This window comes from Paenibacillus tuaregi (assembly GCF_900086655.1).
Lineage (GTDB): Bacteria > Bacillota > Bacilli > Paenibacillales > Paenibacillaceae > Fontibacillus > Fontibacillus tuaregi.
The window spans coordinates 3021927-3079597 of record NZ_LT575476.1 but is presented as its reverse complement, the minus strand read 5'-3'; the positions used below and the strand labels follow the sequence as shown (position 1 = coordinate 3079597).

Below are 57671 nucleotides of genomic sequence, written 5' to 3'. Positions count from 1 at the left end.
TCTGCAGGAAGCGGCCAAACGCCAGGCCGCACTGATTGCGAAATGGCAGCTCGTAGGATTCATACATGGAGTGATGAATACCGATAATATGGTGATTAGCGGAGAGACCATTGATTATGGTCCTTGTGCGTTCATGGATGCCTACGATCCTGCAACCGTATTTAGCTCAATAGATCGTCAGGGACGTTATGCTTATGGTAATCAGCCACATATTGCCGCATGGAACCTTGCCCGATTTGCCGAAACGCTGCTGCCCCTGCTGCATACCGAAGAAGACGAGGCAATCAAAATGGCAGAGGGCGTTGTTTCGAATTTCATGGAGGATTTTGAACAGCATTGGCTATCGGGGATGCGTTCGAAGCTGGGCTTATTTGGCGAAGAGGATCAGGATAAAGCTCTAGTCCATGATCTGCTCACGCTGATGCAGAAGCACGGGGCAGACTACACGAATACGTTCCGGTCCCTGACCTTGGATAAGCCGGAGGACACCGTGATGGATAACACGGCGGAATTTGCGCAATGGCTTGAACAGTGGAAAGCCAGATTAGGCCGTCAGGAGCAGACACGGGATGCTTCAATTCAATTGATGCGCCAGAGCAATCCGGCGATAATTCCACGCAACCACCGGGTGGAAGAAGCTTTGGAGGCCGCGGAGAATAGGGGGGACTATAGCGTTATGGAGAGACTGCTTGCCGCTCTTTCTAACCCTTATGAGTATTCTGCGGAGCAGACTGAATACTGCACCCTGCCCGAGCCTTCCGGACAACGTTATCGTACCTATTGCGGCACGTAACTCAAGTATAATAAGGATGTTAGAAGCCTGGGGTAGCCGGGCTTCTTCTTTTTGTGAGTTGTGCAAAGGTTATCTAATACAATATATTAATAAATAATCTGAAAAGAGCAGGGAGGAAGAAAATATGAACCTGACCTCAAAACAACGAATCGTGCTGCTGCTCTTAACCAATGAATGGCAGACGCCGATACAGATTGCGGGCCAGCTTTCTAAAGCAGGGGATTTGTCCGACGTACAACAGGCACTCAAGGACCTTTTGAAAGAAGGATTAGTGCAGACGAATCCAACTGTTCTCGGGTTATATCGGCTAACCCCGGAAGGCACAGCTATGAAAGAGTCGGAATTGAGTTAGGTAGAATGATGTGCAGCTTACAGAGAAGCTAAGTCCTCTCGAACACCAGATGGATATTTTTTGGAAATTCTATAGCTACATGCTCTAGACCCTATACATAACAAGCATTCATACCGTGCATAGTAAGGTTGACAACTATTCACAGTCATTGGAGGTCTTTAAACCATGAATGTCCAAAGAGCGCAGGAAATAGCTTCTTCCCCTGTGATGGCGAGTGTGTTATGTGAGGGAACTCAGGTCTATATACAGCATGTGGACGAGCAGACCCAAACGGCACGGATCTATGCATTGAACAATCCAGAGGAAGAACGGGAAGTACCTTTGTATACGTTAACTGAGCAAAATACGGGATTTTAAATTTAGAATTACTTGATCAGACGCTGACTGTAGGCTCAATCACTGTTATAGAGTTACGGTCTGTGTTGAGATTAACCATTGCGCCAATCGGTATAGCTGCTTTATAAACCCCGTGACCGCTTGCAAGGTTCGTGATCAGAGGCTTGCCAAGCGGGACGATGAATTCGTTGATCAGGTCCTCGTAGGATACGCCATACGCTGCTTGGCAGCCGGTGCATTCACCCATGATGATGCCGAGGCAATCGGTTAATTTCCCAGCCAGCTTCAAATGATTCAAATATCGGTACACGGTATTGGTAGGCTCGTGGGTTTCCTCAAGAAACAATATTTTACCCCGGGTATCGATTTCAAATGGGGTGCCAAGCGTATCTACAAAAGACGTCAGATTGCCGCCCACAAGGGGGGCTGACACATTCCCTGCTACCCGGCTTACCAGCGGAATACCGGGTGGATTCTGTATGATCCGATTTGAGGAGTAAAGTGATGTAGCGGAAAAGAACTGGTTAAAGTTATAATCCGGTGTTCCAGATTTGAAGTCAATCAACAGCAGGCTGTGGAATGTGATTAAACTGCCATATTGGTACAGCACATTTAACAGAACAGTGATGTCGCTGTATCCGCTAATAATTTTCGGATTGTTTTGGATCACAGTAAAATCAAGGTAGGGAATTATCCCATCAACGCCTGTACCGCCTCGGGTAGGCAGAATCATCTTCACCTGCTTGTTCTCAAACATCATCATTAAATCGGAAGCACGCTGCTCATCAGTTCCGGCAAGGAATCCATTTTGTGCATAAACATAGTTCCCCATTACAATATTGAATCCCAGTGCTTTGAGAAATTGAATGCGGGCGTCAATGATTTTAGCATCGAGCGGGCTGCCCAAGGTGACAATTCCTATAGTATCCCCTCTCTGGAGCAAAGATGGACGATTTGGCATATGATTGTACCTGCTTTCCATAAAGTGAGCGTTCTGTAGAGTATATTGATGGAAACGGTGGGTCATACGGAGAAAATGAGAAGCTAGGCTGCAAAAAAGAAAAGGGGCTGGCTCACAGTAATCTGTGAGTCGGCCCCTTATTTGGAATGCTTATGATTATGTCAATGATTACCGAGTAACTGTAACGTAATAAACAACTCTGAGGCCGCTGTTCCATTCAGCTACAACGGTTCCTTTACCCTCGGAAAATGCAGTTAAGTTACCATTGCCATCTAAACCAAGACAGTTGGTTGGACTAGCAACAGAAATAGTAACACGGTCACCTGCGATCTTTCTGCCTTCCCCAACTCTCATTGAAATGTTGGAGTAGATGGTGTCTTGAGTCACGGCTTTAATAGATTGGTCATTCTGGGCTGGTGCGGCGGATGCACCTGTAGTAAATGTGCCGACAGACAAGATAGTTGCTGCTGCTGTTAGTGCCAAGATTGCTTTTTTCATTTCTTCATCTCCTAGAATATAGTTTGAAGCTCATCTAGGTGTCTTACTAAATCTATCATAATATTATTTTTACCAATATTCAACAGTTACAGTATTAAATGTAAATTAAGTTATATTTCAATTAGATTACAGATGTTGACAGCATCGAGCACTTTCACCCAGGTGGCCATACGATTTCAATTAATCGATGGCAAAGCCAAAGCACTTGTATTGGTGAACCTGCTCGAACCCCAACCGGATAGCCAGCCGTTTGGATGCTTCGTTGTCCAAGGAGCAGTCCCAGTAGGGGGTAATGCCCTTTTCAAGTAATTCCTTGACCACATAAGCCGCTAAATGGGTACCGATGCCTTTGTTCTGAAATTCAGGAAGGATTTCAATCCCTATAGCATGTGTATGGCCTGTAACAAAACTTGAATAACACATACCTGTCACCGCCGAACCTTCTAAAGCCGCAAAACCATATCCTTTCTCTGTGAAGTCGGAATAGGTTGACCAGAATAACCCGATATTCTCTTTGACTAATTCCACATGCTGAAGATCAGAGTTTTCCCATGGTTCCCTTCTTAGATTAATGGTTCTAATCTGTTTAATGCTTGCTTCAGGCGGCTGACGGAAAAGTTTAAAGACCATTTGCTCGAATTTGTACAGGTTTCTGGAGTTAAAGATCATTTCCATGTTCCAGTTATCGTGATGACCAGATACTTCAAAGTGAGAAAGGCCGTACTCTCTCATTCTTGGAAAAATAACTTGTGAGATTTGTTGGTCCAAAGCATGGATGAATCCAGGATTCATATGATCTCCTATTAAGTAAAAGCCCTGCATCCCCTTACTCCAGACCAGTGCGCTTTGCGGGTTGTCCGGATCATCGGTAAATATCCAGCCTGGATTATTTCCTTCAATTATCGAGAGAATTTCTGGATGAGGGAATCCGTCACTTAGCAGCGGTTTAACTTTGTAATAGGTATCGCAGGTCAATTCAAACATCTTCAAATTCTCCTTATCTCGGCGGCTCATGAATATTTTTTCTATCCTATGTACAGAATAGGTGTCACTTCATTTAAGCAGGTGGGACCAATCAATGAAAATACTCACGTATGGTTTAATGCCGATAGTACTTAGCTTAATGTGCTTGTTCGGCAGCAGGGAAGCCTCTATATTGAAACCTCAGGAGTCCCAATCAGCCTCCTTTTCTGTACCGATCCTGCTCTACCACTCGGTATCGGAGGATGGAAACGATGCACTCAAGATTGCTCCGTCCCGGTTCAAAGAACAATTGTCCTATTTGAAGAGCCAGGGCTTTCATCCCATACACCTCAAGGATCTGCTGGCGTACTGGAACGGAGGGAGACCACTGCCCTCAAAGCCAGTGATCATTACCTTGGATGACGGGTATGAGGATAACTATACCGCTGCATACCCGATTCTGCTTCAAACTCATACGCGGGCAACTATATTTGCGGTAACCGGCAGTATTGGAACAACGGGCCGGCTTACTTGGAAGCAGCTGCGCGAGATGGAAGCCTCAGGCTTAGTGGACACCCAATCCCATACGGTGACCCATCCGGATCTTACTAAGCTTAGTGAAAAGGATAAGCTTGCGGAACTAGGCAATTCGAAAGATGAAATTCTTAAGCACCTGGGGCATCAAGCCATTGCCTTGGCATATCCATATGGCTTCTATGACCAACATACTATACAAGCAGCTCAAAAAGCGGGTTACCTGCTCGCTCTTACGGTAGAGGGAGGATTCGCCAAGCCGGAGCAGGGCAGATTCGCTCTTCACCGTATCCTTATTACAGGTGATATGACTCTTGATCAATTCAAGAGTGTGGTTACCCCGAAATGATCAATTGACCAGTGACAACTTCGTTCAAGTATTGAATGAATTTCGGCCTGATGTAACAAGCTAGGATGGTAGTATATATAACGCATTCTAAGGAGGATACCTGAATGGCCGATCAGAAGAGCAGAAGAGAAGCTGCCTGGAAGTCACGAAAGCAGGAAAGGCATCCCCATGGAAAAATCAAATCACTGAAAGAATTATCCAGTGAATATGATGCGGAGCATAACTACACAAACCGTTAATCAAAAGCGAAGCGGCTGCTGGATAATCATCTGGCAGCCGCTTCGTCTATAAGATGGACGGGTAAGGGGAGTCATTTGTTACACTTATCGCAGGCCCGTTTCTAAAATTATCCAAAATGATGCTGACTAGGAGTAGCATGTAAACTGGAAACCCGTTTCCTCCTACGATATAATGAGGCTTAGTGCCAATGATCAACTTGAAAGAGAAGGACGGACCATGTACATGATTGATAACAATCCACTAGAAATGATGAAGCTTCTGCAAAAGAAGCTGAAGCGATTTATGATGATGTATAAATTCGCTCTGCAGGAAGTAGAAACCAAAATCAAAATTTTGCAGGAGGAGTTCCGGCTGCTTCATGATTACAATCCGATTGAGCACACTAAATCACGGCTCAAAACACCAGAAAGCATTATGAAGAAGCTGTACCGACGGGGAGGAATTGGCTCCTTGGAGGATATTAAAGAGAACATCCGCGATATTGCGGGCATCCGTGTTACCTGCTCTTTTATATCAGATATATACCGGATTAGTGAAATGCTTCAGGCCCAAAAGGATGTTAAGGTTATAGAAATTAAAGACTACATTAAAAAACCTAAACCTAATGGGTACAAGAGCCTGCATATGATCGTCGAAATCCCTGTATTTATGTCGGATGGCGAAGTACCTGTATATGTGGAGATTCAAATTCGGACGATCGCTATGGACTTCTGGGCGAGCTTGGAGCATAAAATCTTTTACAAATATAACGAATCTGTGCCTGAGCGGCTGCTGGAGGATTTGAAGAATGCGGCAGATACCGCTTATGAGCTCGATTTGAAGATGGAAGAGCTTCAGCATGAAATGGAAGAAATCAAGCTAGTGCAACAAACTGACAGCAGCAAGGATTGGCAGATGCTAATAGATAATCAAAAGTTCGGCATTCCTGAGGACCTGCTTAAGTTACTGTCCGGAAGTGAAAAAGCACCCACAACTTCATAATTGAAATCTGACGTGAGTCAAATCATAACACCTTCAAGGGAATAAGCCATGTCGTAAGATATGGAGATAACAAACACTCGGAGGTGTTTTTGCGTTGTCTATATAAGTCAGCTGTCGATAGAAGTGAAGAAGGAAGCCATTAAAGTAGGGCTAGCTTTCTTGCCTGTGCGTGCATAAATGAAGCGGAGGACACTTGACGGCTTCCCGCTAACGCATTTACACTGACGATGATTTAAGGCATATATTTTGTAATGATTGGAGTGAAGCGAATGGAACATCTGATAAGCATTGTGATGCCAACGTATAACCGGGCGCAGATCATTTCCGGCGCGATCGAGTCCATCCAACGTCAGTCTTATGCCAACTGGGAGCTGATTGTCGTAGATGACCGAAGCACGGATCAGACGGAAGAGGTGATCCGAGAGTGGACGCGCAAAGATGCGCGAATACGCTATATGTGCAATGAACGGGAAAAAGGACCGGGGGGCGCGCGAAACACGGGTATGCTGGCTGCGCATGGCGAATATCTGGCGTTTCTTGACTCCGATGACGAATGGTATCCGTGCCATTTGACCGACAGCATGAGGACACACGCACTGACAAAAGTGGATATCAGCTTTGCGTTATGGGTGGAATGCCACGGGGATATGACCTCCTACAACTTCGACAATAAGGTTGAGCGGAATTTGCTGAATTCGATGCGAACGACGTTCGAAGCATGGAATGACGGAGAAATAATTGTATTCGAAAAAGGTTTGTTTGAGGCGTTTTTGTCGCATACGCGGAATTTTTTTCAACTGAACACGATGGTATTCCGCCGGGAGCTGCTGGACGAAGTTGGCTTGATCAACGAACATTTTTATCTGGGGGAAGATACGACTTATCTGCTTCGCTTTTTCGACAAATACAGAGTTGCACTTCAAACCAAACCTCATTCCGTCTACCGGGAGTCTCCCGACAGCCTCTACTTCTTCTGCGACCGCTGGCAGCTGGATCCTGACACCATTCATCTTAACGAGGAAATTTATAAAAAAATCGAAGGACTTAGCTTCAAATCTATCAAGGTTCGTGAGCATATCCGGGATTTGGTTGCCCAGTCTGATTCCATTCGTAAAAAAGCGAAACAGCTCTCTTATATTGACATTGGCATTGCAAGCAAATATTATACGCTCAGCTATTTGAACCGCCATGACCGTAAAAAAGCGCTCCATTATTGCCGACAATCCCTTCGTCACAAAGTTACTATTTTTAATCTGGTTCTGTTTGTTAAGCTGGTGTTTTCAAGCAAGAGTGGAAATGTTTTTTTGCATAAGGCTCTTAATCTCTGGTAAAGCTGCTAGAAAATAGAGGAATTTACCCCTTTATTGTAAAATTATCCCCCTATCACAAATGAAAGTTTAGCTCTACTATAAAAGTAAGTTGCAAGAAGTTTCCTGTTAATAAGGGATTACTTGTTTCACTTCATCACTTTAATCAATTACCGCTACACCCGATTACACGGCGTGGATTTTCCCCTAGGCAGCGCTGAACCGTCTGTAAGGCTGCTGCGATGTACAAGCCTTGTACAAGCCTTGTACAAGCCTCATTTTTTTGTTTCTACTGTAAGAGTGTTGATCAACTCAACCCGCACGATTGCTTAAACCTGCCTAATTAGCACGACCTCATTCATTAGCATGAGCTTGCCCAACCAGCAAGATTCCACACAACAAGCATGAGTTTGCCCGTCAACATGCCCCCCTCACAATCGCATGAAATAACCCATTCAGCATGATCCCACACATAAACATGAACTTGCTTATTCCGTACGAACAGCCACCCGAATTTGTTTGCAGAGTTTCATTTGTTAAGCCGCTTAATTGCTCCATCTTTTTCTATTTCGTTGGCACAGAAACAATGCAGGTTTGTTTGCTTTAAGTTTTTATTTTTCCAAAGACTACTCCACAAGGAGAGTGAATTCATGTTTAGAGAGATGCATAAGTCCAAAATTCACCGTGCTGTCGTGACAGAGGCCAATTTGAATTACGTAGGAAGCATAACCATTGATCAGGATATTTTGGATGCATCGGACATCCTGGAGAACGAGAAAGTGCAAGTGGTCAATATAAATAACGGAGCCAGACTGGAGACGTATGTCATAACGGGCCCTAGAGGCTCGGGTGTGGTTTGCTTGAACGGTGCCGCTGCAAGAATGGTGCAGCCGGGCGACCGCGTCATTATTATTTCTTACGCGATGATGGAAGAATCATTAGCCCGCACGTATCGTCCGCATGTCGTCATTGTGGACGAGCATAATCGTATCGTAACGGAGGATTATCAAGAACTGCATTCCACAACGGTGTGATAAAACACAGAACGGAGGGCTGCCGACGATGAGAACCATCCGTAATTTGTCCGGTGTATTGCTGGCACGTAAGGAAAGCGATGCGGGAATCTTATTCTGCGAAAGCAATCAGGAGCGCTATTTGTCGTACGGCCAATTACTTGCACGGGCCGGAAGGGCGCTCCATCTGCTGCACGAGCGTGGCCTTGGACCAGGCGGCTTTGCCGTTATGCAGACGGAGGATAACGAACGGTTTATCCTTCTGTTCTGGGCTTGCGTACTTGGCGGCATTGTTCCCGTACCTGTGACCGCGGCGCGTACGGACGAAGGACGCAAAAAGTTGATCCAGGTATGCAAGCAATTGGAAGCGCCAACATTGCTCTGCGATGAAGAGCTTTGGCCGGGAATTCAAAGCTACGCTTTGAAACACGGGGAGGAGGAGGTGCTGGCTCAGCTCGAGTCCAGCAGCCTACGGATTGCGGAGATACTTGCAGCGGCAGCGGATGCAGGCCGGCCCGAGGCTGAGCCTTATGACGCAGCCGAGTCGGACACCGCATTTATTCAGTTTACGTCGGGCTCTACCGGAGACCCGAAGGGGGTCGTGCTGACGCACGGCAATCTTCTATCGAATATGCACGCCATAATTCATGGGGCTCAGTCAACGGAGCAGGACTCTTCGCTTAGCTGGCTGCCGCTGACGCATGATATGGGACTCATTGGTTTCCATCTTTCACCCCTGTTTTGCGGAATGAATCAGCTGCACCTGCCGACCTCGACGTTTGTGCTTCATCCGATGAAATGGCTGGAATTAACGCATAAACATCGGGTGACCTGCCTCTCTTCACCCAATTTCGGTTATGTGCATTTTCTACAGCATTGGAAGCCGGAGGGAGCGGACGGCTGGGATTTGTCCTGCGTCAGGCTGATCTTTAACGGGGCCGAACCGATATCAGCCGTCCATTGCCGCGATTTTCTGGAGGCGATGAAGCCGTACGGGTTAAAGGGAAATTGCATTTTCCCGGTATACGGGCTTGCGGAAGCAAGTCTGGCCGTGACGTTCCCAGGGACGGAAGATCACCTGAATACCGCTCTGCTTGAGCGTAGGTCGCTCGCTGTCGGACAGCCTGTACGAATGGCCGCGCACGGGGATCCAACTGCAATCGAGGTCGTCGAGCTGGGTTTCCCTGTACAAGAGTGCGAGGTGCGCATTTGTGACGAAGCGGGGACTCCTTCGGCGTCAGGCAGCATCGGCTTGATTCATATTAGAGGCCGTAACGTTACAAGCGGCTATTATAACCGGCCTGATGTAAACAAGGTGACGATTTCCCCGGACGGCTGGCTGAATACGGGAGATTTGGGTTTCTTGCTGGAAGGGCGTTTATATGTGACTGGCCGTATGAAGGACGTTATTTTCGTCAATGGGCAAAATGTGTATCCGCATGACCTGGAGGCATTGATCAGCAGCCTGAAAGGGGCGGAAATCGGGAAAACGGCGATTGCCGCTGTTCAGGATGAGACGGCTAAACGGGATGCGATTGCCGTTTTTATTCAGCATCGCGGCAAGATCGGCGGATTTATACCGTTGATGGCCGAGGTGAAAAAGCTGCTGAATAGATCGGCCGGTCTGGACGTTGCTTATGTTGTGCCTGTTCGGCGAATTCCGAAGACAACCTCGGGCAAAATTCAGCGCTACGTATTGGCGGATGCGCTGCGCGAAGGCGAGTTTGCTGAAGCGCTTGCCGAGCTGACGGAACTTGAAACGGCAGCCACTTTGGAGCAGCGTGCTGTGGAAAGCGACGATATCTTGAACGGGGATGCCGGCTTGGAGCCGGCAACGGTGGCGGAGCAGCGGATTATGTCCATCTGGCGCGAGGTGTTGAAAAAGGATCACATTGGCCGGAAGGACGGATTTCTTGAGCACGGAGGCAATTCGCTCAAGGCAGCTTATGCTGCCGCTAGACTTCAAGAGGCGTTTGGCATAGAGCTTACGCTTACCGAGCTGTTTTTGCATGATACGGTCAGTTCGCTGGCCGCTTTGCTGGAGCAAAAGGCGCAGAAAGACGATGGAACTGCAGCTGTCGTCCCTCCGCCAGTAGCCAAAGCAGAGGAGCAGACAGTTTATCCAGCGACCTCGGCGCAAAAGCGGCTGTTCATTTTGGAACAGCTGAATCCGGGGCTGCTAAACTACCATCTGCCATTTGCGGTCCAGGTGAAGGGCCCGCTCGATATTGAACGATTCCGCGCGGCATGGCGGTCGCTTATACAGAGGCACCCCGCGCTGCGGACGTCTTTTTATATGGAAGATGGCCATGTGATGCAGCGCATCGAGCGGGCAGTCGAGCCGCCGCTTGCTGTCGTTGATGGAAGCGGCTGGCTGGCGGATGAGTTGGGGCTGCGGCAGCGCAGGTTCCTGCAGCCGTTTCGGCTGGAGCAAGCGCCGCTGCTGCGTATGGAACTTGTGCAGCTGGGGCGCGAGTCAAGCGTGCTGCTGCTGGATATGCATCATATCATTACGGATGGAACGTCGATGGGCATTTTGATGTCTGATCTTACGAGGCTTTATGAGGGGTACGCGTTGGAGCCGTTGCCCATTCATGGAGGGGATATAGCACTGTGGGAGGAATTGGGCGGAAGCAGCGGCGGCTGGCTGGAGCATCAGAAGCTGTATTGGCGGGAAATCTTTCGGGATGGCGTGCCGTCTCCGGCGCTTCCGTCTATCCGTCCAAGACCGCAGACGCCAAGCTATCGCGGGGCAATTGAGCGTTTCGAGCTGGAGCCGGAGCTTGTCGGATCACTGCGGGCATTGGCTAGACGCGAGGGCGTAACCCTATACACTGTTCTGCTTTCGATTTATTATACGCTGCTTGCGAAATATACGGGCGATTCCGACATCGTTGTCGGCACGGCATCCGCTAGACGGGTGAGGCCGGAGCTGCAAAGCGTAGTCGGAATGTTCGTGAACATGATTCCGATCCGCCTGCGCGGGCAAAGCAGTTTGCGCTTCGATGATTGGCTGAAGATAGTCAATGGAGAGACGCTGTCGGCTGTTGGCAGCGGGGATGTGCCTTATGAGGTAATAGCCGAGCTGGCGAATGTGAAACGGGAAAACGGGCGGAATCCGCTGTTCGATACAGTGTTTACGCTGCAAAATATGGAGCTGCCCGAATGGAGGAACAAGGAGGTTGTTTATACACCCCAAGCGATGGACAGCGGTTCGGCCAAGTTCGACCTGACTTGGGAGTGTGTGGATAACGGGGTTAGTATCGCATTTGCACTGGAGTATGCACTGGATTTGTACGATGAGCGGGCCGCCGCTCAACTGGCCCGGCATTATATAGCGCTGGCCAGGAAAGTAGCCGGGAAGCCCCATGCGGTGCTTGGCGAGCTTGATCCTGTTGATGCTGAAGAACGGGAACGGCTGCTCCGGGTTGGCTGTTCATTCGCCGCCCCGCCGCAGAAGCTGTCGCTGCACAGGCTGTTTGAACGGCAAGTGGTAAAGACACCGCAGAAGATTGCCGTTGAAATGGGCAAGCGGGCGTATATCTACAGCGAGCTCAACGAACGTGCCAACCGGTTCGCGCGCGTGCTTGCACGGCGCGGCGTCGCATCGGGGGCGAAGGTGGCACTGATGCTGCGGCGCTCGCCCGACATGATTGTGGCGATATTAGCTGTGCTGAAGGCAGGAGCGGTCTATGTGCCGATCGACCCGCAGTATCCCGAAGAGCGGATCTTGTTTATGCTCCAGGATACAGAAGCGAAGACGATCGTGGCTGCGGCTGCAACGATGGAAATGAGCACCCGGCTTGCCGGAGGGGGATTAGATTTCGCCCATATAGATGTTGTCGATATAGACGAACTCGATACGAGATGGACCGGCGAGCCTGACCATGATCTGGATATCAACGGCTCGGCGGACGATCTCGCTTATATCATGTATACATCCGGTTCGACGGGCAAGCCGAAAGGGATTATGACCTCGCATCGCAATGTGTCCCGGATTGCCGTCCATACCGATTATGTCAGCATTTCGGAAAATGACGCGCTGCTGCAGCTTTCCAACTATGCCTTTGACGGCTCAACGTTCGATTTGTACGGAGCGCTATTGAATGGCGCGAAGCTGACGCTGGTCGGTGAGGAAGAGGTTGCCGACGTAGTGCGGCTGACAGAGCTGATTGAGGATAGAGGCATTACCGTATTCTTTGTGACAACGGCGCTGTTTAATACGCTGGTGGATCATGGACTGGAGTCGCTTCGCGGCTTGCGCCATATTTTATTTGGCGGAGAGCGGGCTTCTGTGCCGCACATTCGCAAAGCGCTCCGCGCGCTTGGACCGGGCGTGCTGCTGCATGTCTATGGCCCTACGGAAACAACGGTGTTCGCTACCAGTTATAGGGTCACTGAGACATGGGACGGACAAGGAACGGCCAGCGTGCCGATCGGTGCTCCAATCGCGTGTTCGGAAACACTGGTGCTGAATGAGCAGGGCCGACTGCAGCCGGATTGGGTTCCGGGCGAGCTGTGGATTGCGGGTGATGGTGTCGCATCCGGCTATGTGAATTTGCCGGAGCAGACCGCTTCGAAGTTTCGGCCGCATCCGTTCCGGGAAGGCGAAACCGTCTATAGAACCGGCGACTTGGTGCGCCGCTTGCCTGACGGAAATTTGGAGTTTCTGGACCGGATCGACAACCAGGTCAAGCTGCGGGGTTACCGGATTGAATTGGGCGAAATCGAAAGCAGGCTGCTGGATTGCGCGGGCGTTAAGGAAGCGTATGTGGCGCTGATCGAGAATGACGGCGCGCCTTATCTATGCGCTTATATCGTTGCGGAGCATGCCGATGCACATGCCAGTGTTCGGGGCCAACTGAGAGGCAAGCTGCCGGCATTTATGATTCCCGCCGCGTTTGTGCAGCTCACGAAGCTGCCGCTGAACGCAAACGGCAAGGTGGACAAAAAACGTCTGCCTGCGCCAGAGCGCACGATCCAATATGAAGCACCCGCCACAGATACGGAGATCCTTGTCGCAGGGTTGTGGCAAGATGTGCTTCATGTGCAGCAGGTTGGTGTGCTTGACCACTTCTTCGAACATGGCGGCCATTCCCTGAAGGCGGCCGTATTGACCTCGGCAATCTACAAAATTTGCCGGGTGCGCATGCCGCTTCAGGAAATTTTCAAGCTGCCGACCGTCAGAGAGCAGGCGGCCTGGATCGACAGGGCTGCGAAGGAAGCCTACGAACCTGTTGCAGAGGCTCCAAAAGCTGCATCCTATCCGCTCAGTCCGCAGCAGCGGCGCATGTTCTTGGCGGAAGGATTGGCTGACATCGGACTAACCTACCATATTCCGCTTACGCTTAAACTCTCAGGTGTGGTGGATGAGACCCAAATCGGGTCAGCGCTTCGGAAGTTGATCGAACGGCATGAGCCGCTGCGGACCTCCTATCATTGGATCGGCGGTGTTCCGGCCCAGATCGTGCACGATTCGGCCGCCTTTGTTCTACAAACGGCGGAGCTTACAGATACGCCGCTGCAGGAATGTATATCCAGGTTTTTCCGGCCACTTGAGCTTGCCGCAGCGCCGCTGCTTGCCGCGTGTTACTGCCGGCCTGAATCACAAGGAGCAGAGGCCTATCTGCTGCTGGGCATCCATCACATCGCGGCGGACGGCATATCCGTCAAGCTGCTGCTGGAGGAGCTGACCGCTTTGATCGACGGCGCGGAACTTGAGCCTCTGGCACTGCATTACAAGGATTATGCTGTTTGGCAGGAGCGGCAGTCTGGCTCAGAGCGGGCCTTGACAAGCCGGTCGTTTTGGAAAGAGCTGCTTGCAGAACTGCCGGCGCCGCTTGATATGCCGCTGGATCGGCCGCGCGGCGACCGTCAGACTTTTGCGGGCGATACGCATATCTTCCACATTCCGGCGCCGCTCACGGCACGGCTGAAAGAGACGGCCGCAAGTGCTGGAGCAAGCATGAACAGCCTGCTTTTTGCGGCTTACGCGCTGCTGCTTAAAGGAACTACGCATCAGTCGGAATTTGCAATCGGTTCTTTGGCGGCAGGCCGGACGCATCCGGACACGGTCCGGATGATCGGGATGTTCAACCAGTTTCTGCCGATTCGGATGCGGGTGGCGGACGAGCTGCCAATCCTTGCGTTTGTCGGTGAGACCCATGAGCGTTTGCTTGCCGCATACGAGCATGGCGATGTCAGCTTCGAACACATGATGGAAGAGGCAGGGTATCCGCATGATCCGTCCCGCAACCCGCTGTTTGATACGATGTTGATCGTTCACAACCAGTTTGAAGACGAGAAGTTGGCAGTGCGCGGCGACGGTTGGAACATGGAGCTCTTGCCTTTCAGCCACGGAACATCCAAGCTGGACTTCAAGCTCGATCTGTATAGCGATGGCGAAGGCGGTCTGCGGGCGGAGCTGGAGTATAATACGGGATTGTTCCATAAAGGGACGATGGAGCGGCTCGGGGCACGGCTGCTTTACATTTTGGAACAAACGGCTGCCAGCCCAGGTCTGATCTGTGGCGATGTCTCCATGACAACGCCTGCTGAAGTAGCCGCCATTGACGCATGGAATGATACGGTATATCCCTACCCTGCGGAGAAGACGATTCATGGATGGTTTGCCGAGTCGGCCCGGCGATGGCCGGATAAGACGGCGGTTCGGTCAGCCGAAGGCTCGCTGACGTACGGAGAGCTGAATGATCGCGCCGAACGTGTGGCTTCCGTGCTAAGAGGCAAGGGGGTTGCGGTCGAAACAATAGTGCCGATTGCCGCTCAGCGCTCGTTATCCATGATGATTGCGATCATGGCGGTGCTCAAGGCGGGAGGGGCCTATTTGCCGATCGACCCGGAGCATCCGCCTGAGCGAATCCGCGCCATTCTGGAGGATAGCGGGGCCAGGCTGCTCCTGGCGGGGGCCAAGTGGATGGATACACTTCCGGTCTTCCAGGGAGAAACGCTCGATCTGGACGCGCTTGCGGCAGCTGCGGCCGCATTGGAGCAGCCGAAAGCCGAAGAAGACACGGACCTGTCACCTCAGGCAGGCCCTGAGCATTTGGCATACGTCATTTACACGTCAGGCTCCACCGGCAAACCGAAAGGCGTAATGGTTGAACACCGCGCGGTGATCAACCGGCTGAACTGGATGCAGACGGCTTATCCGCTGAATGAACGCGATGTTATTTTACAAAAAACGCCGATTACGTTTGACGTTTCTGTGTGGGAGCTGTTCTGGTGGAGCTTGGCTGGCGCTTCGCTTTATTTGCTGGAGCCTGGCGGGGAGAAGGAACCGCCCACCATGCTGCGCACGATAGAGGAGCAGGGGATTACAGTTATGCATTTTGTGCCTTCCATGCTGGGCATCTTTGTGCCCTATGCGGCGGACAGCGGCAGAAGCGGCGAGCTTTGTTCCCTGCGATACGTATTTTCGAGCGGCGAAGCGCTCAAGCCCGCGCATGTCGCAGGTTTTTACAGCTTGATGGAGCGCGGCGGCAAGTGCCGGCTCATCAACCTTTACGGCCCGACGGAAGCAACGGTCGATGTCAGCTATTACGATTGCCCGGCTGCTCATGCAGGTACGATTCCGATTGGCAAGCCAATCCATAACACCCGGCTCTACATTGTGGACGAGCGAATGAGACCCCAGCCTATCGGTGTGGCCGGTGAGCTGTGCATTGCGGGTATTGGTCTTGCCCGCGGATATCACAGCAGGCCGGACTTGACGGAGCAAAGCTTTGTTCCGAATCCGTTTGTCCAGGGAGAGAAGCTGTACCGTACCGGGGACCTTGCAAGGTGGATGCCGGACGGCAATATTGAATATTTGGGGCGCTTTGACCACCAGGTCAAGCTGCGTGGTCTTCGCATCGAATGCGGCGAGATCGAGCATGCGCTGCTCTTGCAATCAGAAGTCCGCGATGCCGTGGTCACGACGGTGACGAACCCTGCGGGAGAAGCGGCTCTTTGCGCATATCTTGTGACAGCGGACGGGAATGCGCCGAAGGAAGCGAGCCTTCGGGCCGCACTTAAGGAATTGCTGCCAGAGTATATGATTCCTGCGCATTTTGTTGCCATGGAGGCGCTCCCGCTGAGCCCGAGCGGCAAAGCCGACCGCAGCCGCCTGCCACAGCCCCGGTTCGCTGAACTGGCGGCTTGCGGCGAGGCACCGGCTACAGCAACGGAGCAGCAGCTGGCTGAGCTGTGGCGGGAGGTGCTCGGTCTGGGTGCAAGCGGGCTGGACAACCCGGCGGCGATCGGGAGAGAAGCCCATTTCTTCCAGTTGGGCGGCCATTCCTTGCGCGCCGCGCAGCTTGCAGGCTTGATCGAGCAGCGTTATGGAACGGCGTTTGCGATGAAGGATGTGTTTGGCGCCCCTCTGCTGCGGGAAATGGCGGCCCGTATCGACAGTGCGTCCCCCAAGCGGGCCGCAATTATTTCCCCGGCGGAAAGTCGGCCGTTCTATCCATTGTCGCTCGCACAGAACAGACTGTTTGTGCTGCAGCAGCTTTACCCGGGCAGCACGGCCTACAATCTTCCGCTCGCTCTGAACCTGACGGGTCAGCTTGATCAGACCAGGCTTCGCAGGGCGATTCAAGGGCTGATTGACCGCCATGAACCGCTGCGCACCAGCTTTGACTGGGCAGACGGCAAGCCGGTGCAGTATGTCCATGAGCGGGTCCCGTTTGAACTCGCCGTGCATCCCTTGATGGATGCAGAGGACTTGAATACATTTGCGCGCGCTGTCGTCCGTCCATTCGATTTGCGACAGGCCCCGTTAATCCGGGCGTTTCTTGCAACAGATGGTGAAAGCAGGCATACACTCCTGCTGGACATTCACCACATCGTCGCCGACGGCGTGTCCATGAATGTGCTGGCACGCGATTTCGAGCAGCTGTATCGGGGCGGCTTCTTGCAGCCGCTGCAAATTCACTATAAGGATGCCGCCGTTTGGCAGCAGGAGTGGATGGCATCGGAGGCGAGAGAGCACCAAGAGCAATACTGGGCATTCCAGCTGGCAGGTACACTTCCTGTGCTGCAGCTGCCGACCGATTATCCGCGTCCGCCAGAACAAAGCTTTGAAGGCGCCAAGCTTACGGTGCCGATTCCGGCGGAGCTTGCCGAAGAGACTGCTGCGGCGGCAGATCAATGGGGCGTTACGCCATTCCATATTTGGCTTGCCGCCTACCATACATTACTGCATCTGATGACCGGGCAAGACGATCTTATCGTTGGCACGCCGGTTGCCGGCCGCTTCCATCCCGCAACCGAGTCCCTGGTCGGCATGTTTGTCAATACGCTGCCGATTCGCAGCCAGCCATCCAGCGAGCTCTCGTTCAGAGCGTTCGCCCAGCAGATCAAAGAAGCTGCGCTTGCCGCGCTGGACAATGGCTTGCTCCCATTTGAGCATATGGTGACGCTGCTGGATGTGCCGCGCGACCTGAGCCGCAATCCGCTGTTTGACACGTTGTTTGTTATGCAGCATATGGAGGCTGGACAAGCGGCGGCGGACGCTTTGCAATTCGAAGTGCAAGTGCCGGACAATCGCGTATCGAAGCTGGACTTGACGTTTGAGATTGCGGATCAGGGGGCCAGGGGCGCAGCTTTGACGATCGAATATGCGACCGCACTGTTTAAAGAAGACAGCATACGCAGAATGGCAAAATGGTATTTCCGCATTATCAGCCTTGCCCTGGCCGAGCCGGAACGGCCGCTTGGAGGAATCGGGCTGCTAGGCGCTAGGGAAGCGAAGGAGCAGAGCGAGGCGTTCAATCGCACGGCTGCGCCATATGCAAGCGGTGATACGGTAGAGGTTTACCTCGAAAGACAAGCGATGGAAACGCCACAGGCCGTTGCGGTTGTATCGGAGGACGGAGCGTTGACGTATGCGGAATTCAACCGGAGATCGAACCGGCTGGCGCAGGCGCTCAGAAAGCAGGGCGTCAAGCGCGAGGAGCGCGTAGCCGTAGTGATGGATCGAAGCCTGGAGATGATGATTGCAATCTTTGGCGTGCTGAAGGCGGGCGGAGCTTATGTACCTGTTACGCCAGGCTTACCGGCGGAACGAATCCGCTACATGCTGGACAATTCCGGAGCCAAGCTTGCCTTGACGAAAGGCAGGGCTCGAGAAGAGCTGGAGACGTTCCTGCCATGTCTTGATGTGGAAGAGACGCTGGCACAGGAGCAGGACGACTTTCCTGTAAAGAAGCTGCATGATTCAAGTTCGCTTGCTTATGTGCTGTATACTTCGGGATCGACCGGCCAGCCGAAAGGCGTCATGATCGAGCATCATTCTGTTGTCAACCGGATCGGCTGGATGCAGAAGCAGTACGGACTGGACGCAAACGGAGTCATTATGCAGAAGACGCCGATTACCTTCGACGTATCGGTCTGGGAGCTGATCTGGTGGAGCTTTGCGGGAGCCAAGCTTGTGCTGCTGCCTCCGGGCGGCGAGAAGGACCCCGTGCTTATGATGGATACGATCGCCCGGCATGGCGTAACGACAATGCATTTCGTGCCGTCGATGCTGCACCTGTTTCTGGAGCATCCCGGCTTGCAGCGCGGCGAAGCCAGGCTGGAGAGTCTGAGGCATGTGTTCGCCAGCGGCGAAGCGCTGACTTGGGATCAAATACGGCGGTTCCGCGAGCGGATTGGAGTACCATTCGATGTCAGGTTAGTGAACTTGTACGGCCCGACCGAGGCGACGGTTGACGTTTCCTATTACGATTGTTCTGACGATGATTTTACGATTAACGATACTTCAGTCAACGTGCCGATTGGCAGGCCGATCGATAATACCTCACTTTATATCGTGAACGAAGTGATGAAGCTCCAGCCTGTTGGCATTGCGGGGGAACTATGCATCTCCGGCGTTGGCTTGGCTCGGGGGTATATCGGCCGGCCGGATTTGACGGAGGAAAAGTTCGTTGCTAATCCGTTTGCGGAAGGTAGTCGGATATATCGGACAGGAGACCTTGCCAGATGGCTGCCTGACGGAACGATCGAATATTTGGGCCGCATCGACCATCAGGTAAAAATAAGGGGCCAGCGCATCGAATGTGGGGAAATCGAGTATGTGCTGCTCGGTCATCCGGCGGTTTCGGAAGCGGTGGTCATGAAGCGGGAAGCCGCAAGCGGAAGCGAATATTTATGCGCGTACATCGTTTGCTCCGGACCTGCGGATCATCAGGAATTGCGGGATTATGCAGCGCTCCGCCTTCCAGATTACATGGTTCCGCAGGTCGTGGTGGAACTGCCAGCCATGCCTCTGTCTCCAAACGGAAAAATTGACCGGAAGATGCTGCCGAAGCCGGAGATGGCGGCGGGTACCGACACTCCATTTGTCGAAGCGGCCAGCGATATGGAACTTGCGATTGCCGCCGTATGGCGCGAAATTCTGCAAAGGAACGACTTCGGCGTCCATCATCGTTTTTTCGATGTTGGGGGAGAATCGCTGCTGCTGGTGCGGGTGCATCAACGGCTGGAGGAGTTGTATCCCGGCGCTCTTGGCGTCACGGATTTGTTCACTTATCCGACGATCGCATCGCTGGCGGCTTATCTGGAGTCGAGAAATCGCGAGCTTGCGAGCTGGAGCTGGAGCGGTCTGCCGGTGGCGGACGACTGCGTCAGTAAGGGCTATGCCGCGGAGCGTATCGGTTTCGTTCAATTCGAACTGGACAGGGCGGTTGCCGAAGGGCTTGCGGAACTTGCGGCATCCTGCTCGGTGACAATTGAAGCCGTGGCGTATGCTGTATATCTAATCTTCTGGCGCGGCGAGTCCGGTATGGATCAGCTTGTGCTTCCGGCAATGACGGACAATGGGCTGATTGCCCCTAAGCAAATCGACTTTACGGAGGTACGTGATTTCGATACACTGCTGCGGCATGCGGCCAAACGGGTGAGCACAGGAGAATGTTACACCGCTCGTCAAATCAAAAAGCAGCCGCAAACCGAAGCCGGATTTGCCTTGTTCCCGCTGTTTGCAGGAGCAGCGCAGCATGGATATAAGGATCGTGAAATGCTATTGGAACGGTTTGATATTGTGCTGTATATGGATGGCGCTGCCGCACTAAGCGAAGCGGAAGGGCCAGAGCTTCGCGGGGGATGGACGTACAATGCCCGCCGCTTCGACAAGGAGGCGGTGATGGATTGGGCCTCCACCTACCTGGAGCTGATGCAGAGGGTGGTCGAGCAGTATCGTGCCGCCGCCGAAAGGGCAGACACGGGGGCTTAGTTTGGGCCAAACGGGGCTGAGCCTGACCCTGGGAATACATCTGACAGAAGGAAGAAAGGAGCTTTCCTGTGAAAAAAGTGTTGACCATGATAGGAAATATCGCGCTTTATCTCGGGGTCTTTTACGCGCTGCTCTACCTGCTTCGCTCTACTTACAATTACGAAGCGACGCTTTCCTTCGCCAAGTTTCTGGATCACAACCCAGCCATGTTTATGGTTGTTCTGTTCACGCTGATTACGCTTGTGTACATGCTTATCTTTCGCATCAAAGGATGGATCTGGCCCCATGCGGAAAAAAGTCTCTTCCGGGCATCGGGCTTCAGACGGCTGAGCGCCTCGCGCGTCCTGCTCATGATTGGTCTGGGTCTAGCCGGGAGTTTGTTCAGCATTGGCCTTATCGTCATTGACGATATTGCCCGGCAGTTTCCATCCATTCCCGCACTTGTAGACGATCTGATCAAGGGGGATTCGATTTGGTACGTTATTCTGGGCGCTGGTTTGATCGGGCCGGCATTTGAAGAAATATTGTTCAGGGGACTCATTTTTAGTGAGCTTCGCAGGGTTATGCCGGTATATGCGGCCTTGGTGCTGCAAGCCGGGGCATACGCCTACTTCCAGCCGAGTGCGGCGCTTTCGGTCATCAGCATCGGTTCGGGCCTGATTTACGGGGCGCTGTATTTGCGCACCGGGTCACTGTGGGCGCCTATTCTGGTACAGAATACGGCCATGGGCACCATCTTTCTTTTTAAATACATCGGGTTCTACGAATGGTTTGACAAGCTGGGCGATGTTTCACTGTATGTTATTACAGCGCTTTGTCTGGCTGCGTTGATTGGAGGTTCCGTTTATGTATGGCGGACCTCAGGCAATGGCGGCATCGGTGCACGCGCCAGTCAAGCGCTGTTGGCTGACGGGTCGCCCGCAGCACACAAGGGGGTATGATCGCATGAAGGCATGGGGAATGATGCTGGCTCGCGTGGCCGTTGTTATCGGTTTGTATTTTGCATGGTTTCTTGCTGCACAGAAATTATTTTTTGATTACGTTTACCCCAGAAGCACCTGGTTTGAGCAGAACACGGTAACTGTCATTATTTTGAACGATATAGTGGGTTTGCCGCTCATGCTGCTGGCCTGGAGGTTTATTTTCAAAGAAAATCTGTTTAAGGCGGCTAAGTTCCGCGTGATGGGCGGCAAATCGGTGGCTATCGCTTTATGGATTGGGCTTGGAGCCGGTCTGTTTACGGTCGCTTTCTCCCGGCTTCCCGCCATTGCATCGGATAAGTACAAATTCCACGAATTATTTGATTACCTGAACCGCGCGGAATGGTATGTATTTCTGGTTTTCCTGATTCTCGGAAATATTTACAAGGAGACATTGTTCAGAGGCATACTGATGAATTCGTTCAGACGCGTGCTCCCGGTCTGGATCGCAATAGTGATCCAGGGCGTGTTGTATGGGGCATTGTTCTTTCTTGGAGACATTCCGCTGTCGCTGTATGGTTTTCTTGGCGCGGTTATTTTTGCACTCTTGTATGTCTGGTTTAAATCCATCTGGGCCCCGATTGCCGCGCAAGTCGCCTGTCAGGGCAGCCAGTATTTGCTTTGGCATTACGGGCCGGAGACAACGGACGTTACCGTTATGTCTGTCGTAATGGCTGTGGCGGTCGCCATGATAGCGGTTGGCATATTCCTTGCGGTCAAGCATCGCTCTTCGGTCTCCGTGCCGCCGTCCTCCAAGGTGGTGACGACGCCGTGAAGGGACTGCGAATAGCGGGAAATACCGTCTTATATTTGGTTATTTATGCGGGGATTGTGATGCTTGTCAATCAGGCACTCTACAACTGGATCGGCAATCCCGTTCTGAAAGATTGGATAGCGGGAAATTCCGGTATTGTGATGATTGTATCCAATATCATCGTGCTTGCAATCTATTCTCCTCTGCTGCGCTGGCAAAAAATTTCGCTGAAGGATTTGGGTTTTGTTCCTGTGCGCGGCGGATCACTGCTGCTATCCGCAGGAACGGGTGTCTGGCTGGGCTTGTTTATTGTCTCGTTTACCCGTCTTCCGTGGATAAAAACGAACTTCCCGGCCATTTCGGATCTGGTCGCTTTCGTTGCTGGCGGCAGCCTGATCATTTTTGTGCTTGGAAGCTTGCTGCTGGGGTCTTTGCTGGAGGAATGGCTGTTCAGGGGGATGCTGTTCCATACGCTTAGTCAACGTCTTTCGATTCTGTGGACAGTTATTCTCCAGGCCGCATTGTTCGGCGCGGTATTTATGAATGTGACAGTTGGCGCATTTGCGGGTCTGGGCGCGATCGTTTACGGCGCCGTTCGCGCCGGCTCGCATTCGCTTTGGGGGTCGCTTGCGGCGCATGTGTGCAGCACAGCCACCTTATATATCACGCTGCAGTGGGCGGGCGGTTGGCAGTCCGGTACGCTTGGATTATTAGCCCTGATTAGCGGGCTTGGCATCGCGGCGCATGTGTTGCTGCTGCTGCGCGGGATCGGCGGAAGGTTGGGAAAAGGACTAGCTGTCAGCGATTCTATTATTAGCTAGGAGGGAAGGGCGCTATGTTTCAACTGGATTTGCTCGATATCAAAAAAGACACGTCCGGGCGGAAGGAGCGGAGTGGGAGCTCTGTCTCCAATGTTTCCCTCAAGGATATAGCGATCATCGGGATATCCGCCAAGCTGCCGCGCGCGGAATCGCACGAAGCCTTCTGGGAGCTGCTGCGAAGCGGCAAGGATCTAGTTGGCGGGTTTCCGGAGTCCCGCAAGGAGGAATTGAAGCCGTATTTACGCCGCATGGAGGCGCAATACGGCTCCGTTTCCTTTTTTGACGGGGCGTATATCGAAGACATTTCAGGCTTTGACTATCCTTTTTTCCGGCTTTCGCCCAAGGAAGCCTCGCTGATGAGTCCGGCACAGCGCCTGTTCCTGCAGACGGCCTGGGGCGCACTTGAGAATGCGGGGTACGGCGGGGATGCACTGCATGGTTCACGCACCGGCGTCTTTATCGGCTATAACGGGGACGCGCTGCATGATTACAAGCGAATCATCGAAACGCTGGACCCGGATGCCTTGTCCATGGCGGCGCCCGGCAATTTGAGCTCCATGATACCGAGCCGGATTTCATATTTGCTTAATTTGCGTGGGCCGGCCATCAGCGTGGACACGGCCTGCTCTTCCTCGCTGGTAGCAGTTCATCTGGCATGCCAATCCATCCGCAGCGGCGAATGCGAAGCGGCGATTGCCGGCAGCGTTAAAATTAACGTGCTGCCGCTGGATACCGGCATACGGCTTGGCATCGAGTCCAGCGATAACCGGGCCAGAACGTTCGACGACTCGGCGGACGGAACAGGCATCGGCGATGGTGTGGTTGCGCTGCTGCTGAAGCCGTTGTCCCGCGCACAGGAGGACGGCGACCATATTTATGCCGTCATCAAAGGCAGTGCGATGAATCAGGACGGCAGCTCTGTTGGCATTACCGCCCCGAATGCACTCGCGCAGGAGGATGTCATCGCACGAGCCTGGCAGGATGCGGATATTGATCCCGAGACGGTGACGTATATAGAGGCGCACGGAACCGGAACCCCGCTCGGTGACCCGATCGAAATCGATGGGCTGACACGAGCCTTCCGGAGATATACCGATAAACGGCAATTTTGCGCCATCGGCTCACTGAAAACAAATATCGGCCATCTCGATCACGCTGCCGGCATTGCAGGGCTGCTCAAGGCGATTCTGTCGCTTGTTCACAAGCAGTTTCCACCAACGCTTCATTACCTCTCGCCGAACCGCAGCATTCCGTTTGTGGATTCGCCGGTTTATGTCAATGATGAATTGACGCCATGGGAGACAGACGGCGGGGTAAGAAGGTGCGGAGTAAGCGCGTTCGGCATGAGCGGGACGAATTGCCATGTTGTGCTGGAGGAGGCTCCCGCCGGGAGGCCACCTGTTCGTAAGGATCAAGAAGAGCTGATCTGCTTGTCCGCGCACAGCATGACGGCGCTGGAGCGGCTCGTGCTGCAGATGCGGGACTGGGCTTGGCAGCATCGAAGCGATGAGAACCGCAGCCTGGCCGACCTTTGTTACACCTTAGCCGTTGGCCGGGGAGCTCATCGGTATCGCCTGGCGATTGTGGCAAGCAGCTGGGAAGAGCTTGCCCAGACCTTGCATGCCGCTGCCGAAAGCGGTCTTACCGGCCTTGCATTGCCGAACGTCCGCTTTGGGACGGCCCAATCGGCAGCGGTTGGGAATATGCGGCAGCAGCCCGGTCCAAACGAACGAGAAATGGAAGCGCTTGAGCTAGGCCAACGTTATGTGGACGGATATGAGATCGACTGGAAGGCGATCTATCTAGGTCAACGCCGACAAAGGCTGCCGCTTCCGACGTATCCGTTCGATGCTCACCGTTGCTGGGTGCAGGAGGCGCACACTGCTGGGGCGGCGCTGCATACGCCATTTCCAGCTTTAAGAGGATATTTGCTAGGTGGAGATGCTCCTGAGGAGCTTCAGCAAGAAATGAATGAAACGTTTGCCAGATGGCAAGCCATGCTGGAGCGAAGCAGCGGGATGACGGGGCAGAACCGCTGCGGCGTTGCGTTAACCGGGGAGCGCTCCGGCCTTGAATGGGAGCAGCATATCGCAGATGTCTGGGGGGAGCTGCTCGGTTATGACGAGCTGCCTGCAAATGCCGGGTTTTATGAGCTGGGCGGAGATTCGATCATTGCACTCAAAATTGTAAACCGGCTCAGCGAGCTTGCGGGCATTCACATTCAGGTGGCGGATTTGCTCGGGCATGCGGATCTGCCTTCCTTCACGGCGCTGATCGAGCGGCGGCTCAGGGAGAGCGGCGCGGCGACTGGTGGCAATGGCAGATCAGAAGCGTCTCACAGGCATGCCTGGCGGATGAACGTTCAGGCGTCCGACTCTTTGGCCGGCGATAAGCTGGAGCCGATTCGCAAGGCGGCCCCGCAAGAGCATTATCCGGTTTCATCGCCGCAGAAACGCATGTACTTGCAGCAGCAGGCGATGCCGGATGATCGCAGCTATAATTTGCCCGAATTGCTGCACTTGGACGGGGCTATCGATGGAGACCGCCTGGAGGCCGCCCTTCAGGCCATTGTAGAGCGTCACGAGACGCTTCGCACTACCTTCCACGTCATCGACGGAGAGATCAGGCAGCTCATCCACGCTGACATTCCTTTTCGCCTGATTCGCATAGAGGCCGATGAGGCGGAAATGGACAGCGTGCTGCAGAGCTTGTTCCTGCCATTCAGGCTCGACACGGCTCCACTGCTCCGTGCAGTATTGCTGACGCTGGGACCTGAGCGTCATGTACTGTTTCTCGATATGCATCATATTGCATCTGACGGGATGTCGGCAGGCATTCTTTTGTCCGACCTGATGACTTTATATCAAGGAGGTTCGCTGCCGCCTCTGCCGCTGCAATACAAGGATTATGCGGTATGGCAGATGAACAGGCCGCTCTCCGGGGACGACGAACGGTATTGGCGCGAGCAATGCCGGGGCGACTGGCCAACGCTTGAGCTTCCGACCGATGCCCCGCGTTCGTCCGTCAAAGGCACGCGCGGCGAAACGTTCGACGTGTACGTCGGGGCCGATTTGGTGGCGGCTGTCCGCAGCCTCGCGGCCGAATCGGGCGCAACACCGTTTATGGTGCTGCTATCGGCGTATTACACGTTCCTTGCCCACTATACAGGGGCGGAAGACATCGCCGTCGGCACGCCGATTGCGGGACGGAACAGGCGCGAGCTGGAAGCGATCGCGGGCATGTTCACCGGCACGCTGGCGCTGCGTGCTTATCCGAGCGCGGACAAGCCGTTTAGAGCTTTTTTGTCTGAAGTGAAAGAGATGGCAACTGGGGCTTACGCCCACGCCGATTTTCCATTTGAGGAAATCGCGCAGTGGATGGATAGAAGAGATGCCAGCCGGAGTCCACTTTTTGACACGATGTTTATCATGCAAAACCTGGGTATTCCAAACGCTTCAACGGATGGGTTGTCGTATCGCCACCAGCGCTTTGAGCATGGCACGGCCAAATACGACTTGATGATTCAAGCCGTGGAGAATGGGTCGGAATTGCGGCTTGTCGTGGAATATAATACCGATTTGTTTCGCCGTACGACAGCCGAGCGGTTCATGCGGCATTATGTGCAGCTGCTGCGCAGCGTGACGCTTCGTCCCGATGCCACGCTCGGCGAAGCGGAGATGCTGAGTGAGGAGGAGCGCGTGCACATGCTGGCGCTGGGGAAACGCGAAACGGACTTTCCACCGCCTCGCTGTCTGCATGATTGCTTCAAAGAACAGGCGGCAACGGTTCCGGGCCTCCCGGCTGTATCTTGCGGCGGTGAATCCATGACCTATCGGGAGCTGGATCGCCGCAGCGATGAGCTGGCGCGAACCTTGCGCGCCAAAGGGGTGGGACGCGGCAGCGTAGTCGGCATCATGGTGGAGCGCTCGATCCCTATGCTGACCGCCATGCTCGCCGTCATGAAAGCCGGAGGCGCTTATATGCCTGTAGATCCGCATTATCCCGAGGAGCGCATCCGCTATATGCTGAAGGACAGTGGGGCGGAGCTGGTATTCGCGGACATCGCGCGTACCGGAACCACGGACGCCTTGCCAGCTTCCTTACAGGTGCTGGACATAACAGATGAGATGCTGTTCTCCGGTGGAGACGATACTTTTGTCGCATCGCCGCAGGACCCAGCCGATCCAATGTATGTCATTTATACCTCCGGTTCTACCGGTCAGCCAAAGGGTGTCATTGTTCCGCACCGCAGCTTTTACAACTTCGGACATTCGCTCAGGACGTTTTTCGATGGACAATACGGCGAGGGAGACAGATGCCTAAGCCTGACCAATATTTCGTTTGACGTCAGCGTAGCAGAGCTGTTTATGCCGCTTATGTTCGGGGGTTGCACAGTGCTTTACCCGGAGCCGAGATTGCTTGATCCACGGCGAATTGCCGAGGTGATTGCGGAGGAGCAGATTACATTCGCTTATTTGCCGCCGTCTTTGCTGAAGGAGGTTGCCCTGCTGCTGGAGCAATCGGCTTCCGCGATTAAGCTGGACAAAATGCTCGTTGGGGTAGAGCCGATTAAAGATGAAACACTGGAGCTGTATACGAAGGTCAATCCCGAGATTCGGATTATTAATGGCTATGGCCCGACAGAGACGACGGTTTGCTCCAACATGTACACATACAAGCCGGGCGCTTACCGCGGGGGTTATGTGCCGATTGGCGGGCCGATGCATAATGTCGAAATTTATATATTTGGCTATGGTGGCCAGCTTGCTCCTGTGGGTGTGTCTGGAGAGCTGTATATTGCCGGAAGCGGCCTTTCGGACGGTTATGTGAACAAGCCGGAAACGACAGCCGAGCGCTTTTTGCCGCATCCGTACCGCGAGGGCCACTTCATGTATCGCACCGGCGATATCGCAAAGTGGCTGCCGGACGGCAACGTGATGTATGTGGACCGGGCCGATCAACAGGTGAAAATCAGGGGCGTGCGGATTGAAATAAATGAGGTTCGCTCGCAATTGATTTCCCTTCCCGAGGTGGAGGATGCGGTTGTGGTTGTCCGCGAGCAGGCAAGCGGCGACAAGGAGCTGTGCGCATATGTGGTCGCTTCGGACAAGCTCCCTTCACGGGAATGGCGAAGAAAGCTGAGAGATAAGCTGCCGGAGGCGATGATTCCGGCCTTTATCGCGGTGATTGATGAGATACCGCTGACGCCCAACGGGAAAGTGGACAAGCGCGCCTTGACGGAGCTGGAATCCGGGCTTCAGGAACGAGGAGAGCCGGAGCTGCCGCGAGACGAGATGGAAAAGCGTGTCGCCGCCATTTGGCAGGAAGTGTTGGGCGATACGGCGGGGACGATCGGCATTCACGACGACTTCTTTGAGCTTGGCGGGCACTCCTTGAAGGCTGCCATACTGGCGGGCAAGCTGCAGCAGGAGACGGGAGTTCAGATTCCGCTTAGTTTGATATTCGAGCTTGCCTCCATTGCGGAAATGGCTGCCTGGCTGAAGGAGCGGGACGGCGCCGCTGCTGTGTCCGAGCCGATTCCAAAGGCGGAGCGGCGCGAGTGGTATCCGATGTCGCGCGCTCAGCGCCGCCAATATATGATGCAAATGCTGGCTGGAGACGCCACGATGTATCATGTTCCGTTCGCGCTCCGTTTGCAGGGCAGGCTGGATGCTAAGCGGCTGGAAGATGCGTTTACGGCGCTGATCCACCGCCACGAAAATCTGCGGACGACCTTCCATATGATAAAGGACGAGTTCAGGCAAGTGGTTCAACCGCCGTATGCCTTCAAGCTTGAGGTGCTGGACCCTGCATTGATGACCTCGGACGAGGAGGTGCGGGAAGCGCCGCCGGACAGTGGCGAGGTGACGAGGTTGATGGAAGTGTTCCAGCGCCCGTTCCAGTTGGACAAGCTGCCGCTGCTGCGGGCGGGACTGCTGCGGCTGAACGAGGATGATCACCTGCTGCTGCTGGATGTTCATCACATTATTACAGACGGCGTCTCCTCCGGCCTGCTGGTGAATGAGCTGTCGCAGCTGTATGCCGGACACGCATTGCCGGAGCTGCGGGCGCAGTACAGCGATTATGCGGTGTGGCAGGAAGCCGAATCTGCAAATGCCGCTTATGCCGAGCATGAGCGGTACTGGATGGAGGTCTTCGAAGGCAAGCTTGCTGTTCTGGAGCTGCCGACGGACCGGCCGCGGCCGCCTGTGCCGAGCTATAAGGGCCGCCGCCATTCGTTCCGGTTGGACGCTCGGACAACTGCGGAGGTGCGAAAGCTGGCGCGGGAAGCGAAGACGACGCTGTATACGGTGCTGATGGGCGCTTTTGCCGCAATGCTGGCCAAATACAGCGGGCAGGCCGAAGTGATTGTGGGCACTCCCGCCGCCGGCAGGGAGCATGCTGATACGCATGGGCTGATCGGTATGTTCGTCAACACGCTGGCGCTGCGGATCAGGCCGGAAAGAGACAAGACAGTACGAACCTATATAGCGGAGCTGCATGACCATGTCGTAGGGGCGCTTTCGCGCCAGGCGTACCCTTTCGAGGAGTTGGTCGAAGAGCTGAAGGCTGATACGGACAGAAGCCGAAATCCTTTGTTTGACGTTATGTTTGTCCTGCAAAATATGGACCGGGCGGTGATGGAAGCTGGCGGCCTCGTCTTTGGCGAAATACCATTTGAGACTAGGACAAGCAAGTTCGACCTGACTCTGGAAGCGGTGGAGCGGGAAGTGGAAATCGAGCTTCAACTGGAATACGCCACGGATTTGTTTCATGAGGAAACCGCGCGCCGCATGGCGGAGAGCTATATCGTACTCGTGCGGGAGTTGTGCAGATCTCAGGATCGCACGGTTGGCGAGCTTGAGCTGATGAGTGAAAGCGAGCGGGAGCAATTGCTGGCTCTGTTAACCGGAGGGAGCAGGCCGGTGCAGGCCGCGAGTAGAGAGGGGAGCAATGGTAGCATGGAAATTCGAGCTGGGAAAGGCATCACGGATTGGCAGGGAGATGCGGCAGCGGCTTCCGTGCATGCAACAACGGAATGGACAGGGTTTGTGCAGGAAGTGGAACGCCAGGCAGCGCGTACGCCGGATGCGGTGGCGATTCAATTCGGCACGGAGTCGGTGACGTATGCAGAGATGAATGAACGCGCGAATCGGCTTGCTCATGCCTTGCGGGCGAAGGGTGTGGGGCCAGAGCGCATTGTCGCGCTGATGGCATCCCGCAGTCCCCTGCTGCTTGTCGCTATTTTGGGTGTTCTGAAAGCCGGAGGCGCCTATGTTGCAATAGATCCCGCTTACCCGAAAGAGAGGATCGGCTGGATGCTTGAGGATTGCGGTGAAGCGCTTCTGCTGACGGAAAGAGAATATGCAGGAGTTGTAACGAGTGCCGCTGCCGAGTGGTATCTGGACGATCCGCAGCTGTATGCGGCAGACAGAGGCAATCCGGAGCCTGGCCATAAGCCGGACCATTTGGCGTATGTGCTGTATACGTCGGGCTCGACTGGACGTCCCAAAGGCGTGATGATTGAGCATCGCGGGCTGGATCATTTCATCAGGGGCTTCCGAAACCGGCTTCCGTTTGAGAAGGGCCAGAGCATCCTGGCGATGGCGTCGGTCTCCTTTGATATTTTTGTTGTTGAAAATCTGCTTCCGCTCACACTGGGTATGCGGATTGTGCTTGCGAGCGAAGAGGAACGGGGCGATGCCGCCTTGCTGCAAGGCCTGATCGATATGCACGGCGTCGATGTGCTGCAAATTACACCGTCGCGTTTCAAATGGTGGATGAATCAGCTGGGCGAAACGGACGGATTGCAAAAGCTGCGCATATTGATGATCGGGGCGGAGCCGCTAACGCCCGATGTGCTCGGCAGGCTGCGAGCCGCTACCGGAGCCAGATTGTTTAATTTGTACGGTCCGACAGAAACGACGGTGTGGACCTCGATCCGTGAAGTGACCGAGGGTGAAGACATTTCGATCGGCACGCCGATCGAAGGTTCCGTCATGATGGTGCTTGACGAAGGGCTGAAGCTGCAGCCGACAGGCCTAACCGGCGAAATTTGCATTGGTGGGCCGGGCGTCGGGCGTGGATATCTCAGCCATCCCGAGTGGGATACCGCTTTTGTACCGAATCCGTATGCGCCGGATGAACGCATGTATCGCACAGGCGACCTTGGGCGCAGGCTTGAAAATGGGGAGTTCGCTTATGCGGGACGCCGTGATTTCCAGGTGAAAATCAGGGGCCACCGGATTGAGACCGGTGAAATTGAGCAGCAGCTGCTTCGCCATGAGCAGGTGAAGGAAACGGTCGTCATCGCATTTCAGGAAGAGGATGAGGAATATGCGCTTTGCGCGTATATCGTCATGCATAACGACGCGGCAGCGGGTGCGGAGCAAGGCGGAGAGGCTCCATCCGGCCAGTTGACCGAGCAGCTGCGTGAATATCTTGGGGACAAGCTGCCTTCGTATATGATTCCAGCCTTCATGCTCGTTCTGGATGCGATTCCGCTTACGCCAACGGGTAAAATCGACAGAAGGGCGCTGCCGAAGCCGGGACCATCTGATCTCGGTCAACGCGAGCTTGTTCCGCTGTCAACGGATACCCAACGCAAGCTGGCGGCGATTTGGAAGGAGCTGCTCGGTACGGATGCGATCAGCGCCAAGGACAGCTTTTTCGACCTGGGCGGACATTCCCTTAAGGCGGCGGGCATGGTCAGCCGCATTGCGGAACGCTTTGGCATCCAAGTGCCGCTGCGGGATATTTTTATGAATCCTACACTTGAAGGTTTAGCGGCCCATCTGGACACCAGCGGAACCGTGGCAGCCGTCAGCATTCCGAAGCAGCCGGAGCGCGAGCATTACCCGATGTCGAGGGCACAGCGCCGCCAATTTATGATGAGGCTGATCTCGGACGAGGCAACGATGTACCATGTGCCGTTCGCCGTGCATATGCAGGGCAAGCTTGATGTGGAGCGGCTTGAGCAAGCTTTTCTTGCGATGATGCGCCGCCATGAATCGCTCAGAACGACGTTCCATCACGAGCAGGACGAGTTCCGTCAGCGCGTTCATGCGGAGCCGGTATTTACGCTGGAGCGCAGCGCCAAGCTGAGAATGGCGGCGGGCAAGCTGCTTGCGGAAGGAGGAGACGTTGGATTGTTCGGCGGTATCAGTGCGCTGATGCAGCGCTTTATCCGCCCGTTTGATCTCGGCAGTCTGCCGCTGTTCCGGGCCGGACTGATTCCGCTTGGCGAGGAGCGCCATTTGCTGCTGCTGGACCTTCATCATATTATTACCGACGGTGTCTCCGTCAGCGTTCTGCTGCAGGAACTGACCACACTATACGGCGGCGGGGAGCTGCCGGAGCTGGATATCCAGTACCGGGACTACACAGTATGGCAGGAAGAACGAATCGGCAGCGAGGCCTACATGGAGCATGAGCGCTACTGGCTGGAGGCGTTTGAAGGGGAACTGCCGACGCTTGCGCTCCAATCGGCCTTGCCAAGGCCTGAGCTTCAAAGCTTTGATGGCGGTCTGATCGACTTCATGCTGGATGAGGAGCTGACGCTCAAGATCAAGACGTTTGCGCGTGAGCGCGGCACGACGCTGTATACGGTGCTGCTCGGGGCTTACTCGATGCTGCTGAGCAAATGGAGCGGTGCTCAGGATATCATTGTCGGCACGCCGGTAGCGGGCCGCAATCATGCGCAGCTGGAAGGGCTGATCGGGATGTTCGTTAATACGGTTGCGATTCGCAGCTTCCCGGAATCGTACCGGACCGTTGGTGATTATTTGTCCGAGCTGCATGAGGATGTACTGCGGGCGCTGGAGCACCAGGATTATCCGTTCGAGGATTTGGTGCAAAAGCTCGGGATCGAACAGGACCGCAGCCGCAATCCGCTGTTTGATACGATGTTTATTTTGCAAAATATCGATCGCGTCGCTTACCGTTCAGGCGGCATTGAATTCGAACCCAAGGAGTTCGATCCGGGCGTCAGCAAATTCGATTTGACGCTTGAAGCGGCGGAGAGGGACGGAGGATTCCGCTTTGCGCTGGAATATGCGACAAGTCTTTTCGGTGAAGAAACTGTCCAGGCTTTGGCGGAAGATTATACAAATATCCTACGTGCTCTGGTCGAGAACGGAGCAAGCCAAAAAATTCACGCTGTGCTTGCGGCAAACAAGCTTGCCTGAACCAACATTCTGAGCCTAAGGAGGCGGCGAACAATGAAGCTGTCGATGAAGAGGAAACCGTTTAACGAGTTTTGGATGAACTGTATGCTGAACCAGGCGTTTTCCATTGCGGTGTCCGAGGAGCCCAGCTACAGGGATGCGGCATATTTGAACATTTATCGTTACTATCCTTGGGAGGCTGCAACGGAGGAGGACTTCCGGTATCCGACAATTGACACGCTGTATTATATGGACGATCCGGCCAAATTCCCGCTGTCACAGGTAATCCGCTATATCGAACCCGGTCATTTCCGCAGCAAGGAGACGGTGCTGGAGGAGATCAGGGCGATGCTGGATGGCGGACGGAACTTAAGCGTAATTGTCGATCTGTATGGCTGGCTTCCGGGCAGCATGGCCTGGAAAAAGTTCCATTGGAACCATTATTCGCTGTTTAACGGATACGACAAGGAGCGCGGTGTCTTCTATGTCATTGACGATACGCTTGCGGGCTACGAAGAGCACGAGGTTCCGGAAGAAAGGCTGCTCCAAGCGTACGGCAACTCAGAATACAATGTGAACCCTGCTTATTTGGGGCCAGCCTTCTATGTATACAACCTGCAGGAAAAGGTTCGGCCTTACGAGTTGAAGCTGGCTGAAGTGGTGGAAAATGCGAAGCGGCTGGTGAGGGAGCTTGAGGAGTTTTCATTAGAGGGCATGTGGAATGTAGGTTCCGACCCGGAGAAGAAGCAGGCTCGTCTGACCTATGGCATTATTGGCGCCAACATTATTTGCAATCGGCATATCGCCAACATGTCGCTGCTTCGATCCATGCGGGAGAAGAGGCTGATCAGCGAAGCGCTGCATGAGTCGCTGTCTAGTCAGCTTGGTGTAGTGAAGGACGGCTGGGACCTGGTGAAGGACCGCTTTGTGGCGGGAGACTTCGAACGCGGCAGAGAGCTGGCCTTCGCGGAGGAATTGTTTGAGAAGGAAAAAGCGTTCTGGACTACGCTTGCCGACGGGGCTTAAAGGCCGCTTGTGTCAACATGTTACCCGGGAGGCGAGCTTTATGACGATATCTTTAATTTGTTTGCCGCATGCAGGGGGCTCCGCACAAGTGTACAAGCGCTGGGCGAACCAGCTGCATCCTGGCGTGCGTCTGGTGCCGGCCGAACTGGCGGGCAGAGGAAGCCGCATGGGCGAGCCGTTCTATGCGGACGCGGCGGAAGCCGTGGGGGATTTGCTGCCGTTGGTGCTGGAGACGGCACTCGGCTCCGATTCGTATGCTTTATTCGGTCACAGCATGGGCAGCCTGCTTGGGTATGAGATGCTGCATGCGCTGTGGGAGGAAGGATTTCCGCTGCCTGCGGCAGTCTTCCTCTCCGGCAGAGGAGCGCCGCATTGCGAGCAGGAGGAGGCTAGCCGGACCCATTTGCTTCCGGATGACGAGTTTATCGAGGAGCTGAAACGGCTTGGCGGCATGCCGGATGAGCTGTTCCGGCATCAGGAGCTGCTGGATATGTTTATGCCGATCCTAAGAGCAGACTTCAAGCTTATCGGCGAATATGAGCCTCGGATGCGGCCGCCGCTGCCGCTCCGGCTCACCGTCTTGAGCGGCAAGGATGACGACTGCGTCAAAGGCCCGCTCAGTGAATGGGACCGGTATGCGACGGAAGGCTGCGAACTGATGCTGTTTGAGGGAGGACATTTCTTCCTGCATGAGCGGGAACGTGATGTTGTAGCGGTGATCAACAAAATGCTGACCGAGGCGCCTGCCCCGATCTGATCCGTAAGGAGCGTGATGGAACATGCTGAACAAACATGCGATATGGTTTCCCGGTCAGGGCTCGCAGCGCACCGGAATGGGAAAAGCACTGAGCGAGCAGCATGCGATCGTCAAATCGACGATGGAGGAAGCGAACGAAGCGCTGGGCATGCGCCTTGACAGCCTGATGTATGAGGGACCGATGACGGAGCTGACGCGGACTGAAATTGCCCAGCCCGCCATTCTTGCGCTTGGTGTGGCCATGTATCGCGTCTACAGCCAGGAATGGGGGTACCTGCCTGTGATGGCTGCCGGCCATAGCTTAGGCGAGATTACTGCTCTTACCTGCGCGGGGGCCATAGCGTTCCCGGAAGCACTCCGGCTTGTACGCCGCCGCGGCGAGTTGATGCAAGGGGCCGCTGCTGCGGGGGTCGGCGCGATGGCGGCGGTGAACGGGCCGAGTTCGGATGTTGTCGCCAAGGTATGCTTGGAAATTAGCGCAGGCTGTGCGGACGGAAGCCGTATTGTTGTGGTATCGAACATAAATTCAGAGCAGCAAACGGTGATTTCAGGTCATAAAGAGGCCGTGCATGAAGCGTCCGAAAAACTGTCTGCCCATGGGGCCGCAGTCATACCGCTGCAGGTAAGTGCGCCGTTCCACAGCCCGTTGATGGCCCCGGCGGCTGAGCAATTTGCTGAAGTGCTGAGCCGCGTCCCGTTAGGAAAAATGGACTTTCCCGTTGTTTCGTCCTTGACGGGTCTGCCTTACGGAGATACGGCAGAGATCGCGGGTAATCTGGCAAGGGGATTAACAGAACCCGTCAATTGGCCGGCGGTCCTTGCATTTCAGAAAAGCATTGGCGCTGCCGCTGCCGTGGAACTGGGTCCAGGTACTGTATTGAAACGGCTGGCACCAGTGAACGGCCTGCGCGTATTCGCTTTTGATGATATGGAGGATGAGGCATATCTGGCTGCTGCAAGCCGGCGAACGGATGCTTATTCAATTGAACTGCTGAATCGTTGTCTGGCTATCGCCACTTGCGTCCGCAACCGCAATTGGAACGCGGCCGAATATGAACAAGGCGTCGCTTTCCCTTACCGCGGCGTGCAGCAGTTGGTCGAGCGGCTGCGTGAGACGGGGGAGCAAGTGGCAGAGGCGCATGTCCGGCAGGCACTGACGATGCTGGAATCGGTGTTCCGCACCAAAGGCGCGTCCGCCGAAGAGCGGGTGCGGCGGCTTGCCAGACTGCAGGGTGAGTTCGGTCTGCGAGGCTTGCCAGGTATTGCTGCCGACCGATCCGACCGATCATACGCGGGTAGTCTTTTATAGGAAGGAGCGGGGTCATGGGTATTCGGCTGGCTAATGACGAGTCGGATCAGGATGAAGCCTGGCGCTATGTTGAGCTGCCGTCTCCTGTAGAGATTTTGCAGACCTTGATCCGCTTCAATACAACAAATCCGCCAGGTGAGGAAGCCGCATGCATCTTGTATATCCGGCAGCTGCTTGAGGAGGCGGGTATTGAAACGCGGATTGAGACGCTGGATCCCGCCAGGCCCAACCTGCTCGCCAGGCTGAAGGGCAGTGGAGCGGCAGCGCCGCTATTGCTGTACGGGCATGTCGACGTCGTTGGCGTAGACAAGCAAGTCTGGAGCCGTGACCCGTTCGGTGGCGATATCCACGAAGGTTTCGTCTGGGGACGGGGCGCTCTGGATATGAAAGGAGGTGTGGCTATGCTCGTATCGGCTTTCCTCCTCGCGCATATCCGCAAGCTGCCGCTTCGCGGCGATCTCATATTGGCGATTGTCAGCGATGAGGAAGCAGGGGGCGAATACGGGGCTTCCTTTCTGGTTGAGCGGCATGCCGATTATTTTAAGGGCGTAAAGTATGCACTTGGCGAATTTGGCGGCTTCGCGTTTCATGCGCTGGGGAAAACATTTTATCCGGTTATGGTGGCGGAGAAGCAGCTGTGTTGGCTCAAAGCGACGATTCGGGGAGATGGGGGACACGGCTCCATGGGCAAGCCGGGAGCTGACTGTATGGCGCAATTGGGGAGCATGCTTCAATCGCTTAACAGGAATAAGCTGCCGATCCATGTGATACCGGCAGCCCGGTTGATGATTGAAGGCATGGCCGACGCGCTGCCGCTGCTTCCAGCGCTACTGCTGAGGGGGCTGCTGCGTCCCCGGCTGGCAGGCCTCATTCTGAAGCTGCTGGGGGAAAAGGGAGGAACGTTCGCCCCGCTTCTGCGTAATACGGTCAGTGCGACCGTCGTTCGCGGCGGCGAGAAAATCAACGTTCATCCCAGCGAAATTACGGTCGAGCTGGATGGCCGAACGCTGCCGGGCGTCACTCCGCAGCAATTTATGGACGAGCTGCGCCGCTTTGCGATTGATGATTCGATCGGGCTGGAAGTGCTGCGCCATGATCCATGCGCCGCGGCTCCTGACATGGGGATGTTCGGTTTGCTGTCCGATGTGCTGAAAGAAGCGGATCAGGAGGCCGTTCCGGTGCCGATGCTGCTGCCCGGGGGAACGGACGGAAGATGGTTTGCGAAGCTTGGCATCCAAACCTACGGTTTCCTGCCCATGCCGCTGCCCAAGGACATGCAGTTTACCAAGCTGATTCATGCGGCGGATGAACGTATTCCCGTAGAAGCGGTGGACTTTGGCACAGATGCGATTTACCGGGTGTTGGAGCGCTACGGTGTGCAGCCGCTGTCATCAGATGGTTAGAGCAGCTTGTCATACATTGCCCGGAGGAGAGAAATCAACGGTCAGGGTGAGTTCAGGGCGATTCTCGCTGGGACAGACCCTTTAACATGAGACAAAATCAAAACATCTTCAAGAGGATGGAACCCTGGCGTAAGATAGGGAGATAATCTTGGAGGTGTTTTTGTGTTTTAGGAACAAGTTGGGTTATCCAGTGGAATGAAGATGCAAGCGATCGGATCGAGATTGACGGGTGTCGCCGTGGGCATGGTTATGAAGCGGAGAGACCGAGTGATCCTGAAGAAGCGGAGCGTAGGACTTTGTCTCCGAAATGCCCCATTGGATAGTTATTTCAAGGATTTCGGAGACAACAGGGATCGTAAGAACACTCGGAATCGCAGCACCCTAAAAGGGTGACCTTTATTAGTTCATTTTATAATAGATAAAGTAGTACCACGTGTCCGAAAAATATCATAGTGATTTAGACAGCGCATATACATCTCCAAGCCTACTAAAGCGGCTGTCAAAGGAAAAGGCATTACCATAAAGCATGCCCCGAAGGATACGCCCATTGATAATGCTCTCATTGAATTGCTTTTTACGTTAAAGTCATAAACCTTCTATCACGAATAAACTTCTACACCGACTGGAATCGGCGAGCAGACCGTTCGAGACTACATTCCATTCAAACAAAACTAAACAGCCCAGTCGCCGATTCATTTACACCGATTTCTTGTTCCGCAGAAGAAGCGGATAAAACAGGATGCCGCTGACAATCAGGACGACACCCAACAGGAATGTCTTAAGATCTGCGTTACCTGCAACGATAACCCAGAGAGAGTATATAGCAGCTAGGACCGCGATGATGCCCTCGGTTACCCGTTCTTTTTGCAGGGAGTAAGTCTCCCCGGTCCAGATCAGCTTGAGATGGTAAAGCGAGGCGATCAAATAGGGTACCAAGTAGGCGAGCGTGGCGATATAGATGATAAAATCAAACGCTGCCGAGATAGATCCGGAGATCGTGGACAGCAGCAAAATTTGGCCAAGTGTGTTGGACACCCAAAGCGAAACCGTTGGCATGTCTTTACTGTTCTCTTTGGCGAACGACGTTAGAAAAACTCCCAGCTTAGCGGCCTGGTATGGTACCTCGCTGCTCAGCAGCACCCAGCCGATCGTAGACCCGAGCAAGCTGATTAAGCCAAGCCCAGCCAGAAGTTTGCCCCCGATAGGTCCGAGCACGGTGGAAATGCCGTCTACCAGTGGGTTCTGGGAGGCGATCAGTTGATCCTGTGGGAGCAGGCCCATAGTCAGGATGCTGATGCCGACATACAGCGCAATGGAGATTAGCAGCCCTACGATGGTTGCCCAGCGGATATCCTGCTTCCTGCGGGCCCGGGCCGCAAAGACCATAGCGGATTCAACCCCAATGAAAGCCCATAGCGTTGCGACCGAGGCTCCGTTTATCTGGGAGAGAAGCCCGAGCGTTTCTCCGCTGCCGTTCGTACGTGGGGCCACTAGGGGTCCGATTTTGCTCTGATCAAAAGCAAAAAGGGCGATCACAATGAAGAGCGCAAAACCAATAACTTTTGTTGCGGTAGCGATAAAGTTCAGTTGCCCTGCGCCCTTCATTCCCTTGAGACAGATGGCATGTGTTCCCCATAAAAGTACTGAGCACACGAGGAACGTAAGAACGTTGCCTGCTTTTAACGTAAAGCTTCCAAGCGTCAGCCACACCTTGTCACTGGTAAGCACCGGGAAGAAGGTGGACAAATAGCTGGTAAAAGTTGTGATCACCGCAACAAATCCTGCGATATTGCCAACCCAATAGCCCCAGGTGGACATGAAGCCGGCCAGCAAGGCGGCGTGGGAGCCTTCGCGGAATAACTCCTTTGCGTAAATTTGTGGCCCCCCACTGAGCTCCGGCTTTCGGACAGCCAGACTGCCAAAGACAAGCGCCAGCATAAGCACACCAAGACCGGTAACGCCCCATCCCAGCAAAACACCCGCAGGACTCGCCGCTTCGGACAAAGAGCGGGGCAGCATGAAGATTCCCGAGCCGACCATATTGCCAACCACAAGGGCCGTTAGAACCCAGAAGCCTAGTTTATGTCTAGTCATGATGGTAAACCCCTTTTGTAATAATTTGAATTAGCCACAGGATAATAGAAAAAACAAACTGACAGATACCTATAATACACTTTCTTCTGGTAAAGCACCAGAGAAAATTTTCAGGGATCTGCCGAAGTATGAAGCTCATCGCTGCCATTATGGCGGAGTGAGCTTTATTTTGTAAGAGCGAAAGGGAACAGCGGGTACGAGGTGTCTTTGCGAATGAGATGCAAATTAACATGGATGGGCTCCCTCGTCCAATCATTCTATAAACGTGAGGAATACTATATTGATAGTGCTAGGGGTCAATGACCCAATTGGCATTGCTTAAGAAATAGGGACAGCTGATGAAAATCAATTGATGAATGTGCTTGTATACTGCACATATTTGAGGTTGGGAGTTGATAAACTTTTATATTTACATCTAAATTCTCAGTGGAAAGGAGCGATGGAATGTCCTTTTTCTCAACTGGTCCAATTGAAAACAACCCTGTGGGTGGGGTCAGGACGACTCAGCAGCTAACCGTTAAAATCGAAAATCGTGATCTTGTAAACTCAGGCACAGTCCAAGTACATGGATATGTACTTGACACCGCAATGACTCTATATGTTGTCGATCCTATTTCTGTAAGTCCGTCTGAAGTGGTTACAAGAAATTATTATGCAAATCTGGATGCTATAAAGTTCGATTTCACAACGGGAGGACCCGCACAGAATCAGATTGTGATTTCCGTGTGGGGTAAAGATGATACCGGCCAGCTTCAAGCTGCCCATCGTGTAGTTAGAGAGGAACTGTAATAACCAATAGTAAAAGGAGAGGGTTATCAAAATGGCTTTTTTCTCGACCGGACCGATAGAGAACAATTTAGTTGGCGGTGTAAGGCCTACTCAACAATTAACGGTGAAGGTTGATAACCGCAGTTCGATAAATACAGGAACTGTTTTAATTCGGGGATATTATTTAACTACAACAAGAACGCAATACGTGCATGATCCGATTGTACTTGGCCCGAATCAGGTCATAACCAGAAATTACTATGCTGATTTGGATACGTTAGATTATGAATTTATTACAGGCGGCACCGCAGAAGCTGAAATTGAGATCTCCGTATGGGGGAAAAATGCGGCCGGACAGTTGGTCCCAGCACACCGTATTTTGTCCGACGAGCTGATTGGATCGGACGTTGGTATCGGACCGACTGGGGCAACTGGGCCTTCAGGTGCTACAGGAGCCACAGGAGCAACCGGTCCTGCAGGTGCTACCGGATCAGGAGCCACGGGAGCAACCGGAGCAACAGGCGAAGCAGGAGCCACAGGAGCGACCGGCGAAGTAGGCGCCACGGGAGCAACCGGAGCAACGGGCGAAGTAGGCGCCACGGGAGCAACTGGAGCAACTGGAGCAACTGGAGCGACAGGCGAAGCAGGAGCCACAGGAGCGACCGGAGCAACAGGCGAAGTAGGCGCTACGGGAGCAACTGGAGCGACAGGCGACGTGGGAGCCACGGGAGCGACTGGAGCGACAGGCGACGTGGGAGCCACGGGAGCTACCGGAGCGACAGGTGAAGCAGGAGCCACGGGAGCAACAGGAGCAACTGGAGCTACAGGCGAAGCGGGTGTTACCGGAGCAACCGGAGCAACAGGCGAAGTAGGAGCCACGGGAGCCACGGGCGCGACCGGAGCAACAGGCGAAGTAGGAGCCACGGGAGCCACGGGCGCGACAGGCGAAGCGGGTGCTACGGGAGCAACCGGAGCAACAGGCGAAGCAGGAGCCACGGGAGTAACTGGAGCGACGGGCGAAGCAGGAGCCACGGGAGCGACCGGAGCAACGGGCGAAGTAGGCGCAACGGGAGCGACTGGAGCGACAGGCGAAGCGGGAGCCACAGGAGCAACCGGAGCAACAGGCGACGTAGGCGCCACGGGAGCGACTGGAGCGACAGGCGAAGCGGGAGCCACAGGAGCAACCGGAGCAACAGGCGACGTAGGCGCCACGGGAGCGACTGGAGCGACGGGCGAAGCAGGAGCCACGGGCGCGACCGGAGCAACGGGCGAAGCAGGAGCCACGGGAGCGACTGGAGCGACGGGCGAAGCAGGAGCCACGGGCGCGACCGGAGCAACGGGCGAAGCAGGAGCCACGGGAGCGACGGGCGAAGTAGGCGCCACGGGGGCAACAGGAGCAACTGGAGCTACAGGCGACGTGGGAGCCACGGGCGCGACTGGAGCGACGGGCGAAGCGGGAGCAACTGGAGCTACAGGCGAAGCGGGTGCTACGGGAGCAACCGGAGCAACAGGCGACGTAGGCGCCACGGGAGCGACTGGAGCGACAGGAGCAACTGGAGCGACGGGCGAAGCAGGAGCCACGGGCGCGACCGGAGCAACGGGCGAAGCAGGAGCCACGGGCGCGACCGGAGCAACGGGCGAAGCAGGAGCCACGGGAGCGACTGGAGCGACGGGCGAAGCGGGAGCAACTGGAGCGACAGGCGAAGCGGGTGCTACGGGAGCAACCGGAGCAACGGGCGACGTAGGCGCCACGGGAGCAACCGGAGCAACAGGCGAAGCGGGTGCTACGGGGGCAACCGGAGCAACCGGGGCAACAGGAGCAACTGGAGCTACAGGCGCCACAGGAGCCACGGGAGCAACTGGAGCGACGGGCGAAGTAGGAGCCACGGGGGCAACCGGAGCAACAGGCGAAGCGGGTGCTACGGGAGCAACTGGAGCTACAGGCGACGTGGGAGCCACGGGAGCAACTGGAGCGACGGGTGAAGCAGGAGCTACGGGAGCCACCGGAGCAACGGGCGACGTAGGCACCACGGGAGCAACCGGAGCAACAGGCGACGTAGGCGCCACGGGGGCAACCGGAGCGACAGGCGAAGCGGGAGCCACGGGAGCAACCGGAGCAACAGGCGAAGCCGGAGCCACGGGGGCGACAGGAGCGACCGGCGAAGCAGGAGCCACGGGAGCAACTGGAGCAACAGGCGACGTAGGCGCCACGGGAGCAACCGGAGCAACCGGGGCTACAGGAGCAACAGGTGAGACCGGGCCAACCGGGCCGACGGGACCAACTGGAGAAACAGGGCCCGTAGGGCCGTAGGCTGGGCTGGATTTGAAATTAAGAAAAGCATCGTTGTAGAGCGGTGCTTTTCTCTTATTTCTTAATCTGAAAGCATAAAATATGGGGGTACATCTGCCAAATGATAACCATAAGTTTATGTATGATTGTAAAAGATGAGGAAGAGACGATTGGCCGGTGCCTGGATTCAGTCAAACACATTGTGGATGAAATCAACATTATTGACACAGGATCCAAGGATCAGACCAAAGCGGTTGTTTCCAAATATACGGATCGAGTCTATGATTTTGAGTGGATCGAGGATTTTGCTAAGGCAAGGAATTTTGCTTTCTCGAAGGCAACTAAGGATTTTATTTTGTGGCTGGATGCGGACGATGTATTTCTCGAGAGAGATCAAGATCAATTACTTAAGCTAAAGCAAGAGCTTGATCTTACTGTGGATTCTGTCACTATGGAGTATCACTTGGCTTTTGATGAATTCGGCAATGTCACTTTAAAGTCTGTCCGAAACCGGCTGGTGAAGAGGAGTAATCAATTCCGGTGGGTGGGTGCAGTCCACGAATATCTGGAAGTCGGCGGAAATATACGAACGAGTGATATTGCAGTTACACATCAAAGCATTCGGCACGACACAGACCGGAATTTGCGAATCTACGAGAAACAGTTGGCAGAAGGGTGTGAGTTTACTCCCCGGGATTTGTTCTATTTCGCTAACGAGCTGCGGGACCATCAGCAATATGACCGAGCAATTGTATATTACGAGAAATTTCTATCAACGGGAAAAGGTTGGGTAGAGGATAATCTCTCAGCCTGCGGGAAGCTGGCGGATTGTTATTATGCAGTGGGAGACGCTGAGAAACAGCTGGAGTCTACGCTCAAATCATTTCAATATGATCAGCCGCGCCCGGAATTTTGCTGCCGGTTAGGGTATTATTTTCTATCCAAGCACCTGTACCAAGCAGCTATATTCTGGTATAACCTTGCTGCTACAATTGAGCTTCCAAAAGAGAATCTGGGATTTAAAAATCCCAGCTATTCCACTTGGCTGCCGCATTTGCAGCTCTGTGTGTGTTATGACCGGATAGGCGAGCATGAGTTAGCATACAAACATAACGAAGAAGCCCGGCGCTACCGGCCTACGGACGACAAGATTTTGCAGAATAAAAAGTATTTAGAGTCTCTCTTGACCCAAGAGGTTGAATCCCATGGATAAAGCCCGGGTCCTGGTAGCAAGTCCAATCTATCAGAAACCTGAAGTATTACAACCATTTCTGGAATCGCTTAGCCGGCTGGAGCAGTCAGAAACGGAGTGCTCATTTCTCTTTGTTGATGATAATAAGGACATTCAATCCAGCAGGCTTCTTCAGGAATTTCAAACTGCGCATCTTAAAGTGACTTTAATCTCCTCTAGGTCAGAAGCGGATTATGTGACGGATGATCGTACCCATTACTGGAATGAAGATTTGATATGGCATGTGGCAAATATTAAAAACATGATTTTACACTACGCATTAGAACAGGGGTTTGACTATGTATTTTTAGTAGACTCCGATCTTTTATTATATCCCCAGACGTTGGATCACCTGGTTTCGCTTGGAAAGGACATTGTTTCGGAAGTATTTTGGACCAAATGGCAGCCGGAAGCAGGTGAGCAGCCTCAGGTGTGGCTAAGTGATGAGTATACCCAGTGGAGGCAGGTTAGAGGAGAACAGCTTTCCGAAGAAGAGAAGCTACGTCGTTACCATGAGTTCATTGAACAGATGAGAACCCCTGGAGTATACGAAGTAGGCGGATTGGGGGCATGTACCTTAATCAGCAGGAAGGCGCTGCTAACCGGTGTGAATTTCAAGCAAATTCCTAACCTTTCCTATTGGGGGGAAGACCGGCATTTTTGCATCAGGGCCGCCGCACTGGGGCTTCAGCTGTACGTGGATACTCATTATCCGGCCTATCATATTTACCGTTCATCTGATCTGGAAGGAGCTCCAGAATTTATGTCCAGGTCGTCGGCATCAGATGTTGGGCAAGCATCGGCCCATCCATTCATTGACACCCCTCACATTAGAATGGGGAGTCATAACAAGTTAACACTGACTATGATTGTCAAAAACGAAAGCGGCAGGTATCTGGAAAAAGTGCTTGCCGAACACAGACAATATATTGATGCCGCAGTCATCATTGATGACGGAAGTACAGACAACACTTTGGACCTTTGCAAAGAATATCTGGAAGGAATTCCTCTGCATTTAGTCAGCAATACTTCCTCCAAGTTCTCAAATGAGATTGAACTGCGCAAGCAGCAGTGGCGCGAGACTGCCGCAACCCAGCCGGAATGGATTCTAAATCTGGATGCGGATGAGATGTTTGAGACAAGATTTGTTAAGGAGCTGCCCAAGCTGCTTAACCAGACCCATACAGATGCGTTTTGCTTTCGGCTGTATGACTTCTGGGACGAAGAGCATTACCGGGAGGACCAATTCTGGAACTCCCATCAGACTTACCGGCCGTTCCTCTTAAGATACCGTACCAACTTCGAATATACCTGGAGAGAGACACCTCAGCACTGTGGGCGGTTTCCGAATAATATTTTCCAGCTGCCCAATGCGCTCTCGGATATTCGTCTTAAGCATTTCGGATGGATGAAGAAGGAGGATCGTATCCAAAAGTTCAAGCGGTATATGGAGCTGGACCCAAGCGGTGAGTTCGGATCGATGTCGCAATATTTATCAATTCTTGACGAGCGTCCGAATCTGGTCCGGTGGATCGAATGAAATTTTTGAAGCCTCAATTTTTGAGGCTTTTTGCTTTGATTTACAACTTTTTCTATTTAAGCCCGTCTAATAAGGAGGAAGTAAGTCTAAATAGAAGCCGAAGGAGAATTAAATATGCTTTTTAAAAAAATCAGTAAGGCTATCTTCCTTGCCACGATTTCAGCCAGTCTCTCTATAGGTGGAACCTTAGCGATTCCTAATTCGACTTCCGTTTACGCTGAGTCTACAGCGAAGCAGCCGAACAAGGAAGTCGCCAAGATGTACAGAGTGAGTCATGAGCTTCAATTTGACCTAAAGGGAACCCGGGCTAAGCTCGAGGCCGCTATCGGGTAGCTATTAACAGTCCGAACTATCTCCTCATTGCAGGGAGCGGTTATGTCTCGGAGCAATGGGCCGAGTTAGTTGTGGAAATTCCATAATGACAGCTTCTGAACAAGCACGAGGAGATGTACTTATACAAAATGCAAAAAGCCTGAGCTGGTCATACCTTTGTCATCTTGACGGGGGTATACCCATTTCTCAGGCTTTTTGTTATCTCTGAACACTGTCCTTAAGCAGCTTACGCAGCTTCCTGTTTCTCCAAAATGGGCAGGGTGATTCGAACTACTGTGCCATAGCCTGGCTCGCTCTCGATGCGAACACCATACGGGGAACCGAACAGCAGTTGGATACGGCTGTGGACATTGTTGATGCCGATTCCAGACAAATGCTGCCTTTTCTGCTCATTGATCTGATCCTCAACCGCTGACATGCCGATTCCATCATCGATGATTTCAATGATCAGGAACTCATCCTGCCGGCGGATGAAGACCTGTATATTTCCACTCGGGCAGCCAGGAAAAGCATGGAAGAACGCATTTTCCACAAACGGCTGGATGATCAGCTTGGGAACGAGGAGCTCGGAGCAGCTCTCTTCAATTTCATAATGGACGGCGATCTGCTCGCCGTACCGGATCTGCTTGATGTTAACGTAATGCTGAAGGGTTTCAATCTCCTGTTCCACAGTCACGCGATCTTCTGTAGAGCCGAGGGTACTCTGCAGCATAGAAATCAGACTGTTGATGGTCTCGTCAACTTGGTCGGTACGGTTCATTTTGGCCAAATATTTGATTGAGCTTAAGGTATTGTACAGAAAATGTGGATTGATCTGCATCTGCAGTGCGTTGAGATCCGCTTTCCGCCGCTCCTGCTGCTCATAAACAAGCTTCTCGGTATACTGGTCAATTTTGGTAATAAACCGGTTGTAGGCTTTTGTTAATACGTTCGTCTCATAGCTCCCATCCTCCTGAAGCGGATGGTATTTCAAGTTATCGCCTTTGGAGTCCCGCATCGTTTTGACCAGATTATTCAAAGGTCTGGTTATTCTCCGGCTAAGCGAATAGACAAAGATCATACTTATGATAAGGATGAGGATAACTACTTTGAGAATTTCAGACGAAATCCTGTACAGGGATTTAAAAGCCGTTAACTGATCAATCTCCTCTACCAGATACGCATTATACTCAGGCAGAAAATAAGAGATGTACGTTTGTTTCTCATCTGTATCAGACCAGACCCCCTGATGCTTAACAGAAGTATCCGTGGCAATGGATAGAAGAGACGTATTCTTCTTGCTGATCAGCTTCTTGTTATTGCTCGACAGAACGGTACCGTCGGATGATATGAGCGAAATATGGATGCCATCCGAAATATAAGGTTTATATTTCCGGTAAATATTAAGTTCGTCCATGACAACGGCAACATAACCATACATACGGTTCGTTGTTGTATCTATTAATGGCTTGGCTGCAAACAAGTAATTATCATAAGGAACGGATTCCGAGAATAAATCTAGGCTGCTGTAGTACTGAATCCGATTCTGAACCTGGCCATTATGGTTCATGAATTTCGAGACGAAGTCCTGCGGGATCTTGTCCCATTTGAGAGAATTGCTCGAATAATGCCTTCCGCCTTCACCGGGAATGCCGGATACGATGATGTGCGAATTCTCGGGGCTTAGATAGTCTTTATAGAGATCCATGTATCTCCCGAGCGCAATCACAAGTTTAATCTGCTCCAGCGGTGTGTTGGCCGGCTTCGTGATATAATTCCTGAACTCCTTGCTTCGATTGACCTGAAGCATGGTGTTGACGACTTGATCGTGGTAGCTGAGCAAGTCATCTTTCATGAGGTTCATGTTGGCAGATGCATTTCGTACGACCTGATCGAGCAGAATGCGTTCCGAAATGGATGACGATGCGAACATCAGGAGGACCGAAATCAGGATTGTACCGGATAACATCAGGATTAGAATTTTGATAAAAATGCTGTTTTTCCGAAACACATCATTCACCTGATCTCATGGCAAGAATATGATTGCGGTGCTCGACAGGTGTCATGCCAGTCACCTTTTTGAATACTTTAGAGAAATAATTATGATCTGAGAATCCGGTTAACTGACTGATGTGGGATACGGATAGGTCCGGGTTGCGCAGCAGCTCTTTGGCTTTATCAATCCGCACCCGATTAATGTACGTTGTTAAATTTTCATTCGTCCGCTGTTTGAAATAGGTGGATAAATAGCTGTAATTCAAATGGAACTTGTCCGCCAGCTCTGACAAGGAGATTTCACCCGCATAGTTCTGGTTTACGTATTCATAAATCTGATGCAGAATCTTGGACTGAGGATCCGCCTGGCGGATGACAGCCTTCAGGTTATCCATAAATTCGCAGTAAACGGTCTCCACCTCATCCCAATCAAAAGCAAGATCAATCCTCTTAAACAGCTTAAGCTTGGAGGAATTAAGCTCTGATAATGGCTGCTTCATCTGTTCAAGCGTGCTCATTGCGGAATAGATAATGTTCTGGCATAACCGCTTCAGGCTGTATTCGTCATATGCTTGCGTGGCCCGGATATGGTCGAGCAGGGCCTGGCACTGATCTGCTGCGTCAGCAATAGCAAGCGAACGAATGGAGGAAGTGAATTGAGCCTGATCAAATAGGACTTTATCAGTATCACGCTTGATCTCATGCTCGGCAATACAATGCTGCCCAGGAAAATAAATGAGCTTCCCCATGCAGCCTGATAACCATTCATGCTGGGCGTGGAGCTGGCCCAGGCTGTCAAATTCCTGTGAGAGAATGAACTTAATGAAAGAAAGCGATTTCATAGCATTCCGCGTAAATGCATCCAGGCAGACTGCCACATGACCGGATTGATTAGTATCATAATTGACCAGCACAAGGCATTCATTTTTTAGAAAAATGCAGGCATAGTTGCACCCGACTAGATGGTCCTGGGCAAGCCTGATAAGGACCTGTTCAATTTGGGCTTGTGTGTACTGAGTTCTGGACAGCAGGATGGACGTGCTTGCTTTCACCATGCGATAATGCTCCCCAGGGAAAGTGTCCCGCCACGGCTGTGAATCGTAATTGATGCTCTCATTAGGATTGGTGTCAGCGCTAAGATATTGCCCGAGCTTTAGGGCAGCATCGAATTCTCTCGGACTCGCGGTCAATGGGCCGGTCCCCATCTCACCACAAAGGGACTGGATTAAGGAAATCAGCTCCGTCGCTGAAACCTTCGGCTTCAGCAAATAATCGTTAACACCGTATTTGAATACTTCCCGGACGTAATCGAATTCGCTATAGCTGCTAAGCACAATGACTTTAATGTCGGGATGCTGTTTGCGCATCAGCTTGGTGAATTCAACCCCGTCCATAACGGGCATAACGATATCTGTAATAACGACATGCGGACGAGCCTTGTCAATCAGCTCCAAGGCCTCCTGCCCGTTGGAAGCTTGAGCGACAATCTCGATGCTGTATTCACTCCAATTACATAGATGCATGATCCCTGTTCGTAAGATGCTCTCATCATCTACAATCATGACACGGTAGGCTGCGGAGTTCTCTATCATGATGGAAGACACCTCGCTGAAAAATTAATATTCCTTATCATATACCAAACCTTAGCTACCGTCCAAAGCAAACAAAAATTAATCCTATAATCTGAAAAAATTACTAGTAAAGCGATTTCATAACATTCAAAAACAATAATTTGTGCTAATAACCAAAGAATTAAGCTTATACAGCGCACCTCTGGATTTTTTACAATACCTGTGAAAGAGCTAAAGCGTTTACAAAACAGAACAAAAAGGGGTTGTACAGCATGGCTAAGAAAAAATGGTTATCCGTATTTGTGCTTGTTACGATGGCAGCGTCGCTCCTGGCGGGTTGCGGTTCATCGGGATCAGAATCAAAAACAGCGGAGGGCAAGGAAGCAGGAAATTCCTCAAAGAAGAAGGTTGTTGCGTGGGCTTGGGACCCATCCTTTAACGGGGCGGCTTTGAAAATCGCGAAGGAGCTGTATCAGAAGGAACATCCGGATTTTGACCTGGAAGTTGTGGACATGGCCAAAGCGGACTTGGAACAGAAGCTGAATACGAACCTGGCATCCGGAGTAAAGGAGGGCCTGCCTGATATCCTGCTCGTCAATGATCCGAATATCCAGAAGTATGTAACCGCTTATCCGAATACCTTTGCGGATTTTACAGACAAGGTGGATTTCACGAAATTCTCTCCATATAAAGTGGAGGCGCTCAAGATTGATAATAAAATCTACGGCGTTCCCTTTGATATCGGCGTAACCGGGATGTTCTACCGTTCCGACTACCTGGAACAAGCAGGTTATACAGCCAAAGACTTAGAGAATATAACCTGGGATCAATACATTGAAATCGGAAAGAAAGTCAAAGAAAAAACAGGCAAGTACATGACAACCATCAATCCGAACGATGAGGCGCTTACGTCCATTTTATTGCAGTCGGCAGGCTCCTGGTACATTACCCCTGACAATAAAGGGAACTTTGTGAACAATCCGGCAATGACAGAAACGCTGCGGGTATATAAAGCGATTGCGGATTCCGGGATAGCGAAACCGGTGACTGGCTGGAGTGAATTTGTCGGCAGCTTTAACGCCGGCGATGTCGCCACGGTCGTATCAGGCGTATGGCAGGTGTCTTCCATTATGGATGCGAAGGATCAAAGCGGCAAATGGAGAGTGGCTCCAATTCCTAGGCTGAATGTAAGCAAAGCTGTAAACGCGTCCAACGAAGGCGGCTCCAGCTGGTTCGTATTTAACGATTCCGCGAACAAAGACCTGGCCATGGACTTCCTGGCCAAGACAATCGGCGGCAGCAGTGAATTCTATGAGCGTTTCTTGAAAGAAAACGGTGGGGTAGGTTCCTATATTCCAGCATTCTCTAGTGAAGCTTACGGCCAGAAATCAGACTTCTTCGGTGGACAATCCATCTATCGCGATTTCACGAAATGGTCTACAGAAGTTCCGGGAATTACCTTGGGGATGTACACACAAGAGGCCAAAGACGCCCTTAAGAATGAACTTCCTAACATTCTGCAAGGTGCGGACTTAACCAAGAGCTTGGCTAACATCCAGACTTTATTCGAACAGCAAGTGCACTAAATAAAAAGTTAGCAGGTGTGAAACCATGGAACGAAAATGGAACAAATCCACGCTGATGGGATGGCAGTTCGTCGCATTACCTTCAGCGCTGATCATCATCTTTAGCTTTTACCCGATGCTTCAATCGCTGCTGCTGTCTTTCCAATCAGGCAAAGGTACTGTATATCACTATGTGGGCTTGGACAATTATGTCCGGCTGTTCTCGGACCCGATGTTCAAGCAAGCCGTGTTGAACACCTTGTTATACCTCATTATTCAGGTTCCGATCATGCTTATGCTGGGCCTTGTGATTGCCCATTTGTTGAACAATCCGAAGCTGCGCTTCAAGGGCTTTTACCGTACGGCAATCTTTCTTCCTTGTGTTACTTCACTGGTATCGTATGCTGTGCTGTTTAAAAGTATTTTTGCTGTAGATGGCATTCTGAACCAGATGCTGTTATCCTTACACCTTATCCATGAGCCCATTGCGTGGCTCATGGACCCCATCTGGGCGAGGGTGGTCATCATCACGGCCATCACTTGGCGGTGGACGGGATATAACATGATTTTTTACTTATCTGCTATGCAAAATATCGATCCCAGCATTTACGAAGCAGCGTCGATCGATGGCGCCTCGAAGACCCGTCAATTCTTCAACATCACGGTGCCTATGTTAAAACCGATTATTTTGTTCACCGCCATCATCTCAACCAATGGTACACTGCAATTGTTCGATGAAGTGGTGAACCTTACGAAGGGCGGACCAGGGAACGCCACAATGACGATCTCTCAATATATCTATAATCTATCATTTGTCTATACACCGAACTTTGGTTATGCCGCAACGGTATCCTATGCAATTGTAATTATGGTTGCCGTGCTCGCGCTGCTCCAATTGAAAGTAGGGGGGGAGAAGCGTTGAAAAGGCTGACAACAGCAGGTGTGCATCTGTTTCTTATCCTGGCTTCAGTCGTCTCTTTATTCCCGTTCGTATGGATGTTAATTGGGATGACCAACAGCTCATCTGATATCCTGAAGGGAAGATTCAGCATTGGTTCGAAGCTCATGGACAATGTCCACAAGCTGATGGAGATGACGAACCTTGGGGCCGCGTCCTGGAATTCAGCAGTCATTGCCATTATTGGGACATTCGGTACACTGCTCTTAAGCTCAATGGCAGGGTACGGCTTTGAAATCTATCAATCTAAAGGCAAGAGCCGTTTATTCGGGCTGCTCATGCTGTCTATGATGATGCCGTTTGCGGCCGTTATGATTCCCCTGTTCCGCATGTTCAGTGACATGGGGCTGCTCAATACACCGACAGCGGTTGTTATGCCAACGATCACAACTGCTTTTATGATTTTCTTTTTCCTGCAAAATACGAAGTCATTCCCGCGTGAGCTGCTGCAGGCCGGACGGGTGGATGGTCTAACCGAGTGGCAGTTATTCACCAGAATCTACATGCCAACGATGAAGCCAACCTATGCGGCTGCCGCGATCATCACTTTTATGAACTATTGGAACAGCTTCTTGTGGCCATTGATCGCCCTGCAGACACAGGAGAAGAAAACGCTGCCGCTCGTTGTTTCCTCGCTGGCCTCATCTTATAACCCTGACTACGGGATTATTATGGTGGCGATTGTCATTACCACGCTGCCCTCTATACTTATTTTCTTCCTGCTGCAGAAGCAGTTTGTGCAAGGAATGTTAGGCTCAGTGAAATAATCGTGATCCGAGGTGATTGGAATGAAAGAACGGTTTCGGGACCGGCTGCTGCACGGTGCGGACTATAATCCGGAGCAGTGGTTGAGTGATCCCCAGATATTAGAGCAGGATGTCCAGCTTATGAAACAGGCGGGCTGTAATGTGATGTCCATCGGCATCTTCTCCTGGGCCGCATTGGAGCCGGAGGAAGGTCGTTATGCGTGGGAGTGGATGGATCAAGTGATCGAGACCCTGCATGCGCATGATATTTCCATCTTCCTGGCAACGCCTTCTGGAGCCCGGCCCGCATGGCTTGCACAGAAATATCCCGAGGTGCTGAGAGTTGCTGCCAATGGGCAGCGTAACCGCTACGGGGCACGCCACAATCATTGTTACACGTCTCCGGTTTACCGGGAGAAGATTGGACAGATCAACAGGCAATTAGCCGAGCGTTATGGAAAGCACCCGGCCGTTCAGCTCTGGCACATTTCCAATGAATACGGAGGAGAGTGTCACTGTGAGCTGTGCCAAGAGGCGTTTCGGTCCTGGTTAAGACAGAAGCATGGGACGCTTGATCGTTTGAATGAGCAGTGGTGGACCACATTCTGGAGTCATACTTACACGGAGTGGGCGCAGATCGAATCCCCGGCACCTCATGGCGAGAATGCGACCCATGGGATGAACCTGGATTGGAAGCGGTTCGTCACCAATCAGACGCTGGATTTCATGAAGCATGAAATCCAGGCTGTAAAGATGGGCAATCCGGAAATTCCTGTGACCACGAATTTTATGTATTACTATGAAGGGCTAAATTACTTCAAGTTCAAAGATACCGTGGATATCGTATCCTGGGATAACTATCCGACATGGCACAAGCGGCCTGATGCCGAGATCGCGATGGATACCGCCATGTATCATGATCTGATGTGGTCGATCCAGCGTAAACCGTTCTTGTTAATGGAAAGCTCGCCAAGCAGCACGAACTGGCAGGGGGTATCCAAGCTGAAGAAGCCAGGCATGCACCTCTTGTCTTCCATGCAGGCTGTAGCCCATGGCTCCAATTCGGTTCAGTACTTCCAGTGGCGTAAAAGCCGCGGTTCCAGTGAGAAATTTCATGGTGCGGTCGTATCCCATGATGGCGGTCCAAACACACGCGTATTTCAGGAAGTGGCTGAGCTTGGAAGCCTCCTTCATGAACTGGCGGGGGTGGCAGACACCGGAAAGTCCGCTGAGGTAGCCATCGTCTATGATTGGGAGAACAAATGGGCTGTCGAAGACGCCCAAGGTCCACGGAATCTAGGCATGGGCTATAAGGAAGAGGTTCAATTGCATTATGGAGCGCTGACTAAGCAGGGAATTAACGTGGACTTCGTAGATATGGAATGTGACATCCATAATTATAAGCTAGTGGTTGCTCCGATGCTCTACATGCAGCGTTCCGGCTTCGAACAGAAGCTTCGCAGCTTCGTGGAACAGGGCGGCACGCTTGTGATGACCTACTGGAGCGGCATCGTGAACGAGAACGACCTTGTACATCTGGGTGATGCTCCGCATCAGCTGACAGATGTAGCCGGGGTTGTCAGCGAAGAAATCGACGGTTTGTATGACCATGAGCTTAACCATGGCTGTATGGTTTCAGAGGAAGAAGGCATAGCCCTTCAAGGATCGTATTCCTGCTCCAAGCTCTGTGACCAGCTGAATCTTAATGGGGCCGAGGTTTTGATGGTCTATACCGATGATTACTATGCCGGGCGTCCTGTGCTGACCCGCAATAGCTACGGAAAAGGTAAGACTTATTATATTGGGAGCAGGTTCGAACCCGGATTTTACGATGATTTCTACAAGGATCTGATTCGCCAGCTCACCGTTTATCGTCCGGTTGATACGGATATGCCGCAAGGTGTATATGTAACCTCCCGTTCGAATTCAGAGGTTGAATATCTGTTTCTGCTGAATTTCACTGGAGAAGCTCAAGTTGTTGCCCCGTTAGAGGGATGGTCGGCTGTTACACGCGATATTGACTTAAGCCAGGGCTGGACGGCGGCTCCATATGAGGTTTTGGTGGCCAAGCGCAGCCTATAGGTTGAATTGAAACTGTGTTATAACTGGCAGTTATCTTAAAAGATCAGATTAAAAGCTTCATTCCTTGCAATAAGGAATGAGGCTTTTTGCATCCAGTAAACTTATGATGGATTCTGTGCGGTTTCGTTAGGGATGCTGGGTAAACTAATCAGAAGAGTAATTATCAATGTAAAGGAGAGATTACCCTGATTCACAGCGAGTTAAAGCCATTTCCACAGGGGTTCCTGTGGGGTTCAGCCTCGGCAGCCTATCAAATTGAAGGTGCTTGGAACGAAGACGGGAAGGGACTGTCTGTGTGGGATGTATTTACGAAGATCGAAGGGAAGACTTATCAAGGAAGCAACGGTAATGTCGCCATGGATCATTATCACAGATACCGGGAAGATGTTGCCCTAATGGCCGAAATTGGGCTGAAGGCTTACCGCTTCTCGGTAAGCTGGCCGCGAATCTATCCTTCTGGTTATGGCGAAGTGAACGAGGCTGGCCTAAGGTTCTATGACCAATTGATCGATGAACTACTTGCTAACGGTATTGAGCCAGTGCTTACTTTGTACCATTGGGATGTTCCCCAGGCACTCATGGATGAGTATGGAGCTTGGGAGTCAAGACGGATCATTGACGATTTCAACCGGTATTGCATTACTTTATTTGAGCGTTATGGGGACAGGGTAAAATACTGGGTATCGCTCAACGAGCAAAATTATAATACCAACCACGGATTTATTACGGCTATGCATCCGCCTGGTGTTAAAGACCGCAAACGCTTCTATCAGGCGAATCACCATGCCTTCTTAGCCAATGCCAAGGTGATTCAGTCTTTCCGCAAATATGTGCCGGGCGGGAAGATCGGCCCGAGCTTTGCATACTCCCCAGCCTACCCCTCTTCAAGCAAGCCGGAGGACATGCTGGCTTTCGAGAATGCGGAGGAGTTTACGAATTACTGGTGGCTGGATGTATACTGCCTTGGACAATATCCGCAAATTCCGCTGCGCTATCTGCATGAACATGGGCTGGCCCCTGAATTTGAGGAAGGTGATCTGGAGCTGCTGCGGCAGGGGAAGCCGGATTTCGTGGGCGTTAATTACTACCAGACAATCACTTATGGTGATAATCCACTTGGCGGAGTGACCGAGGGCAGGATGAATACAACAGGGCAAAAAGGAAGCAATCAATCAACCGGGATTCCCGGCTTGTACAAGACAACCTCAAACCCCAACCTTGAGACATCCAATTGGGACTGGGCGATTGATCCCATCGGCCTGAGGATTGGACTGCGGCGGATTACGAGCCGGTATGGTCTGCCTGTATTCATCACGGAGAACGGCCTCGGTGAATTTGATAAGCTGGAATCAGATGATAAGATTCATGATGATTACCGGATTGATTACCTGAAGTCCCATCTGCTTCAATGCCAGCAGGCGATTAACGATGGGGTGAATTTAATCGGGTATTGCAGCTGGTCCTTTACCGATGTGCTTAGCTGGTTGAACGGCTACCAGAAACGGTATGGATTCGTATATATCGACCGCAACGAAACGGAGGAAAGATCACTTCGGAGAATCAAAAAGGACAGTTTCGACTGGTACCGTGAGGTGATCCGAACCAACGGGGCGCATCTCCACTCTTAAATAACAGTAAGATCAGAGGGTGGCGGTACAGGGATAGTGCATCTCTCGAAGCTGTGGAAAACGCGGCTCTAATGTTGACCATTTGCAGACCCGAATAACATGGTTTGTGCTTACATTGGGCATATTAACCGTAGAATGGTTCAAGTTTGAGGGGGATTCCATGAAAATATCGCTGAACAAACAGTCTATTCTGCTCCTGAGCGTGAATGGATTGTTTGTGCTTGCTGGAGCGTTATCGGGGACGTTCTTGAATGTGTACTTATGGAAAAGCAAGCAGGATTATTCGATGATCGGTTGGTTTACCATCAGTCAACAAATAGCGCTGGGACTTACATTTTGGATTGCAGGCAAGTGGGTGAAAGAGCATAACAAAATGAATGCGCTGCGGCTTGGAACCGCGGTGACGGGATTGTTTTATTTGTTGGTGTTATGGGCCGGCAGGGAAGCCGTAAATTACATATGGCCGCTTGGCATCCTGCTTGGAACCGCCCTCGGTCTGTTCTGGCTTGCTTTCAATGTAGTGTACTTTGAGGTAACGGACCCGGATAACCGCGATCTGTTCAACGGTTGGGTGGGACTCCTTGGTTCAGTGACTGGTATTGTAGGTCCTTTGTTATCCGGTTGGATTATATCCCGGCTAGAGGATGATCAAGGTTACCGTGTCATCTTTACGATATCGCTGGGTATATATGCGGTCAGTGTTGTGTTAAGTTTTTTCTTGAAAAAACGTAAGGTGCAGGGAACTTACAAATGGCTGGAACCGTTCCGGCGTTTGTCCAGCAAAGGGGACCCCTGGCGGCTCGTCGCACCGGCTCTTGCCGCACAAGGAGTGCGAGAAGGTGTATTCTCCTTCTTAATCAACTTGCTTGTCTATGTTGCTACAACACAGGAGTCCAAGCTCGGACAATTCTCATTTATCACTTCGGCCGTAGGGCTGGGCAGCTTCTGGCTCGCCGGAAAATGGTTCAAGCCGAAGCATCGCTACATGGGCACCCTGGTCGGTGCGATTCTGCTTGTTTTGGTTATTCTGCCCTTGCTGTGGAAGGTCGGGTATAATACCTTGCTTATTTTTGGGATTGGGACGTCCCTGTTTCTGCCTTTGTATATTTTACC

34 protein-coding genes (2 of these 34 cut by a window edge) are annotated in these 57671 nt (G+C 52.5%); 28 read left to right on the top strand and 6 right to left on the bottom strand.

The window, feature by feature from the left end; genetic code table 11:
* The 3 genes from BN6628_RS13830 to BN6628_RS13820 form a co-directional block, all read left to right on the top strand.
* Nucleotides 1-793 carry the 3' portion of a protein adenylyltransferase SelO gene (locus BN6628_RS13830; RefSeq protein ID WP_068618353.1) on the top strand. The gene continues 683 nt to the left of window position 1, outside the view, so 793 of the gene's 1476 nt are visible here — the last part of the coding sequence; its start codon lies beyond the left edge, outside the window; the stop codon is at nt 791-793.
* Between the two features lie 124 nt (nt 794-917).
* The gene (locus BN6628_RS13825; RefSeq protein ID WP_068618351.1) at nt 918-1145 is read left to right on the top strand and encodes a helix-turn-helix domain-containing protein; all 228 of its coding nucleotides are present in this window, start codon (nt 918-920) and stop codon (nt 1143-1145) included.
* A gap of 165 nt (nt 1146-1310) precedes the next feature.
* Nucleotides 1311-1502: an H-type small acid-soluble spore protein gene (locus tag BN6628_RS13820; protein WP_068618349.1), complete on the top strand. Its 192-nt coding sequence runs from the start codon at nt 1311-1313 to the stop codon at nt 1500-1502.
* 16 nt (nt 1503-1518) lie between these two features.
* On the opposite strand, the gene BN6628_RS13815 is transcribed toward BN6628_RS13820, so the two are convergent.
* From BN6628_RS13815 to BN6628_RS13805, 3 genes are all read right to left on the bottom strand, one after another.
* Nucleotides 1519-2442: a S66 peptidase family protein gene (locus tag BN6628_RS13815; RefSeq protein ID WP_068618347.1), complete on the bottom strand. Its 924-nt coding sequence runs from the start codon at nt 2440-2442 to the stop codon at nt 1519-1521.
* A 168-nt stretch (nt 2443-2610) separates the two neighbouring features.
* Nucleotides 2611-2940: a BLB8/JUQZ-1 family protein gene (locus BN6628_RS13810; protein ID WP_068618345.1), complete on the bottom strand. Its 330-nt coding sequence runs from the start codon at nt 2938-2940 to the stop codon at nt 2611-2613.
* Between the two features lie 180 nt (nt 2941-3120).
* Nucleotides 3121-3924, bottom strand: coding sequence for a GNAT family N-acetyltransferase (locus tag BN6628_RS13805; protein ID WP_068618343.1), 804 nt, complete (start codon nt 3922-3924; stop codon nt 3121-3123).
* 94 nt (nt 3925-4018) lie between these two features.
* On the opposite strand from BN6628_RS13805, the gene BN6628_RS13800 reads away from it, so the two are divergent.
* The 14 genes from BN6628_RS13800 (at nt 4019) to BN6628_RS13740 (ending at nt 37778) form a co-directional block, all read left to right on the top strand.
* A complete protein-coding gene (locus BN6628_RS13800; RefSeq protein WP_082926909.1) occupies nt 4019-4786 on the top strand; it encodes a polysaccharide deacetylase family protein in 768 nt (255 codons plus the stop codon).
* Nucleotides 4787-4890: 104 nt separating this feature from the next.
* Nucleotides 4891-5025, top strand: coding sequence for a DUF6254 family protein (locus tag BN6628_RS26690; protein ID WP_222861242.1), 135 nt, complete (start codon nt 4891-4893; stop codon nt 5023-5025).
* 217 nt (nt 5026-5242) lie between these two features.
* Complete coding sequence (locus BN6628_RS13795) at nt 5243-6007, top strand: GTP pyrophosphokinase (protein ID WP_068618339.1); 765 nt, start codon at nt 5243-5245, stop codon at nt 6005-6007.
* 269 nt (nt 6008-6276) lie between these two features.
* Nucleotides 6277-7338: a glycosyltransferase family 2 protein gene (locus BN6628_RS13790; RefSeq protein WP_068618337.1), complete on the top strand. Its 1062-nt coding sequence runs from the start codon at nt 6277-6279 to the stop codon at nt 7336-7338.
* A 626-nt stretch (nt 7339-7964) separates the two neighbouring features.
* Complete coding sequence (panD, locus tag BN6628_RS13785) at nt 7965-8348, top strand: aspartate 1-decarboxylase (RefSeq protein ID WP_068618335.1); 384 nt, start codon at nt 7965-7967, stop codon at nt 8346-8348.
* A gap of 28 nt (nt 8349-8376) precedes the next feature.
* The gene (locus tag BN6628_RS13780; protein WP_068618333.1) at nt 8377-20562 is read left to right on the top strand and encodes a non-ribosomal peptide synthetase; all 12186 of its coding nucleotides are present in this window, start codon (nt 8377-8379) and stop codon (nt 20560-20562) included.
* Nucleotides 20563-20630: 68 nt separating this feature from the next.
* A complete protein-coding gene (locus BN6628_RS13775; RefSeq protein ID WP_068618332.1) occupies nt 20631-21503 on the top strand; it encodes a CPBP family intramembrane glutamic endopeptidase in 873 nt (290 codons plus the stop codon).
* Between the two features lie 4 nt (nt 21504-21507).
* The gene (locus BN6628_RS13770) at nt 21508-22317 is read left to right on the top strand and encodes a CPBP family intramembrane glutamic endopeptidase (RefSeq protein WP_068618330.1); all 810 of its coding nucleotides are present in this window, start codon (nt 21508-21510) and stop codon (nt 22315-22317) included.
* The gene (locus BN6628_RS13765) at nt 22314-23117 is read left to right on the top strand and encodes a CPBP family intramembrane glutamic endopeptidase (RefSeq protein WP_068618328.1); all 804 of its coding nucleotides are present in this window, start codon (nt 22314-22316) and stop codon (nt 23115-23117) included. Before BN6628_RS13770 ends, BN6628_RS13765 begins: the two co-directional genes overlap by 4 nt.
* 14 nt (nt 23118-23131) lie before the next feature.
* On the top strand, nt 23132-33304 hold the full coding sequence (locus BN6628_RS13760) for a non-ribosomal peptide synthetase (RefSeq protein ID WP_068618326.1): 10173 nt from the start codon (nt 23132-23134) through the stop codon (nt 33302-33304).
* 33 nt (nt 33305-33337) lie between these two features.
* Entirely contained in the window at nt 33338-34309 is a 972-nt protein-coding gene (locus BN6628_RS13755; RefSeq protein ID WP_068618324.1) for a cysteine peptidase family C39 domain-containing protein, read from the top strand.
* Nucleotides 34310-34349: 40 nt separating this feature from the next.
* Nucleotides 34350-35066 (top strand): thioesterase II family protein, encoded by a 717-nt coding sequence (locus tag BN6628_RS13750; RefSeq protein ID WP_082926908.1) that lies wholly within the window; start codon nt 34350-34352, stop codon nt 35064-35066.
* Nucleotides 35067-35088: 22 nt separating this feature from the next.
* Nucleotides 35089-36375 carry an ACP S-malonyltransferase gene (fabD, locus tag BN6628_RS13745; RefSeq protein WP_068618322.1) on the top strand — a complete coding sequence of 429 codons (1287 nt, stop codon included), beginning with the start codon at nt 35089-35091 and terminating at the stop codon, nt 36373-36375.
* Between the two features lie 14 nt (nt 36376-36389).
* Nucleotides 36390-37778 carry a M20/M25/M40 family metallo-hydrolase gene (locus BN6628_RS13740; RefSeq protein ID WP_068618320.1) on the top strand — a complete coding sequence of 463 codons (1389 nt, stop codon included), beginning with the start codon at nt 36390-36392 and terminating at the stop codon, nt 37776-37778.
* A 696-nt stretch (nt 37779-38474) separates the two neighbouring features.
* On the opposite strand, the gene BN6628_RS13735 is transcribed toward BN6628_RS13740, so the two are convergent.
* Entirely contained in the window at nt 38475-39872 is a 1398-nt protein-coding gene (locus BN6628_RS13735; RefSeq protein WP_068618318.1) for an amino acid permease, read from the bottom strand.
* Between the two features lie 444 nt (nt 39873-40316).
* On the opposite strand from BN6628_RS13735, the gene BN6628_RS13730 reads away from it, so the two are divergent.
* The 5 genes from BN6628_RS13730 (at nt 40317) to BN6628_RS13710 (ending at nt 46034) form a co-directional block, all read left to right on the top strand.
* On the top strand, nt 40317-40661 hold the full coding sequence (locus tag BN6628_RS13730) for a hypothetical protein (protein WP_068618316.1): 345 nt from the start codon (nt 40317-40319) through the stop codon (nt 40659-40661).
* Nucleotides 40662-40692: 31 nt separating this feature from the next.
* Complete coding sequence (locus BN6628_RS13725) at nt 40693-42951, top strand: hypothetical protein (protein WP_068618314.1); 2259 nt, start codon at nt 40693-40695, stop codon at nt 42949-42951.
* 100 nt (nt 42952-43051) lie between these two features.
* Nucleotides 43052-44143, top strand: coding sequence for a tetratricopeptide repeat-containing glycosyltransferase family 2 protein (locus tag BN6628_RS13720; RefSeq protein WP_068618312.1), 1092 nt, complete (start codon nt 43052-43054; stop codon nt 44141-44143).
* Nucleotides 44136-45701: a glycosyltransferase family 2 protein gene (locus BN6628_RS13715; protein ID WP_068618310.1), complete on the top strand. Its 1566-nt coding sequence runs from the start codon at nt 44136-44138 to the stop codon at nt 45699-45701. Before BN6628_RS13720 ends, BN6628_RS13715 begins: the two co-directional genes overlap by 8 nt.
* A gap of 114 nt (nt 45702-45815) precedes the next feature.
* The gene (locus tag BN6628_RS13710) at nt 45816-46034 is read left to right on the top strand and encodes a hypothetical protein (protein ID WP_068618308.1); all 219 of its coding nucleotides are present in this window, start codon (nt 45816-45818) and stop codon (nt 46032-46034) included.
* A 226-nt stretch (nt 46035-46260) separates the two neighbouring features.
* Here BN6628_RS13710 and BN6628_RS13705 read toward each other — a convergent pair whose 3' ends face one another.
* Together BN6628_RS13705 and BN6628_RS13700 are read right to left on the bottom strand one after the other, a co-directional pair.
* The gene (locus BN6628_RS13705; protein ID WP_068618306.1) at nt 46261-48024 is read right to left on the bottom strand and encodes a sensor histidine kinase; all 1764 of its coding nucleotides are present in this window, start codon (nt 48022-48024) and stop codon (nt 46261-46263) included.
* Nucleotide 48025: 1 nt separating this feature from the next.
* A complete protein-coding gene (locus BN6628_RS13700) occupies nt 48026-49600 on the bottom strand; it encodes a response regulator transcription factor (RefSeq protein WP_068618304.1) in 1575 nt (524 codons plus the stop codon).
* Between the two features lie 251 nt (nt 49601-49851).
* On the opposite strand from BN6628_RS13700, the gene BN6628_RS13695 reads away from it, so the two are divergent.
* The 6 genes from BN6628_RS13695 to BN6628_RS13670 all read left to right on the top strand — a co-directional run.
* Entirely contained in the window at nt 49852-51165 is a 1314-nt protein-coding gene (locus BN6628_RS13695; protein ID WP_068618301.1) for an ABC transporter substrate-binding protein, read from the top strand.
* A gap of 25 nt (nt 51166-51190) precedes the next feature.
* On the top strand, nt 51191-52066 hold the full coding sequence (locus tag BN6628_RS13690; RefSeq protein WP_068618299.1) for a carbohydrate ABC transporter permease: 876 nt from the start codon (nt 51191-51193) through the stop codon (nt 52064-52066).
* Nucleotides 52063-52869 carry a carbohydrate ABC transporter permease gene (locus BN6628_RS13685; RefSeq protein WP_082926907.1) on the top strand — a complete coding sequence of 269 codons (807 nt, stop codon included), beginning with the start codon at nt 52063-52065 and terminating at the stop codon, nt 52867-52869. Before BN6628_RS13690 ends, BN6628_RS13685 begins: the two co-directional genes overlap by 4 nt.
* 21 nt (nt 52870-52890) lie before the next feature.
* On the top strand, nt 52891-54930 hold the full coding sequence (locus BN6628_RS13680; protein WP_068618294.1) for a beta-galactosidase: 2040 nt from the start codon (nt 52891-52893) through the stop codon (nt 54928-54930).
* 185 nt (nt 54931-55115) lie between these two features.
* Nucleotides 55116-56558, top strand: coding sequence for a glycoside hydrolase family 1 protein (locus tag BN6628_RS13675; RefSeq protein WP_068618293.1), 1443 nt, complete (start codon nt 55116-55118; stop codon nt 56556-56558).
* 160 nt (nt 56559-56718) lie between these two features.
* Nucleotides 56719-57671: the 5' portion of an MFS transporter gene (locus tag BN6628_RS13670; protein ID WP_068618291.1), read on the top strand. 256 nt of this gene lie beyond the right edge of the window; 953 of the gene's 1209 nt are visible here — the first part of the coding sequence; it begins with the start codon at nt 56719-56721; its stop codon lies beyond the right edge, outside the window.

Excerpts from the sequence above, each read along its gene's own strand:
- BN6628_RS13795 (WP_068618339.1), top strand. The coding sequence starts at position 5,243 with ATGTACATGATTGATAACAATCCACTAGAAATGATGAAGCTTCTGCAA.
- BN6628_RS13740 (WP_068618320.1), top strand. The coding sequence starts at position 36,390 with ATGGGTATTCGGCTGGCTAATGACGAGTCGGATCAGGATGAAGCCTGG.
- BN6628_RS13820 (WP_068618349.1), top strand. The coding sequence starts at position 1,311 with ATGAATGTCCAAAGAGCGCAGGAAATAGCTTCTTCCCCTGTGATGGCG.
- panD (WP_068618335.1), top strand. The coding sequence starts at position 7,965 with ATGTTTAGAGAGATGCATAAGTCCAAAATTCACCGTGCTGTCGTGACA.
- BN6628_RS13780 (WP_068618333.1), top strand. The coding sequence starts at position 8,377 with ATGAGAACCATCCGTAATTTGTCCGGTGTATTGCTGGCACGTAAGGAA.
- BN6628_RS13755 (WP_068618324.1), top strand. The coding sequence starts at position 33,338 with ATGAAGCTGTCGATGAAGAGGAAACCGTTTAACGAGTTTTGGATGAAC.
- BN6628_RS13805 (WP_068618343.1), bottom strand. The coding sequence starts at position 3,924 with ATGTTTGAATTGACCTGCGATACCTATTACAAAGTTAAACCGCTGCTA.
- BN6628_RS13700 (WP_068618304.1), bottom strand. The coding sequence starts at position 49,600 with ATGATAGAGAACTCCGCAGCCTACCGTGTCATGATTGTAGATGATGAG.
- BN6628_RS13720 (WP_068618312.1), top strand. The coding sequence starts at position 43,052 with ATGATAACCATAAGTTTATGTATGATTGTAAAAGATGAGGAAGAGACG.
- BN6628_RS13695 (WP_068618301.1), top strand. The coding sequence starts at position 49,852 with ATGGCTAAGAAAAAATGGTTATCCGTATTTGTGCTTGTTACGATGGCA.
- BN6628_RS13715 (WP_068618310.1), top strand. The coding sequence starts at position 44,136 with ATGGATAAAGCCCGGGTCCTGGTAGCAAGTCCAATCTATCAGAAACCT.
- BN6628_RS13730 (WP_068618316.1), top strand. The coding sequence starts at position 40,317 with ATGTCCTTTTTCTCAACTGGTCCAATTGAAAACAACCCTGTGGGTGGG.
- BN6628_RS13680 (WP_068618294.1), top strand. The coding sequence starts at position 52,891 with ATGAAAGAACGGTTTCGGGACCGGCTGCTGCACGGTGCGGACTATAAT.
- BN6628_RS13710 (WP_068618308.1), top strand. The coding sequence starts at position 45,816 with ATGCTTTTTAAAAAAATCAGTAAGGCTATCTTCCTTGCCACGATTTCA.
- BN6628_RS13800 (WP_082926909.1), top strand. The coding sequence starts at position 4,019 with ATGAAAATACTCACGTATGGTTTAATGCCGATAGTACTTAGCTTAATG.
- BN6628_RS13825 (WP_068618351.1), top strand. The coding sequence starts at position 918 with ATGAACCTGACCTCAAAACAACGAATCGTGCTGCTGCTCTTAACCAAT.
- fabD (WP_068618322.1), top strand. The coding sequence starts at position 35,089 with ATGCTGAACAAACATGCGATATGGTTTCCCGGTCAGGGCTCGCAGCGC.
- BN6628_RS26690 (WP_222861242.1), top strand. The coding sequence starts at position 4,891 with ATGGCCGATCAGAAGAGCAGAAGAGAAGCTGCCTGGAAGTCACGAAAG.
- BN6628_RS13810 (WP_068618345.1), bottom strand. The coding sequence starts at position 2,940 with ATGAAAAAAGCAATCTTGGCACTAACAGCAGCAGCAACTATCTTGTCT.
- BN6628_RS13690 (WP_068618299.1), top strand. The coding sequence starts at position 51,191 with ATGGAACGAAAATGGAACAAATCCACGCTGATGGGATGGCAGTTCGTC.
- BN6628_RS13770 (WP_068618330.1), top strand. The coding sequence starts at position 21,508 with ATGAAGGCATGGGGAATGATGCTGGCTCGCGTGGCCGTTGTTATCGGT.
- BN6628_RS13750 (WP_082926908.1), top strand. The coding sequence starts at position 34,350 with ATGACGATATCTTTAATTTGTTTGCCGCATGCAGGGGGCTCCGCACAA.
- BN6628_RS13760 (WP_068618326.1), top strand. The coding sequence starts at position 23,132 with ATGTTTCAACTGGATTTGCTCGATATCAAAAAAGACACGTCCGGGCGG.
- BN6628_RS13790 (WP_068618337.1), top strand. The coding sequence starts at position 6,277 with ATGGAACATCTGATAAGCATTGTGATGCCAACGTATAACCGGGCGCAG.
- BN6628_RS13735 (WP_068618318.1), bottom strand. The coding sequence starts at position 39,872 with ATGACTAGACATAAACTAGGCTTCTGGGTTCTAACGGCCCTTGTGGTT.
- BN6628_RS13815 (WP_068618347.1), bottom strand. The coding sequence starts at position 2,442 with ATGCCAAATCGTCCATCTTTGCTCCAGAGAGGGGATACTATAGGAATT.
- BN6628_RS13725 (WP_068618314.1), top strand. The coding sequence starts at position 40,693 with ATGGCTTTTTTCTCGACCGGACCGATAGAGAACAATTTAGTTGGCGGT.